This window comes from Nonomuraea sp. NPDC051191 (genome assembly GCF_044455665.1).
Classification (GTDB): domain Bacteria; phylum Actinomycetota; class Actinomycetes; order Streptosporangiales; family Streptosporangiaceae; genus Nonomuraea.
In genome coordinates, this window is sequence record NZ_JBITEZ010000014.1 from 55,237 (window position 1) to 110,087 (window position 54,851).

Sequence of the window (54,851 nt, forward strand, 5' to 3'; positions counted from 1 at the left end):
GCGAACTTTGTTCTGATTCGGCATGTTCTGTGACTGAATCCTGTGCTCGATCGGCAGTTAACGCTCACATCCGCTGCCGCAACCCCCATTGCAAGGAGTGCCACATGAGGTTGGGACGTATCGGGGGCGTGGTGTCCGCCATCGCGCTCGCCGCGACCATGACGGCCTGCGGCTCCAGCCAGAAGACGGTCGACGCCGACGCCTCCACGTCGGCCGCCGCCGGCGGCGCGGGCGCCCTGATCGGCGTCACGATGCCCACCAAGTCGTCCGAGCGGTGGATCCACGACGGCGACAACGTCAAGCAGCAGCTCGAACAGCTGGGCTACAAGGTCGACCTCCAGTACGCGGAGAACGACATCCCGACGCAGGCCAACCAGATCGAGAACCAGATCACCAAGGGCGCCAAGCTCCTGATCATCGCCTCGATCGACGGCACCGCGATCACCTCGCAGCTCCAGCAGGCCGCCGACGCCAAGATCCCGGTCATCTCCTACGACCGCCTGATCCGCAACAGCCCGAACGTCGACTACTACGCCACCTTCGACAACTTCAAGGTGGGCGTGCAGCAGGCGACCTCGCTGCTCAAGGGCCTCGGCGTGGACGACGGCAAGAAGGGCCCCTTCAACGTCGAGCTGTTCGGCGGCTCGCCCGACGACAACAACGCCACCTTCTTCTGGAACGGCGCCCTGTCGGTGCTCCAGCCGAAGATCGACGACGGCACCCTGGTGATCAAGAGCGGCCAGAAGGACTTCAAGACCGCCGCCATCCTGCGCTGGGACCCGGCCACGGCCCAGAAGCGCATGGAGGACATCCTCACCAAGACCTACACCGGCGGCACCAAGGTGGACGGCGTGCTGTCCCCGTACGACGGCCTGTCCATCGGCATCCTGTCGGCGCTCAAGAGCTCCGGCTACGGCACCAGCGGCCAGCCCTACCCCGTCGTGACCGGCCAGGACGCCGAGCTCGCCTCGGTCAAGTCGATCATCGCCGGTGAGCAGTACTCCACCATCTTCAAGGACACCCGCAAGCTCGCCGAGCAGACGGTGAAGATGGCCGACGCGGTTCTCAAGGGCGGCAAGCCCGAGGTGAACAACGACAAGGACTACGACAACGGCAACAAGGTCGTCCCCTCCTACCTGCTCGACCCGGTGATCGTGGACAAGAGCAACTACAAGGAGATCATCGTCGGCGGCAACTACTACACCGAGGACCAGCTCAAGTAAGGGCCCGCCCCGGGGGACGGCGGTCCCCCGGGGGCACTTCCCACACCTGAGCGAGGGGCATATGACCGAGCACATCTTGCGGATGAGCGGGATCACCAAGACGTTCCCCGGAGTCAAGGCGCTGCAGGACGTCAACCTGGCCGTCCGGCGCGGCGAGATCCACGCCATCTGCGGCGAGAACGGCGCCGGCAAGTCGACGCTGATGAAGGTGCTGTCCGGGGTCTACCCGCACGGCGACTACGACGGCGAGATCACCTTCGAGGGCGCGCGCTGCGAGTTCGCCGGCATCCGCGACAGCGAGCACGCCGGGATCGTCATCATCCACCAGGAGCTGGCGCTCAGCCCGCAGCTGTCGATCGCCGAGAACATCTTCCTCGGCAACGAGCGCGCCAGGCGCGGCTTCATCGACTGGAACCGCACCAACTACGAGGCCGCCGAGCTGATGCGCCGCGTCGGCCTGAACGAGAACCCGACCACGACGGTCTCCGACCTCGGCGTCGGCAAGCAGCAGCTCGTCGAGATCGCCAAGGCGCTGTCGAAGGAGGTGCGGCTGCTCATCCTCGACGAGCCGACCGCCGCGCTCAACGACGACGACTCGGCCCACCTGCTCGACCTGCTGCGCGGGCTGCGGGACGAGGGCATCACCTGCGTGATCATCTCCCACAAGCTCAACGAGGTGACCGCGATCGCCGACTCCGTCACGATCATCCGCGACGGCCGCACGATCGAGACCCTGGACATGGCCACCGACCACGTCACCGAGGACCGGATCATCTCCGGCATGGTCGGCCGCGCGCTGGACAACCGCTTCCCGCCGCACGAGTCGACGATCGGCGAGGAGGTCCTGCGGATCGAGGACTGGACGGTCCACAGCCCCAGCCAGCCCGGCAGGAAGGTCGTGGACGGCGCCTCCCTCACCCTGCGCAGGGGCGAGATCGTCGGCCTGGCCGGCCTGATGGGCGCCGGGCGCACCGAGCTGGCGATGAGCCTGTTCGGCCGCACGTACGGCGTGCACATCTCCGGCAAGGTCTTCAAGGACGGCAAGCCGATCGAGATCCGCAACGTGCAGGACGCGATCCACCACGGCCTGGCCTACGCCACCGAGGACCGCAAGCGGTACGGCCTGAACCTCATCGAGGACATCAAGCGCAACATCAGCGCGGCCGGGCTCAAGGGCCTGGCCCGGCGCGGCTGGGTGAACGAGAACGAGGAGTACAAGGTCGCCGAGGAGTTCCACCGGAGCATGAACATCAAGGCGCCCAGCGTCAACAGCGTCGTCGGCAAGCTGAGCGGCGGCAACCAGCAGAAGGTCGTGCTGTCCAAGTGGATCCTGACGCAGCCCGACGTGCTCATCCTCGACGAGCCCACCCGCGGCATCGACGTCGGCGCCAAGTACGAGATCTACACGATCATCAACCGCCTCGCCGACCAGGGCAAGGCCGTGCTGGTGATCTCCAGTGAGTTGCCTGAGCTGCTCGGCCTGTGCGACCGCATCTACACGCTCTCCGAAGGTCGCGTCACCGGCGAGGTCCCCCGCCGGGAGGCCACCCAGGAAAGCCTCATGCATCTCATGACCAAGGGACAGGAGTAGCCCCGATGAGCAGCATCACGCCCGCCGACGTGCAGGTCGGCGCGGGAAGCGACGGGGGAGCGCCGCGGCGGCCCGGCCGGGTGTCGCTGGGCGGCCTGTCGCTGAACCTGCGTTCGAGCGGCATCTACATCGCCTTCGCGCTGATCATCGTGCTGTTCTCGGTGCTCACCGACGGCGCGTTGCTCCAGCCACAGAACATCTCCAACATCATCGTCCAGAACTCCTACGTCCTGATCCTCGCGATCGGGATGATCCTGGTCATCATCGCCGGGCACATCGACCTGTCGGTCGGCTCGGTGGTGGCGGTCACCGGGGCGCTGGCCGCCGTGCTCATGGTGAACATGGGCCTGCCGTGGCCGCTGGCCCTGCTGATCACGGTCGCCGCCGGCGCGCTCATCGGGGCCTGGCAGGGGTACTGGATCGCCTACTTCGGCATCCCGGCCTTCATCGTCACGCTGGCCGGCATGCTGCTGTTCCGCGCGCTGACCATGACCGTCCTGGGCAACCAGGGCATCGGCCCGTTCCCCGACCAGGTCCGCACGCTGGCCAACGGCTTCACCGACGGCTACCTCGGCAACGTGGGCCTCGGCCCGCTGGGCGGCGCCGACCTGTTCAGCCTGCTCATCGGCCTGGTCGCGATCGGCGGCATGGTCGCCGCGCAGTGGCGCACCCGCAACGCCCGCAGGGGCTACGGCCAGTCGGTCGAGCCGATGGCCGTGTTCGCGCTGAAGATGGCGGCCGGCGCCGCGCTGATCCTGTTCCTGGTCGTGCAGCTCGCCCGCTTCAAGAACCTGCCGTGGGTGCTGGTGCTGCTGGCCGTGCTGGTGCTGGCGTACTCGCTGATGGCCAACCGCACGGTCTTCGGCCGGCAGATCTACGCCATCGGCGGCAACCTCCAGGCGGCGGTCATGTCCGGCGTCAAGGTCAAGTCGGTGGTCTTCTGGATCTTCGTCAACATGGGCGTGCTGGCCTCCATCGCCGGCATCATCTTCGCCGGCCGGCTCAACCAGGCGGGCCCGACCGCCGGTAACAGCTTCGAGCTGGACGCCATCGCGGCGGCCTTCATCGGCGGCGCGGCCGTCCAGGGCGGTGTCGGCAAGGTCGTCGGCGCGATCACCGGCGGTCTGATCATGGCTGTCATCAACAACGGCATGTCGCTCATCGGCTCGCCCAGTGAGCGCGTGATGCTCGTCAAGGGCGCCGTCCTGCTGGCCGCCGTCGCGTTCGACGTGTGGACCAAGCGCCGGGCGGGCGCCTCCCGCTGACCGCCGCAGGTCCAGGCAGCCCCGCGAAAGGAGAACCCGTGCTACCGAGCCCCAGGCCGCGTCCGCCGGTCATGGCCGACGTGGCCAAGGAGGCCGGCGTGTCGCACCAGACGGTCTCGCGGGTGCTCAACGGCCACCCGAACGTCCGGGCCGACACCCGCGCCCGGGTCGAGGAGGCCATCACCCGCCTGGGCTACCGGCGCAACCTGGTCGCCCGCGCGCTGGTCACCAAGCGGTCGCGGACCCTCGGGGTGGTGAGCTTCGACACCACCCTGTACGGCCCGGCCAGCATGGTCTTCGGCATCGAGCAGGCGGCCAGGACCGCGGGGTACTTCGTCAGCATCGTCAGCCTGAAGTCGATCGACGCGGCCGGCGTCCGCGACGCGCTCGACTACCTGGCCGAGCAGAGCGTGGACGGGGTGGTGGTGGTCGCGCCGCAGCGCTCGGCCGCCTCCGCCCTGGACAGCCTGCCCGCCGGGGTACCCGCGGTCGTCGTCGAGGGCGCGCACGGCGCCGACGTCTCCGCGGTCTGCATCGACCAGGTCGAGGGCGCCAGGCTCGCCACCCGGCACCTGCTCGACCTCGGCCACGAGACGGTCTGGCACGTGACCGGGCCGGCCGACTGGCTGGAGACCGAGGGCCGGGTCGAGGGCTGGCGTTCGGCGCTGGAGCAGGCCGGCCGCCCGGTGCCCGAGCCGCTGGCCGGCGACTGGAGCCCGCGCGCCGGGTACGAGGCCGGCAAGAGGCTGGCCCGCATGGACGGGGTCACCGCGGTGTTCGCCGCCAACGACCAGATGGCGCTGGGCGTGCTGCGCGCGCTCAGCGAGGCCGGGGTGCCCGTCCCCGGCCGGATCAGTGTCGTGGGCTTCGACGACATCCCCGAGTCCGAGTTCTTCTCACCACCGCTCACCACGGTCCGGCAGGACTTCGACGTGGTGGGCCGCCACTGCATCGAGGTGCTGCTGCGGCAGATCGACGCCGGGCCGGCGGCGTACGAGCGCATGGTGGTGCGTCCCAGCTTCGTCGTCAGGTCCAGCACCGCGCCGGCCGCCGCTCCGGCGTGGTAAGCGGCAGGCGAACAGACAACTTCCTGGAGTGCAATGTGAACGCTAACAAGTTCGTGGTCGGAGTGGACTTCGGCACGCTGTCGGGGCGCGCGGTCGTCGTCCGCGTGGCTGACGGCGCCGAGCTGGGCAGCGCCGTCCACGAGTACGCCGAGCGCGTCATCGAGCACACGCTGCCCGGTACCGGCGTGCGCCTCGGCCCCGACTGGGCGCTGCAGTCGCCGCGGGACTGGCTGGACGTGCTGCGCGTGGCCGTGCCCGAGGCCCTGGCCGCCGCCGGGGTCGCCGCCGAGGACGTGATCGGTATCGGCACCGACTTCACCGCCTGCACCGTGCTGCCGACCACGGCCGACGGCACGCCCCTGTGCTTCGAGACGCCCGAGCAGCCGCACGCCTGGCCGAAGTTGTGGAAGCACCACGCCGCCCAGCCGCACGCCGACCGGATCAACGAGCTGGCCGCGACCCGGGGCGAGAGCTGGCTGCCGCGCTACGGCGGCAAGATCTCCTCCGAGTGGGAGTTCGCCAAGGCCCTCCAGGTCCTGGAGGAGGCCCCCGAGGTGTACGCCAGGGCCGAGCGCTGGATCGAGGCGGCCGACTGGATCATCTGGCAGCTCTCCGGCGTCGAGAGCCGCAACATCTGCACGGCCGGCTACAAGGGCGTCTTCCAGGACGGGAGCTACCCCTCCGAGGACTTCCTCGCCGCCCTGAACCCCGGCTTCTCCGGCTTCGCCGGCAAACTGGCCACCGGTGTGGTCGGCGACGACGTCAACGGCACCACCCTGGCCCCCCTCGGCGGCCTCGCCGGCGTCCTGACCGCGCGGGCGGCCGCGTGGACCGGCCTGCCCGAGGGCATCGCCGTGGCCGTCGGCAACGTGGACGCCCACGTCACCGCCGCCGCCGCGGACGCCGTGCGCCCCGGCCAGATGGTGGCCATCATGGGCACCTCCACCTGCCACATCATGCCCAGCGACCGGCTGGCCGAGGTGCCCGGCATGTGCGGCGTCGTCCGGGACGGCATCGTGCCCGGCCTGTGGGGCTATGAGGCCGGCCAGTCCGCCGTCGGCGACATCTTCGCCTGGTACGTCGACTCCTTCGGCACCGACGGCCACGAGCGCCTGACCGAGCTGGCCGAGCGCCAGGCCGTCGGCGCGCACGGGCTGGTCGCGCTCGACTGGTTCGGCGGCAACCGCTCGGTGCTGGTGGACCACGACCTGTCCGGCGTGATCGTCGGCCAGACCCTCGCCACCAGGCCCGAGGACGTCTACCGCGCGCTCATCGAGTCCACCGCGTACGGCGCCCGCATGATCGTCGAGACGTTCGAGAAGTCGGGCGTGCCCGTCGAGGAGTTCGTGGTCGCCGGAGGGCTGCTGAAGAACCGCTTCCTCATGCAGGTCTACGCCGACGTGCTGCGCCGCCCGCTGTCGGTCATCGGCTCCGACCAGGGCCCGGCGCTCGGCTCGGCGATCCACGCCGCCGTCGCCGCCGGGGCCTACCCGGGCATCGAGGAGGCCGCGGCGGCCATGGGCAAGCGCACGCGGGCGGCGTACGTGCCCGACGAGGCCCGCGCCGACGCCTACGACCGCCTGTACGCCCAGTACCGCGAACTGCACGACCACTTCGGGGACGGACGCATGCTCCACACGCTCCGCACGATCAGGAACGAGGCCGCCCAGTGAGAACCACCATCGCCAGGCTTCATGCGGAGCTGGTCCGGTACGGCCTGGTCGTCTGGACGGCGGGGAACGTCTCGGGCCGCATCCCGGGGGAGGACCTGTTCGTCATCAAGCCGTCCGGGGTCTCCTACGACGAGCTGACCCCCGAGAACATGGTCGTGTGCGACCTCGACGGCAACCTCGTCGAGGGCGCCCACGCACCCTCCAGCGACACCGCCGCGCACGCCTACGTCTACCGCAAGATGCCCGAGGTCGGCGGCGTCGTGCACACCCACTCGACCTACGCCTCGGCGTGGGCCGCGCGCGGCGAGCCCATCCCGTGCGTGCTGACGGCGATGGCCGACGAGTTCGGCGGCGAGATCCCGGTCGGCCCGTTCGCGCTGATCGGGGACGACTCCATCGGCCAGGGCATCGTCGAGACGCTCGCGGGCCACCGCTCGCCGGCCGTCCTCATGCAGAACCACGGCGTCTTCACCATCGGCAAGGACCCCAAGGCCGCCGTCAAGGCCGCCGTGATGTGCGAGGACGTCGCCCGCACCGTCCACGTGTCCAGGCAGCTCGGCACGCCGCTGCCCATCGGCCCGGCCCACGTCGACCGCCTGTACGACCGCTATCAGAACGTCTACGGACAGAGGAGCCCGCGTTGAACATCTGGTTTCTGACCGGCAGCCAGGGACTGTACGGCGAGGACACGCTGCGCCAGGTGGCCGAGCAGTCGCGGCGCATCGCCGAGCAGCTTCCCGTGCCCGTGCAGTGGAAGCCCGTGCTGACCGACGCCACGGCGATCAGGCGCGTCATGCTGGAGGCCAACGCGGACGACGAGTGCGCCGGCGTCATCGCCTGGATGCACACCTTCTCCCCGGCCAAGATGTGGATCGCCGGCCTCGACGCGCTGCGCAAGCCGCTGCTGCACCTGCACACGCAGGCCAACGTCGAGCTGCCGTGGAGCTCGATCGACATGGACTTCATGAACCTCAACCAGGCCGCGCACGGCGACCGCGAGTTCGGGTTCGTGCAGACCCGGCTCGGCGTGCCGCGCAAGACCGTCGCCGGGCACGTCAGCGACCCGGCGGTCGGCGCGCGCATCGAGGCGTGGGCGCGCGCGGCCAGGGGCGTGGCCGAGGTGCGGGCGCTCAAGCTGGCCCGTTTCGGCGACAACATGCGCGACGTGGCCGTGACCGAGGGCGACAAGGTCGAGGCGCAGCTCCGGTTCGGCGTCTCGGTCAACACCTACGGCGTCAACGACCTGGTCCAGGCCGTGGACGCGGCCTCCGACGCCGACGTGTCCGCGCTGGTCAAGGAGTACGCCGAGCTGTACCGGGTGGCCCCCGAGCTGCTCGGCGAACGCAACGAGTCCCTGCGGTACGCCGCCAGGATCGAGCTCGGCCTGCGCGGCTTCCTGGAGGGCGGCGGCTTCCGGGCCTTCACCACCAACTTCGAGGACCTCGGCGGCCTGCGTCAGCTCCCCGGCCTGGCCGTGCAGCGCCTGATGGCCGACGGCTACGGCTTCGGCGGCGAGGGCGACTGGAAGACCTCGGTCCTGCTGCGCACCCTCAAGTCGATGACGCCCGGCGGGACGTCGTTCATGGAGGACTACACCTACGACCTGACGCCCGGCAACGAGCTCATCCTCGGCGCGCACATGCTGGAGGTCTGCCCGTCCATCGCCGCCGGGACGCCGTCGTGCGAGATCCATCCGCTGGGCATCGGCGGGCGGGAGGACCCGGTGCGGCTGGTGTTCGACGCCGCGCCCGGCCCCGGCGTCGTCGTCGGCCTGGCCGACATGGGCGACCGGTTCCGCCTGGTGGCCAACGAGATCGACGTCGTCGCGCCGCCGGAGCCGCTGCCCAGGCTGCCCGTGGCCCGCGCCGTCTGGTCGCCGCGGCCGAACCTGCGCACCTCCACCGAGTCGTGGCTGACCGCCGGCGCGCCGCACCACACCGTGCTGTCCACCGCCGTCGGACGCGAGGAGCTCACCGACCTGGCCGACATGCTCGGCGTCGAGCTGCTGGTGATCGACAAGGACACCACGACGGCGCAGTTCGTCAAGGAGATGCGCTGGAACCAGGCGTACTACCGCCTGGCCCAGGGCTTCTAGTCCGTTCCTAGTCCTCCGGCGGCTTCTTCGGGGCGTTCCTGCGCTGCTCCTCGGCGCGTTCGCGGCAGCGGCGCAGGAACTCCTCGTCGTCGTCGGGGTTGGTGGCGGCGAAGCGCCCCGGGCGGTCGTACTCGGGGAAGGCGCTCGGGCGCGCGGCCGCCTGCGGGGCACGTTCCGGGCGGCCCGCCACGAGCCAGATGACCGAGCCGACCAGTGGGAACAGCAGGACCACGAGCACCCATACGATCTTGGGCAGGTTCCTGCAGACCGCGTCCGGCGTGGTGATCACGTCGAAGAGGCAGTAGAGCCACAGCACGAGGGTGGCCAGGCCCATGGCCTCGGACAGATACAGCACGGGGCCGAACGTAGTGACAGGCGGGAACATCGGCAAGCGAATTCGGATGAATAGGGTGAAGCCGTGATGTTGACCAACTGGGCGGGCAACACCGCCTTCCGGGCGCGAGCCGTCCACCGTCCCGCCGGCCTCGACGAGCTGCGCGGCCTGGTGGCCGCCGGCGACCGGGTGCGGGCGCTGGGCAGCGGTCATTCCTTCAACGACGTCGCCGACACCACCGGCGACCTCGTCGTGCTCGACCGCATGCCCGCGACGATCGAGATCGACAGCGCGGCGCGCAAGGTCCGGGTCGCGGCCGGCACCACGTACGCGCGGCTGGCCCAGGCGCTGCACGCGGCCGGGTTCGCGCTGGAGAACCTGGCCTCGCTCCCGCACATCTCGGTCGGCGGCTCGGTCGCCACCGCCACGCACGGCTCCGGCGACGCCAACCGCTGCCTGGCCGCCGCCGTGTCCGGGCTGGAGCTGGTCACCGCCGACGGCTCGCTGCTGTCGCTGTCACGCGGGGACGACGACTTCGCCGGGGCGGTCGTCTCGCTGGGCGCGCTCGGCGTCGTCAGCACGCTGACGCTCGACCTCGTACCGGCCTTCGAGCTGCGCCAGTACGTCCGCGAGGGCCTGACGCCCGACGCCCTCGACGGATTCGACGACATCATGGCCAACGGCTACAGCGTCAGCCTGTTCACCGACTGGCGCGACACCCGGGTCTGGCTGAAGCGCCGCGAGGAGTTCACCGACGACTCCTGGTACGGCACCCGTCCCGCTCCCGGGCCCCGCCACCCGCTGGCCGGCATGCCCGCCGACGCCTGCACCACGCAGCTCGGCGTGCCGGGCCCCTGGCACGAGCGGCTGCCGCACTTCCGCCCCGACGCCCCGCCGAGCGGCGCCGGCGACGAGCTCCAGTCGGAGTTCCTGCTGCCCCGGGCGCACGCGGTCGAGGCGCTGCGCGAGCTGTACGCCGTCGGCGACCGCGTCCGACCGGCCCTGCGGGTCTCGGAGGTGCGCACGATCGCCGCCGACGACCTGTGGCTCAGCCCTTTCCGCGACCGCGACAGCGTGGGCGTGCACTTCACCTGGGTCAGGGATGTCGCCACCGTGCTCCCGGCGCTCGACCTGGTCGAGCGGACGCTCGCCCCCTTCGAGCCGCTGCCGCACTGGGGCAAGCTGTCCACCCGCCGGCCCGCCTGCCCCGACGACTTCCGCGAGCTGGTCCGGCGGCTGGACCCGGCGGGCAAGTTCGCCAACGACTTCGTCCGGCTACTGCTGGGGGAGTAGCGGCCCGCGCCGGGCATGCACCCGCCGTCGTAGCGGGCCACCGGTCCGGCGGACGATGTGCCCGCCGGCCCGGCGCGGCATCGTGGAGCGCATGACCGATCACCCGTTCAGATTCGGCGCCGTCGCCGGTTACGCGCCCAACGCCGAGGCATGGACCGGGCTGGCCCGCAGGGTCGAGAGCCTGGGCTTCGCCACCCTGCTCGTGCCCGACACGCTCGGGACGCTGTCGCCGTTCGCCGCCGCGGCCACGGCCGCCGCCGTCACCACGACGTTGCGCGTCGGCACGTACGTGGTCAGCGCACCGTACCGGACGCCCGAGACCGTCGCCTGGGAGACCGCCACCCTGCACACCCTCACCGGCGGACGCTTCGAGCTGGGGCTGGGCGCCGGCCGTCCCGGCGCCGAGCAGGACGCGGCGGCGCTCGGCGTGCCGTTCGGCACCCCGGCCGAACGCGTGGAACGCCTGGCCGCGACGATCGACGCGGTCAAGGACGTGCCGATCCTGGTCGCCGCGACCGGCGCCCGCGTGCTCGGGCTGGCCGCGCGCAAGGCCGACACGGTGGCGCTCGGCGTGCCGCCGCAGCACACCGAGGACCAGGTCGCGGCCAAGCTGGACGAGCTGTACGAGCTGGCCGGCGACCGCTTTCACGACCTGGAGCTCGGCATGAACCTGGTGGCCGCGGGCAGCGAGCCGCCCGCCTGGCTGGCCGGCCGCTTCGGCCCGCTCGGCCCCGACGCCACCGGCCTGCTCACCGGCACCCCCGACGAGATGGCCGAGACACTCCGGCGGCGCAGGGACCGCCTCGGCGTTTCGTACGTCACGGTGAACGCCCAGTTCATCGACGCTTTCGCGCCCGTCGTCGAACGCCTGGCCGGTACCTGACGCAACCTGACAGGTATGACCGGCACGATGGCCCCATGACCGCAAAGGGAACCTTCGACACCGCCGGCTGGGACGCCAAGCCGTCCTTCGACGACCGCGACGGCGTCACGCTCGGCCTCGTCAGCATGACCAAGACCTTCCACGGCGACCTGATCGGGACGAGCGTCGTCCACCTGATGGTGACCTCGACCCCGGTCGAGGACTCGCGCGCGTACGTGGCGCTCGAACGCGTCGAGGGCACCCTGGAGGGCCGGAAGGGCAGTTTCGTCGTGGCGCACCAGGCGATGAGCGACCGTGGGGAGCAGTCGCTCACCGTCACGGTCGTCCCCGATTCGGGCACCGGCGAACTGACCGGCCTCAGGGGAGGGATGACCATCACCATCGCCCCGGACGGCTCGCATTCCTACACGATGGACTACGAGCTCCGGGCGGAAGAATGACCCGGGACGAACGCCCGGGCGGATGAGGGGTGGAGCTATGGGGATTCGAACCCCAGACCTCCTCCATGCCATGGAGGCGCGCTACCAACTGCGCCATAGCCCCTTGCTGCGATCACAAGTGTATAGGACTTCGGGACCGGCGAAACACATGCGCGTACCAGGCATACGCACAGTCAAATCTTGCTACTCTCCGTGCCATGTCCAGCGTGCAGGCCGTCCCGTTGACCGCGCGGTGCGCGAAGATCCTCGCCGCTCATGAGCATGCCGTCGTCGAGGTCAGCGCGTTCGACGGGTTCTTCACCCTTCGGGCCATCCGCAGCCTGCTGGAGTGGGCGACCCGCACGTTCACCGGCGTCCACGTGCTCGTGCCGGGCGTCGAGCTGGCCGGCACGCTGGTCGCGCGCGGGGTGCCGTCCGGGGCGGCGCTGATCAAGGCGCGGTCGGCGGCCAACAACACGCGCAACCGGGTGATCCGGGTGCTCGAAGGCATGGGCGCGGCCAACGCCACCGTCTTCGACTGCGGCGAGCTGACCGGCAACCGCGCCTACCGGCGGTCCCGGCGGGAGCTGGAACGGCTGGCCGCCAAGGACGCGTCGTTCCGCGAGCGGTGCGTGGCGGCGGTGCTGCCGGTCGTCGGCGGCCAGGAGCTCACCCTCGAGCAGGCCGCGAACGCGCTGCCCTTCCTGCTGGCCTGGCTGCCGCTGGTGATGAACAGCCCGGCGATCCTGCGCACGGGCTCGTCGGTGTTCTGCCATCCGGAGCCCAGGCCGATGGTGGGGGAGCTCTACGCGGGCGCGCTGCCCGTCTCGCGCTCGCCCCACCAGGGCTTCGTGTCCTCCCGGCTGGCCCCCGACCCCGCCTGATCCCGCCGGGTGGTCAGTCGACCGAGCCGGCCTTGTCGATCAGGGTGACCAGCTCGGTGACCATCGGGTCCTCCGACGCCTGTGCCAGGCGCCCGGCGTGCTCGCGCAGGGTCGGCAGATCCAGGCCGAACGCCTTCCTGTCCCGCAGGTAGACCGCGAAGGCGGCGACCACCACGTCCACCTGCAGCCTGACCGGCGTCTTGGTCCAGATGGAGTCGTTCAGGTCGTCGGCGCGCAGCGACTTGCCGGCCTCGGCGGCCTCGCGGGTGTCGGGGTCCTGCCAGCGCACCGTCGCCTGGGCGAGCTGGCCCCGGGCGCCCGGCTTGAGGCGGAGGGCGTACAGGGCGGTGACCGAGTGGCCGGGGCCGATCTCGCCGCCGTCGCGGCTGTCGTCACGGAACTCCTCGGCCGACAACGCGCGGTTCTCGTACCCGATGAGCTGGTAGGTCTCCACGACCGAGGGGTTGAAGACGACCTGCGCCTTGGCGTCGCGCGCGCGTACCTCGATGTTGGCCGGGAGCTGGGTGGTGAAGACCTTGTCGGCCTCCTGCTCGGAGTCCACGTAGACGGCCATGCCGTCGCCGTTGTCGGCGAGCTGCTCCATCAGCTCGTCGCCGTAGTCGCGGCCGACGCCGACGGTGAGCAGCGTGACCTGCTTGCCCGCGTACTCCTTGACCTGCTCCACGATGGTCCGCCACTCGGTCTCCCCCTGGTTGGCCAGGCCGTCGGAGAGCAGGATGACCCGGTTCGTGGCGGCGGGCCGGAACGCCTGGGACGCCTCCCGGTACCCGGTCAGGACGCCGCTCTGCAGGTTCGTGCCGCCGGCGGTGTCCAGCTCGTCCACCGCCGCGTGGAGCTGGCTCCGGGCGGTGAGCGGCGTCATGGAGGCCAGCACCTCCGCCTCGTCGCTGAAGGCCACCAGCGACACCTGGTCGCCGGGCGCGAGCTGGTCGAGCAGCTTGTGCAGGGACGACTTGACCAGGTCGAGGCGGCCGGTCTCGGCCATCGAGCCGGAGACGTCGACCACGAACGTGAGGTTGGCCGGGCGGCGCGCGGCGGCGTCGGACGCGCGGGTCTGCAGGCCCACGCGGAGCACGGCCTCGTCGCGGCCGGGCAGCCGCGCGCCGTCCACGTGCACGGCGAAGCCGTCGTCGGTGGGCTGCGCGTAGTCCTGCCGGAAGGCGTTGACCCACTCCTCGGGGCGGATCTCGCCCGGCGCCGGCCAGCGTCCTTCCTGGAGCGTACGGCGGGCGTAGCCGTACGAGGCGGTGTCCACGTCCAGGGCGAAGGTGGAGATCTGCGCCTTGGTCGTGTCCTGCTCGGGTTCCTGGGCGCCGGTCGCGGACGCGCTCGGCGCGGGCCGACGCTGCGCGTCCGACAGCGGGGCCCGCGCCGCGCTGCCGGACGATCCGCCGGAGCCGCCGCACGCGGCGAGTCCGAGGAGCGCGGCGAGCCCGACGCTGATGGCTAAGGGACGAATGGCTAAGGGACGAAATCTCATCGCAACCACCTCCGCGTCCTATGACGGGGATTCGGGTGGCAGCGGCCGGGCCGGAGACGCAAGCGAGTACAAACCGCGATCGTCGCGTGATCATTTGTGACGAACAGGGATCAATGAGGTGGCAAGCGCGGGCGGTCGCGCCGGGCCTGGGAAGGCCGCCGTCGCCCGGCCGTTATCACCGGTGCGGCCGTCGCCCGGTCGTCATCACCAGTGAAGCAGGAGCAGCTCGGCGGAGAAGCCGGGGCCCAGCGCGATCAGCACGGCGGGGCGCCCGGGATGGCCGCGCGTCTCCTGGAGCACGTGCAGCACCGAGACCGACGACAGGTTCCCGTACGTCCGCAGCGACCGCCAGGTCACGTCCAGAGCCTTGGGGTCGAGGTCGAGGCTGTCCACGATCTTCTCGATGACCTTGGGGCCGCCGGGGTGGCAGATCCATGTCGGCACCTGGTCGGGGGTCAGGCCGTAGTCGGCCAGGAAGCCCCGGACGTCGTCGGCCAGCACCTGGTCCACGAAGTCGGTGAGGTCGGCGTCGAGCACGATGTGGAAGCCGTGGTCGCCCACCTCCCATCCCATCAGGTGCTCGGTGTCGGGGTAGAGCCTGCTGCGGGTGGCGACCACCTCGGGGCCCTTGCCGCGTCCGGTGCCCACGACGGCCGCCGCGCCGTCCCCGAACAGGCCGCTGGCGATCAGGTTCGCGATCGAGGTGTCGTCGCGCTGGATGGTCAGCGAGCACAGCTCCACGCAGACCAGCACGGCGGCCTGGTCGGGCCAGCCGCGCAGGTAGTCGTACAGGCGCGACAGGCCCGAGGCCCCGGCCGCGCAGCCGAGGCCGAACACGGGCACCCGCTTGACGTCGCCGCGCAACCCGAGGCGCTGGGCCAGCCTGGCGTCCAGGGAGGGGGTGGCCAGGCCGGTGGTCGAGCAGAACAGCAGGTGGTCGACCTTCCCCGGCGGCACGTCGGCCTTTTCGAGAGCGCCCCTCACGGCCTGTTCGCCCAGGTCGAGGGCGATCTCGATGAACATGGCGTTGGCCCGGGCGAAGGAGTCGAGCTTGGTGTAGCCGTCCAGCGGGAGCGCGAGGTTGCGGCCCACGACGCCGGTGGCCGCGTGGAAGTGCCGCAGCAGCTCCTCGTCGCAGTCCGTCAGACGGGAGAACGCTTCGGTGATCTCCGCCTGCTCGTAGCGGTGATCGGGGAAAACGGTCTCTACCCCCGAAATATGCATATATCACTCCTGCCGCAGGGAGGGGAGCGCTAACCTGCTGGCACCGGATATGGGCGGTTAATATGCGGATGTGCCGTTTCCGTCCACCGTCCGTCCGCTCCCGTCGCCCGCCCGTCTACCCACGGTCGCCGTGCTGGCCTTCGACGGGATGGCGCCGTTCGAGCTCGGGTGCGTCGTGGAGTTCTTCGGGCTGCCCCGGCCCGAGCTGGACGTCCCCTGGTACGACCTCAAGGTGTGCGCCGAGACGCCCGAGCCGCTGCGCGTGGTCGGCGGGTTCACCATGCAGGCCGCGCACGGGCTCGACGTCCTGGCCGGGGCCGGGACGGTGATCGTGCCCGGCGTCGCCGACGTCCGGGGCGAGGTCTCCGGCGAGCTGGTCGAGGCGCTGCGCCTGGCCCACGGCCGGGGCGCCCGGATGGTCTCGATCTGCTCCGGCGCGTTCGCGCTGGCCGCCGCCGGCCTCCTGGACGGCCGCGAGGCCACCACCCACTGGCGCTACGCCGACCTGCTCCAGCGTCGCCACCCCGCCGTCCGCGTCAACCCCTCGGTCCTGTACGTGGACGACGGCGACGTGCTGACCAGCGCGGGCAGCGCGGCCGGCCTCGACCTGCTGGTCCACCTGGTACGCACCGACCACGGTCCGAACGTGGCCAACGCGGTCGCCCGCCGCCTGGTCGTCCCGCCGCACCGGGAGGGCGGTCAGGCCCAGTTCATCGAGGCCGCCGTCACGCCCGTCACGGACGACGGCGGCGTGGCCAGGGCGATGGGATGGGCGCTGGAACACCTGGCCGAGCCGATCGGCGTGGCGGACCTGGCCGGGGTGGCACACATGTCGCAACGCTCGTTCATCAGGCATTTCAAGCGGCAGACCGGGACCAGCCCGCTGCGGTGGGTGATCTCGCAGCGGGTGGCGGCGAGCCTGTCGATGCTGGAGTCGACGGCGGCGCCGGTGGAGGAGATCGGGGCGGCGGTCGGGTTCGAGAGCCCGGCGACGTTCCGGCACCACTTCACGCGGGCCATGCGCACCTCGCCCTCCGCCTACCGCCGCACCTTCGGCCCCTCACCTGGCAGGTCCGCCGCCGTCAGCGGGTGACGGGCGGGTTGAAGCGGTGGAGGCCCGGCGCGGTCCACCCCGCGCCGACCGTGCCGTCCACCTCCGTGTACGCGGTCAGCTCGAACCGCACCGACCGCTGCTCCGCGCTCCAGTCCACCTCCGCCCGCCCGGTCAGGTGGAGGGTGCGGCCGCGTTCCCAGTCGACGAACAGCAGCCCGGCGGCGGGGTCCAGCTCCAGGTTGCCGAGCGTCATGTACATCGAGTTGCCGGTGTAGTCGGGGAACTCCAGCGATCCCGGCCCGGTGACCCGGACGAACCCCGGGTTGCCGCCTCGGTGCGAGACGTCGGCGCCCAGGCCCTCGGCGCGGGTGGCGATGAAGAACGTGTCGGCGGCGCCGATCCACTCGGCGTGGTGCGGCGCGAACGCCGTCCCGCCGCCGACGACCTCGGGGAGGCCCGGCGCGGCGGTGGGCTCGCGGGTCTGGATGTACTTGGGGCAGTTGGAGTACACCTGCTCCGTCCAGATCACCAGGCCGTCCCCTGCCTGTACGGCGGTGCCGTTCACGCGCATCCGGCGCCGGGTGTGCGGCTCGATGGCCAGCAGCCCGATGTCGCGTTCCGCCGTGAACAGGTCCCGCAGGGGCGCCGAGGGCAGCGCCCGGACGGTGATCGTGCGGTCGTCGTCGGCGTCGGCGAACCCGGGCGGGCCGGTCAGCACGTCGGCCCACACCCGGCCGAGATCGTCGGCCGCGCCCGCCACCAGCAGGTGCTGGGCCCGCAGGAACGCGGCGGCCACCTCGGGGATCTCCGGACGGGTGCGCGAGCTGCCGAAAGCGCCCGGCGTCCGCATCCCGGCCCGCGCCTGGACGGCGATCTCCCCTGGATGTCTCATTTAGAAGAATCCGCAGGTCGGGGCGCCGGCACTGGGGGCGGGACGGTCACCGGCGGCGCCGGGTGCGGAGATCTCCAGCCGGATGCCGTCGGGGTCCTCGAAGAACACGCCGCCTGAGGTGGCGCCTTCGCCGTGGGGGACCACGCCGCCGTGGTGCAGCGTCGCGCCGATCTCCCGCACGACCTGCTCGGCCCTGCGCACCGCGGCGAGGTCCTCGACCTGGAAGGACAGGTGGTGCAGGCCGGGCAGGGCGGTGGGGAAGCGGCCGTCGCTCTGCTGCCAGAGCGTCACCACGAGCTTGCCGTCCTGGGCGAGGAGGGCGTAGCGGCGGCCGTCCTCCTGGGACTCGCTCGCGACGGTGAAGCCGAAGACGCGGCCGTAGAACTCCTTGGACCTGTCGAGGTCGGTGACATTGAGCCCGACGTGCCCGGTCTGGAATGACATACGACTCTCCTCGTCTAACGCCTGCGCGGCTGTTTTGCCGTTAGAAAACAATATAACGGCAAAACCGGCTCAGTGGCGTTAGATGAGGCTATTTCTTGTGCTCCCGGTAGTGGCGGGCCGCCCGCGCGCGGTTGCCGCAGGCCTGCGAGCACCACTCCTGGCGCGCGTGCTCCTTGACGAAATAGAGCACGCAGCGCGGAGCTCCGCAGGTGCGCAGCAGGGTGTGGTCGGGCCCGGCCAGGAACTCCACGGTCGCGACGGCCAGCCGCCCCCGCAGGCGCGTGGACGGGTTCGCCTTCACGGCCGGGACCAGGGTCAGCGACGGCTCGCCGGTCCACGACAGCTGCGGAGCGGTGGGGGCGGCCAGGGCGGTCGCGTTCACCAGGGCCAGCGACTCGGCGAAGCCCGGCAGGCGGTCGGCGTCCGCGACGCTCGGCGGGTCGGGGGCGACCGCCCTGGCCAGGAGTGCCCTGACGGCCTGGCGCAGCCGTACGGTCTGCTCGCGCAGCTCCTCCGTGGCGGTGAAGTCGGGCGGGACGCCCAGGTCGGCCGCGTGCTCGCGGACCCATTCGGTCATCGCACCGGCGTCGCGCAGCCGGTCGACGGGGCCCGAGCGGTCGGCCCTGACCGTACCGGCGAACTCCATGGTCAGGATGGTGGACATGCCTCCAATCTAACGCCGGCCAGCGCCTTTTGCCGTTAGTAAAAAAATGCTGATTCAGAAAGATTGCGTACTCCGCAAAAGTGCGTATTCTGAAAGAGTGAGCGGACTGAGGGAACGGAAGAAGCAGGCGACCCGCGAGGCGCTGATGGACGCGGCGCTCCGGCTGGCGTTGGAGCGCGGGCTGGAGAACGTCCGGGTGGAGGACGTCGCCGACCTGGTCGGCGTGTCGCCACGCACGTTCAACAACTACTTCTCCAGCAAGTACGAGGCCCTCGCCGCCCGCCACACCGACCGCGTCCGGCGGACGGTGGCCGTGCTGCGCGCCCGTCCGGCGGCCGAGCCGCTGTGGGAGGCGCTGGTCGCGGCGGTCGCCGAGCCGTGGGAGCAGGCCATGGCCAGCCCCGCGCCGCCCGACGGCGACCGGCTGGCCCTCACCCGCCTGCTGGCCGGCGAGCCCGCCTTGCGCGCCGAGGCGCTCAAGGCCCAGTTCGCGGCCGACGGCGAGCTGGCCGCGGCCGTGGCCGAGCGCACGGGCGCCGACGCGCGCCGCGACCTCTACCCGCACCTGGTGGCGGCCACGGTGAGCGCCGCCGTGCAGGTCGCCGTCGGCCACTGGCTGCGCTCCGATCCGCCCGTCCCGCTGGTGCCGCTGCTGCGCGAGGCCCTGGGCTGCCTGGCCGCCGGACTGCCCGCCCCCTGCCCCTCGCCTGAAGGAGAGACCTCGTGACCCGACAAGAGCTCACGACCGTCGACGTCGTCGTCGCCGGCGGCGGCCCCAACGGCCTGATGCTGGCCTGCGAGCTCGGCCTGGCCGGAGTGCGGCCCGTCGTGCTCGAACGCCTGCCCGTCCGCAGCGACCAGCCCAAGGCCAACGGCATCATCGGCCAGGTCGTCGGCCTGCTGCACCAGCGCGGCCTCACCACGGCGCCCGCGCCCGTGCCCGCGTTCGTCTTCGGCGCCATGCCGTTCCACCTGGCCGGGCTCGACGGCAATCCGCTGCGCGCCCTCGGCGTCCGGCAGCCCGAGCTGGAGGAGCTGTTCGAGCGGCGGGCCGTCGAGCTGGACGCGGAGATCCGGCGCGGCCACGAGCTGACCGGTTTCGAGCAGGACGGCGAGGGCGTCACGCTCTCGGTGTCGGGCCCCGAAGGCCCCTACGAGCTGCGTACGCGCTACCTGGTGGGCTGCGACGGCGCCCACAGCCTGGTCAGGAGGCGGTCCGGCATCGGCTTCCCGGGGGTGCGCGCGGCCGACGTCGTCAGCCGTACGGCCCACGTCACCGTGCCGGGAGCGGTCGTGAGCCCCGGCACGGTCGAGATGGACGTGCCCGGCCACGGCACGTTCGTGCTCTACACCTGGCACCGGACCGAGCGCGGCGCGTACGCGATGTTGCCCGCGGGGCCGGGCGTGCTCTCGGTCACCTCGATGGAGTGGGGCGGCGAGATCCCCGGCGACGACGAGCCGATGACCATCGGCGAGCTGCGTGCGAGCCTGGCCCGCGTGCTCGGGGCCGACCTCCCGCTCGGCCCGCCCACCGGCGAGGGCCCCCACCTGCTCAGGCGCCTGAACGGCCGCGAGACCCGGGTGGCCGACCGCTACCGGGCGGGCCGCGTCTTCGTGGCGGGCGACGCCGCCCACGTGCACTCCGCCATGGGCGCTCCCGGTCTCAACCTCGGCCTCCAGGACGCCGCCAACCTGGCCTGGAAGCTGGCCGCCGAGCTCCAGGGCTGGGCGCCGGCCGGGCTGCTCGACACCTACGACGCCGAGCGCAGGCCCGCCGCCGAGCGGGTGGCCATGCACTCCAGCGCCCAGCTCGCCCTGGCCGCGCCGGGCCCGGACGTGACGGCCCTGCGCGAGCTGTTCGCCGAGCTGCTGGGCGACGACGCCAACCGGCGGCGCTTCGCCGCGCTCCTGGCGGGCTCCGACCTGCCTTACCCGACGCCCGGCGACGGGCATCCGCTGGCCGGCCGGTTCCTGGCCGACCTGCCGCCGGAGCCCGCCTCCCGGGCCCGGCCGCTGCTGCTCGACCGCACCGGCGAGCTGCGCGTACGCCACGAGCGGGTCGAGACGGTCACCGTGCCGTCGTGCCCGGCAGAGGCCGTGCTGGTGCGCCCCGACGGCTACGTGGCCTGGGCCGGCACGCCGGACGAGACGCTGACGCGGGCGCTAGAGACGTGGTTCGGCAAGGGTGTCGAGATGACGGCGTAGGCAGCGGCGCATCAGCGCGGGCGTCATCCGCTCGGGGTGCAGCACGCCCTCGACCGTGAGCCCGTCGATCAGCGCGCACAGCCGTTCGGTCTCCACCTCGGCGTCGCCCAGGCCGCCGTGCGCGGCGATGCCCTCGACGATGCGGCCGACCAGCCGGCGCATGCCGTCGTACGCCTCGCGGGCCAGGGGACGCAGCTCGGGCCGGGTGCGCGCGGCCGTCGTGAAGGCCAGCCAGACGGCCGCCTCCTCCAGGCGCGGCTCGTCCAGCGGCAGCAGCTCCGACAACATCAGCTCGACCCGCTCGGCCCGCTCCTCGCCGTCCTGCGCGGCGAGCAGCGGGCCGACGCGTTCCTCCAGGCGCGCGCCGACCCGCTCGATCGAGGCGCGCATCGCGAAGGTCATCAGCTCGGTGTGCCCGGCGAAGTAGTGGCGCACCGAGCCGATGGCCAGCCCGGCCTCCTCCGCCACGTTGCGCAGCGACGCCTGCTCGAACCCGGCGCGGCGCACGACCTGGAACACGGCGTCGGCCACCTCGTCGCGGCGGGCCTCGGGATCGACGACTTTCGGCATGTTGTCCTTTATAGCACGCCCCTGCTACTTTATTTAGCATGGACGTGCTACTAATCGCCGCGCTCGTCGTCTACGCCGTCGCCAGGCGCATGATCGGCCAGCCGCTCATCGCCAAGGACGTGTACGCGCCGCCGGTCATCCTCATCGGCATCGGCCTCCACGGCCTGCTCGACGTGCACCCGACCGTTCTCGACGTCACGTGGCTGGCGGTCACCGCCCTGATCGGCGTGGCCTTCGGCGCACTCAGGGCGGCCACCACGCAGGTGTTCCCCAAGGACGGCGTGCTCTGGCAGCGTTACACCTGGAAGACGCTGGTCGTGTGGGCCGTGACGTTCGCGATCAGCTTCGGCGTGGGCGCGCTGGCGCTGGCCGCCGGCATGCACGAGGAGGTCAGGTCGATCCCGCTGTCGATCGGCGTCGGCCTGCTCGGGGAGGCCCTGGTGATCCTGGCCGGATCGCGGACGGCGGGCGTGCCGTTCAGGCGCTAGTCTGCGGTCAGAACAACATTCTGTGCACGAGGAGAGCCATGCCGGACAACCTCATCTTCCGCCTGCCGCCGACGTTCGAGACGATCGAGGAGGAGCGGCGGCACCGCAAGGAGCGGCTCGCGGCGGCGCTGCGCATCTTCGGCAGGTTCGGGTTCGAGGAGGGTGTGGCCGGGCACATCACCGCCCGCGACCCCGAGCTGAGCGACCACTTCTGGGTCAACCCGTTCGGCATGTCGTTCAAGCACGTCAGGGTCAGCGACCTCATCCTCGTCAACCACGAGGGCCAGGTCGTCGAGGGCCGCTACCACGTCAACGAGGCCGCCTTCGCCATCCACTCCCAGGTGCACCAGGCCCGTCCCGGCGTGGTCGCGGCCGCCCACAGCCACTCCGTCCACGGCCGCGCCCTGTCGGCGCTCGGCCAGACCATCGAGCCCATCACCCAGGACGCCTGCGCCTTCTACCAGGACAACGCGCTGTTCGACGACTACACGGGCGTCGTCACCGACCTGGAGGAGGGCAAGCGCATCGCCGCCACCCTGGGCGGCAACAAGGCCCTCGTGCTGCGCAACCACGGCCTGCTGACCGTCGGCGACACGGTGGACGCGGCCGCCTGGTGGTTCATCACCATGGAACGCTCGGCGCAGGTGCAGCTCCTCGCCAAGGCCGCCGGGCAGGTCGTGCCCATCGAGCCCGACAACGCCGCCCTCACCCACCAGCAGATCGGCAACGACCTGGTCGGCTGGATCAACTACCAGCCGTTGCACGACCAGATCGTGCGCGAGCAGCCCGACCTGTTCGAGTAGGCCGTCCCGCGCCTTCCCGGCGAGCGGCTCAGGAGCGGCGGAAGGTGTGCCGGTAGGTCAGCGGCGCGACGCCCACGGCCGCGTGCAGGTGCTGGCGGAGCGAGACCGCCGTGCCGAAGCCGGAGCGCCTGGCCACGTCCTCCACGCCGAGGTCGGTGGTCTCCAGCAGGCGCCTGGCGTGGCCGACGCGGTGGCCGGTCAGCCATTTGGCCGGGCTCATCCCGGTCTCCTCGCGAAAGCGCCTGGTGAAGGTGCGCACGCTCATCCTGGCGTGGCCGGCCAGCGCGTTGAGGTCGAGCGGGGCGTCGAGGTGGGCCAGCATCCAGTCGCGGGTCGCGGCGGTGCCGCCGGCGTCGTCGTGCGGCAGGGGACGCTCGATGTACTGCGCCTGGCCGCCGTCCCGCCAGGGTGGCATCACACAGCGGCGGGCGGTCCGGTTGGCCACCTCCGCGCCGTGGTCGCGCTTGATCACGTACAGGCACAGGTCGAGGCCCGCCGCGACGCCGGCCGAGGTCAGCACGTCGCCGTCGTCCACGAACAGCACGTCGGGGTCCAGCTTGACCAGCGGGAACAGGGTGGCGAACCGGGCCGCCTCGCGCCAGTGCGTGGTGGCCGGGCGGCCGTCCAGCAGGCCCGCCGCCGCCAGGACGAACGCGCCCGTGCAGATCGACATGACGCGCGGGCGGTCCTGAAGGGCCGCGCGCAAGGTGGCGGTGATCGTGCCGTCCTTCATCGCCCGGCCCCCGTGGATGCCCGGGACCAGCACCGTGTCGGCCGTGTCGAGCACGTCGAGGTCGTGGTCGGGCAGCACGGTGTAGCCGGCCGTGCAGCGGACCGGCTCGCGGTCGGGGGAGCAGGTCACGACCTCGTAGAGCTTCTCGCCGTCCGGCGTCTCGGCCGACTGGAAGACCTGGCCGGGCACGCCGAGGTCGAGCGGGGCGAAGTTGTTCAGCACGACGACCGCGACTCGGTGGGCCATGGCCTGATTCTTGCACATATTGGCTTTCGGGCCACTCGCGCCACTAAATGCCTGTAAATCAGGATTGGCGCATGACGTTGAGCACCACCCCCACCCCCACGCGGACCCCCAGGATCCACCGCGCCTGGTGGGTCGCGGCCGTGGCCTTCGTGGCCATCCTCGGCGCGGCCGGCTTCCGCGCCACCCCCGGCGTGCTGATCACCCCGCTGCACGAGGAGTTCGGCTGGAGCACGGGCACGATCTCGCTCGCCGTGTCGATCAACCTGGTGCTCTACGGGATGACCGCCCCCTTCGCCGCCGCGCTGATGGACCGCTTCGGCATGCGCCGCGTGGTGTCGCTGGCGCTGCTGCTGGTCGCGGTCGGCAGCGGGCTCACCGTGATCATGACGGCGAGCTGGCACCTGCTGCTGTTCTGGGGCGTGTTCATCGGGCTCGGCACCGGGTCGATGGCGCTGGTGTTCGCCGCCACGGTGACCGACCGCTGGTTCGTCCGGCACCGGGGGCTCGTCACCGGCATCCTGACCGCGGCGGGCGCGACGGGGCAGCTGATCTTCCTGCCGGTGCTGGCCCAGCTCGCCGAGGGGCCGGGCTGGCGGGCCGCGTCCCTGACGGTGGCCGCCGCCGCGCTGGCGGTGGTGCCGTTCGTCTGGTGGCTGCTGCGCGACCACCCCGAGGAGGTGGGCACGACGGCTCTCGGCGCCGAGGCGGACGCCGTACGGACGAGGCCGGCCGCCGGGAACGCGGCGGCGCGGGCGCTGACGGTGCTGCGCTCGGCCGCGCGCACGCGCGCCTTCTGGTTCCTCGCCGGCGGCTTCGCGATCTGCGGCATGAGCACGAACGGCCTGGTCGGCACCCACTTCATCCCCGCCGCGCACGACCACGGCATGGCCGAGCCGGTCGCCGCCGGGCTGCTCGCGATCATCGGCGTCTTCGACATCGTCGGGACGGTCGCCTCCGGCTGGCTCAGCGACAAGATCAACCCCAAGCTGCTGCTCGGCGTCTACTACGGCCTGCGCGGCCTGTCCCTGATGCTGCTGCCCGGCCTGTTCGCGGCCACCACCGAGCCCAGCATGCTGATCTTCATCGTGTTCTACGGCCTGGACTGGGTGGCCACCGTGCCCCCCACCGTCGCCCTGTGCCGCCGGATCTACGGCCAGGACGGCGCCGTCGTGTTCGGCTGGGTGTTCGCCTCGCACCAGGTGGGCGCCGCGATCGCCGCCGTGGGCGCGGGCCTGACCCGCGACCGGCTCGGCGCCTACGACCTGGCCTGGTACGCCGCCGGCGCCCTCTGCCTCCTGGCCGCGGGAATGTCCCTGGCCATCCGGCATGCTAGACGGTGATGAACGAGACCGAACTGATGGTCCTCCCCCTCGTGGTCAGGATCGAGAGGGCCGCTCCCCCCGAGCGCACCGACGCGCTGGAGGCCGCCGCCATGGCCGTGCTGAGCCTGCTGGACGACCCGGGGGAGTGGGCCGCCGAGCTGCACGCCTGGCAGTCCACCGGCAAGATCCGCAAGGTGGTGCGCCGCGCCAGGGGCGCCGAGTGGCGCAGAGCCGCCGCGCTGCCCGGCCGCACGATCGAGCACCGCACGGCGGAGGTGCGGGTGCACCCGCCCGTCCCGCTCGACGCCTGGCCCAAGGATCTGGCCCGGCTCCAGGTGGGCGGCACCGAGCTGAGTGACACGGCCGAGCCCGGCGAACCGTCCGGCCCGCCGGTCCTGTGGGAGAACCCCAGGCTGACCATGTCGGCGGGCAAGGCCATGGCCCAGGCCGGGCACGCCGCGCAGCTCGCCTGGTGGGCCAGCGACGAGGCCGAGCGGGCCACCTGGCGGGCGGACGGCCTGGCGGTCTCCGTGCGCGCCGCGCCGGACCGGGACGACTTCGACGCCAAGGTGGCCGCCGGGCTGCCCGTGGTGCGCGACGCCGGGTTCACCGAGATCGAGCCCGGTTCGTGCACGTTCGTCGCCGAGGCGCCCTGGCTCCTCGGACGGGTGGCTAGATCGTGAAGATGTCGGCCAGCACGCCGCCCGCCGGGGTGATCCGGGCGGGCGACGGGCTGTCGTAGACGACCATGAGCCGGCCGTCGGGCAGCACGGCCAGCCCTTCCGGGTGGTCGTCGCCGATGCCGTAGGGCAGCTCCAGGACGGTCTCCAGGTCGTGTGCGGGCACGAGCCCGCCGCCCTGCCGTTCCCGCCAGCGCACGACCCGAACGGGGCCGTCCAGGCTCATGGTGGGGCCGGTGAGCAGCAGCAGGTCGCCGCCGTGCGGGCACATGTCCCGCACGCCCAGCCCGCCGAGGTCGAGGAAGTGCTTGCGGTACGGCCCGTCGAGCCGTAACCGGCCGCCGCCGTCGTCCACGGGCCGGATCTCCAGCACCACCGCCCAGCCGCGCAGCACCGGCCCGCGCAGCCCCAGGTAGACCCGCTCGCCCACGACCGCGATGCCCTCGATGTCGAGCCCGTTGTCCTTGCCCGGCAGCGCCAGGAACGGCGCCAGATGGCGGTCGTCGGCCAGCATGGCGGCGACGTTGCGTCCGCCGGACAGGATCGCGCCGGGCAGCGGCCGTTCGCCGGTCTCGTCGAGCGGCAGGCGGACCAGGATGAACCGGTTCTCCTCGCGGACGACCGTGCCCAGCCTTCTGATCGACTTCTCCGGCTCGCCCGGCTTGGCCTTGCGGCGTTTGAGGCTGTGCGAGCCGACCGCCCACAGGTGGCCGTCGGCCCTGGCCAGGCCCTCGATGTCGGCCTCGTCGAAGCGCCCGGTCGGCAGCTCGACGTAGTCGGCCAGGGCGAACGAGCGCTCGTCGCCGAAGTGGTCGCCGGTCCAGGTGAGACGTTCGACGGTGGCGGTCTCGTCGCCGGCCACCCACAGGCCCGTCGGCTCCCACCTGACCGCCGAGAGGTTCGTGTGCGTCTGGGCGAACCGGGAGTCCTCGCCGAACCGCAGTTCCACCTGTTCCACCCCGCCATGATTGCACTTCGGTCGCTTCACACACGCAATGGCGGGATATGTCGTACGCTCCCGTCGTGCTCCATGGGGAAGATGAGACCGAGGGTTCACGAGTGAGAACCACAGACCGCCCTGCGACCCCCGTTTCACCGCCCAGGCGCTCCCGCATCGGCGATGTCCGGATGCGGTCGATCTATCGGGGGCTCGCCGTCGTGGCGGCCGTGGCGCTCGGCGCCACGGTGATCGTCCTGGCGCTCCCGTCCGGGCCGGACGAGGTCGTGGCGGGGCCGGTAACCGCGCCGCCGGCCGCACCCGCCTCGTCCGCTCCGGCCCCCACGTCGTCGGCCACCCCCACGCCGACGTCGTCCCCCACTTCCTCGTCCCCCACTTCCTCGCCCCCCGTCCCGACCCCCACACCGTCGCCGGGCTCCTCCCTCGCGCCCGGTTACACCGCCATGCAGGCCCTGTACGCCGACCCGCGCGTGCCCCGGCTGACCGGCCGCGTCAAGCGCATGGCCCTGCCCCGGCCGGCCAAGAGCGTGGTGAAGGACAGGCGCACCGGCCTGGCCGTGCCCCGGCTGGGCAAGCCGTGGAAGACGCACGGCGCGGCGCCGTTCACCAGCAAGCAGGTGCTGCCGGCGGCGCGCGGCGGCAAGCTGCGCGGCATGCTCGTGACCTGCCCGCTGCCGATCATGGAGCAGAGGTCGCCGCGCGACACGGCGCTGCTGGCCGCCCGCTGGACGCTCAACCACCACCCCAAGGGCTCCAAGATCAGCTGGCTCGCCTCGCAACGGGTTAAAACCGGATGGATGCTCGTATATCGCGTCAAATACGGCAAACATTCGTCAAGAGCGGCCGTCGTAGTCATGGACGGGGGAATGAGCAAGCCAGGACTTGCGTTCGTCACAGTGCCTGACTCGCAGAGAAAGCGTTGGCGTGATATTGGCCGCGTGGTCTCGGGAGTGCGTGTTCTAGGCTAGAAAGATCATGTATGCGGCGATGTGGGGGAGTGACGCCGTGGAACGCTCTGGACCGCCGCAGGCACCGAACAAGGGCAAGGTCAAGCCGCCCTGGCGCTCGGAGGGCCTGCCCGGTTCGCCTGGCGGGCGGCCCAAGATCAACTGGTGGCGATTCGTCGTCACCCTGCTCGTGGTGTACGCGGGCTTCTTCGTCGTGTCGTCCTTCGTGGACAGCAACTCGGTCGAGACGATCTCGTACACCGAGTTCACCAAGCAGGTCGACGCCAAGAACGTCAAGGACATCTACGCCCAGGGGCTGTCGGTCGAGGGCGACCTGAGGAGCTCGGCCAAGAACCCCGAGAGCAGCGAGTCCTACACCAAGTTCCAGACCGAGATCCCCGCCTTCGCCAACACCGACCAGCTCGACCAGCAGCTCAAGTCGGCCCAGGTGGAGACCACCTCCAAGCCGCTGACCCGGGGCTTCTTCTCCAACCTGCTGCTGTCGCTGCTGCCCGTGCTGCTGCTGGCCGGCCTGTGGATCTGGGTCATGCGCCGCGGCGCGAGCATGATGGGCGGCGGCCTGAGCGGGCTCGGCAAGTCCAAGGCCGCCAAGCCGGTCGAGGCCGGCAAGGTGCGCGTCACGTTCGACGACGTCGCCGGCATCGACGAGGTGGAGAACGAGCTCGTCGAGGTCGTCGACTACCTGAAGGACCCCGGCAAGTACCGCAGGCTGGGCGCCAAGCTGCCCAAGGGCGTGCTGCTGGCCGGCCCTCCCGGCACCGGCAAGACGCTGCTGGCCAGGGCCGTGGCGGGCGAGGCGAAGGTGCCGTACTTCTCGGCCAGCGCCTCCGAGTTCATCGAGATGATCGTCGGCGTGGGCGCCTCGCGCGTGCGCGACCTGTTCGAGGAGGCCCGCAAGGTCGCTCCCTCGATCGTGTTCATCGACGAGATCGACGCCATCGGACGGGCCCGCGGCGGCGCGGGCGGCATCGGCGGCCACGACGAGCGCGAGCAGACGCTGAACCAGATCCTCACCGAGATGGACGGCTTCTCCGGCGCCGAAGGCGTGATCGTCATCGGGGCCACCAACCGGCCCGAGATCCTCGACCCGGCGCTGCTGCGTCCCGGGCGCTTCGACCGTACGGTGCAGGTGGGCCTGCCCGACGCGGCCGGGCGCACGGCGATCCTGGAGGTGCACTCGCGCGGCGTGCCGCTCGACGGCGAGGTCAGCCTCGACCGCATCGCCAAGACCACCCCCGGCATGACCGGCGCCGACCTGGCCAACCTGGTCAACGAGGGCGCACTCCTCGCCGCCAAGCGCGGCAAGGAGAAGGTCGACATGTCCGACTTCGCGGACGCGCTGGAGAAGCTTCAGCTCGGCGCGGCCCGCAGCATCGTGATGCCGGAGGAGGAGCGCACCCGCACCGCCTTCCACGAGGCCGGACACGCCCTGCTCGGCATGCTCCAGCCCGGCGCCGACCCGGTCAGGAAGATCTCGATCATCCCGCGCGGCCGGGCGCTCGGCGTCACGCTGTCCACCCCCGACACCGACCGCTACGCCTACGACGAGCAGTACCTGCGCGGCCGCATCACCGGCGCGCTCGGCGGCATGGCGGCCGAGCAGGTGGTCTACGGCATCATCACCACCGGCGCCGAGAACGACCTCGAACAGGTCACCATGATCGCGCGCGGCATGGTGGGCCGATGGGGCATGTCGGAGAAGGTCGGCCCGCTGACCATCCTGCCCAACGACGGCTCCGCGCCGCAGGCGTCGCCGGCCACCCTCGCCACGGTGGACGAGGAGGCACGGCGCATCGTGGACGAGTGCTACGAACGCGCCGTCCAGGTGCTCACCGAGAACCGGGAACGGCTCGACGGCATCGTCGCGGCCCTGCTCGAACACGAGACGCTCGACGAGGTGAGCGCGTACGCCGCCGCCGGCCTGGCCAGCGGCAGCAAGCAGCCCGCCCTCGACTGAACCCCGGGAAACCCGGCTTTCCCGAGACTTAGGGGAACCCCGGCCTTGGCTCGATCACGGCCGGGGAACGTCTCCCGCGACTCAGATCGGGGGACCGTCTTGACACTGAATGACGAGCTTCTCGCCCAGCTCGGCGACTCAGGGGTGGACCAGATCGCCGGGATGCTCGGCACCGACACGGCCACGGCGCGCAAGGTCGTCGAGGCCGTGGCCGGCACGGTCCTCGGCGGCATGGCCCGCAACGCCGAACACCCCGACGGCGCGGAGGCCCTGCGCGGCGCCCTCGAAGACCACGTCGACACCGACCCCTTCAACGGCGACGTGGCCTCGCTGACCCGCGACGGCCACAGCATCCTCGGCCACGTCCTCGGCGGCCAGGGCACCGAACGGGCCGCCGCCGGGCTCTCGCAACTGGCCTGCGTCAGCTCCGGCACCATCATGAGACTGCTTCCCCTCGTCGCCCCCATGGTCATGTCCCTGCTGGCCAACCGCGCCGCCAACGCGAACATGGACGCCTCCGCCCTCGCCGCCGACCTGCGCCAGGAGCACGCCTCGCTGCCCGGCGGCCTCGGCCACCTGCTCGACGGCCTGCTCAGCGGCATCTTCGGCGGCGCCGTCCCGGCCCAGGGCGGCCCGTACGACCCGGCCGACCGGCAGCCCGCCAGAGGGACCCCCAACCACGACTGGTGACCGCGTGGGCCTTCGGTAAGCTGGGACGGTGATCGTTCTGGCCTCTGCCTCTCCCACCCGCCTCACCGTGCTGCGCAACGCCGGCCTCGACCCCAAGGTCATCGTCTCCGGCGTCGACGAGGACGCCTACACCGCGCACTCGCCGGCGGCGCTCAGCCTCGTCCTGGCCAGGGCCAAGGCGGAGGCGGTCGCGAGCGGGCTGGAGGAGGGGCTGGTCATCGGCTGCGACTCGATCCTCGAACTCGACGGCCGTCCCTACGGCAAGCCGGGCACCGCCGAGGAGGCCGTCGAGCGGTGGCGCATCATGCGCGGGCGCACCGGCCGCCTGGTGACCGGCCACTGCGTGATCGACGTGCCGGCGGGGCGGCAGGCCGCCCAGGTGGCCAGCACCGTGGTGCGCTTCGGCCAGCCGTCCGAGGACGAGATCGCGGCCTACGTCGCCACCGGCGAGCCGCTCGGCCTGGCCGGCGGGTTCAGCATCGAGGGGCGCGGCGGCTGGTTCGTCGAGGGCATCGAGGGCGACCACGGCAACGTGCTCGGGGTGTCCCTGCCGCTGCTGCGCGAGCTGTTCGACGAACTGGGTTACGCGGTCACGTCGTTCTGGCGCTAGCCTGCCGGGCATGCGATCTCTGCGCGACTTCGCGGCCGGTGTCGGCTTCTTCTTCCAGGGTCTCGGATGGGTGTCGCGGCACGGCCGGTGGTGGCTGTTCGGGCTGATCCCGGCGGTGATCGCGTTCGCCGTCTACGTGGTGGCGCTGATCCTGCTCGGCACCCACGCCCGCGACCTGGCCGAGTTCTTCACCCCGTTCGCCGACTCGTGGAGCTGGGTCGACCTGTTCCGCACGCTGGTGGGCATCGCGATCTTCCTCGGCGGGCTGGCGCTGGCGGTGCTGACGTTCGCGGCGCTGACGCTGGCGATCGGCGAGCCGTTCTACGAACGGCTCTCGGCCGAGGCCGATCCGCTGCCCGGGGCGGTGGAACAGCCGTGGTGGCGTACGCTGCCCCGTTCGATCCGGGACAGCCTGATCACCCTGTTCTACGTGCTGCTCCTCACCGTGCCGCTGTTCTTCCTGGGGTTCGTGCCGGTGATCGGCCAGACGGTGGTGCCCGTGGTGGGGGCCTTCGTCTCCGGGTTCTTCCTGACGGTCGAGCTCACCACGCTGGCCCTCGAACGCCGGGGGGTGTCCAGGAAGGAACGCTTCGCGCTGCTGCGCCGGAACATGGCGACCACGCTGGGGTTCGGGGTGGTCGGCTTCCTGCTGTTCCTGGTGCCGCTGGTGGCGGTCGTGATGATGCCGGCGGCGGTGGCGGGCGCCGCCCTCCTCGTACGCGCCCGCATCGCCCCCACCCCACCCCCCACCCCAGCCCCAACCCCCCTGACCCCACCGTCCCCCTGACCCCAAGGACGCCCCACCCGGTTTTCCACAGGGCGGGCGGCGGGGCGCTTCTCGTCCACAGAACAGCGCTCGGGCGTTCTCGGGTCGGGCCTTCCCGGCACCCTGGCGCTCATGACGACCAACGCCCCGGCCCCCTGCCTCACCCTGACCAGCCCGGCCGACATCCTGGCCGCAGTCCCCTACCTGGTCGGCTTCCACCCCCATGACAGCCTGGTCGTGATCGGCCTCCACCACGGCCAGGCCAAGGTGGCCGCGAGGTGGAGCCTCCCGTTCCCCCGGGGCACCCTCGCCCCCCTCACCGAGCTCTTCGCCCGCGAAGGCATCACCGAGATGGTCGTCGTCGGCTACGGCGGAGGCGAGACGGTGACCCCGGCCGTCGACGAGGCCAGGCTCGTGGCCGCCGCGTCGGAGATCCACGTGGGCGACGCGATCCGCGCCCATGAAGGGCGCTACTGGTCCTACGTCTGCGAGCTTCCCCGTTGCTGCCCGCCCGAGGGCACCCCCTACGACCCGACCACCAGCCAGATCGCCGCCGAGGCGACGGTGCGCGCCATGGTCGCCCTTCCCGACCGCCGCAGCCTGGAACGCACGATCGCCCCGGCAACGGGCCCGGTCCGCATGGCGATGCGCCGGGCCACCGCGGCCGCCGTGGCCGAGGTGCGAGCCCGCCTGACAGCAGCCCCCGACCTGGACACCTTCGCCCGGAGCTACGTCGCCGACGCGCTCACCGAAGTCCGCGCGAGCCTGACCGCCCACTCCGCCGGCGTCCGCCTCGACGATGTCGAAGCCGCCCGGCTGGGCCTGGCCCTGAGCGTGATCAGAGTCCGCGACGAAGCCTGGACCACGATGCGGGACGCCCACCTGCCCCTGTGGAAAGACCTCACGCGCCGCCTGGAGCCCCGCTTCGTCCCACCGGCCGCCTCCCTGCTGGCCATGGCCGCCTGGCGCACGGGCAACAACATCCTCGCCACCATCGCCCTCGAACGCGCGCTCACCACCGACCCCCACTACTCGATGGCCAACCTCCTGATGCACGCCCTGCAGAGCCTGCTCTCACCCGCCATCGTCCGAGACCGCCTCCCCACCCCCGCCGAGCTCGACACCGCCATGGGCCCGGCCAACGGCGGCTGGCTGGTCCCCATGCTCGGCCTGCTCGACGACGACCCGTCCCCGCACGGGCCCGTCCGGCACCGGGGGCCGGGTGGGAGCGCATGAAGAAAGGGCGCCGGTCACATCGACCAGCGCCCTTTCCCCCAGAACTACAGGCTGCCTTCTTCGCGGCGGCGGCGCTCGTTGTACGCACGCATCCGAGGGGGATAGCCCGTCAGCTGCACGTCGTACACCGGTAACGCCAGATCTCGGGCGACCTTGTGGATCACGGCGGGCGACCCGACCCTCCGCCTGGTCCACTCGCCGTCGTCAGCCACCGCCACAGCGGTCGTGTCGGTGGCGAACGTCTCCGGCTCGACGTAGAACTCGACGCCACGCCGCGAACGTGCGAAGGCGATGAGCGCTTCGATGTCGGCATCGGTCGCCTCGCGGTCGAACCGCGCGATCTTCTGGCCGCGCAGCCGACGGATACCGTAGCGGTCTCGCCATCTCATGAATCCTTTTTATACCGTCTGGAGCTCCGGCGTCGGGGATGATCTCGGGGACAGCTCCGGGTTTCTCCCGATGGCACGTCCGGCTCCGAGGACGCAGTATGAAGGTTGACCGCCGATTCCAAGGAGAGGCATGACCATCATGGCTGGGGTACCCAAGACCCCGGGGCCGGGACAGGTGCCGCCAGCTCATCTGCGCGTCACCGACCTGGACCGAGAGCACGTCGTCGAGCATGTCAAGGCCGCCTACGCGGAGGGCCGGTTCGACAAGCTGGAGTTCGACGACCGGCTGGGGCGCGCGATGACCGCCCGTACCCACGGTGACCTGATGCCCATCATGAACGAGCTGTACGGGAGGACGGCGGTGCCCGGCTTCGCGCCGCCGATGCCGCAGCCGGTCCGTCCCGTGCGGGCTTCGGAGAGCAACGAACGCCTCCAGGCCGCGTTCGGCCATCTGCTGATAGCCGTCGGGATCCCGGTCGTCGGCCCGTTGATCCTGCTGCTCACCGCGGCCAAGACGTCGCCGTACCTGCGTCGGCAGGCACTTGAGGCCCTGAACTTCCAGCTCACCGTGGTGGGGGCGACGTTCATCCTGCCCTTCACCGTCATCGGTATCGTGCTTCTGCCGGTGATCTGGGTCGCCGCCGTCGTCCTGGGCATCGTCGGCGGCATCTCCGCCCTGTCGGAGAGCGCCTTCCGCTACCCGCTGACGGTCCGGCTGGTCAAATAGCCGCACCCGCTGCTCTCAGAGGAAAGGGCTCAGGCCGGGGGATGTGCCGGGGCTCGGGCGGGGGATGCTCGGGGCGTTGGTGGGGAATGCCCGGGGCGCGGGTGGGCGGATGCCGGAGGGTCTGCGAGGTTGTCGGGGGATTCGTGGTGGGTGGTGCTGGGGGAGGGCCCGGCCCGCCCCCGGATGGCGAACAGGCGGGGGCGGGGCCGAGACGGGGCCGGAGGGGCGGTCAGCGGGCCAGAACTTCGTAGCGGACGGTCATCACGCCCGAGCTCAGACTGCCGATCGCGTCGAACGCGGCCGTGGAGAGGTCGAGACACCGGCCGCCCACGTACGGGCCGCGGTCGTTGATGCGCACGGTGACCGACGAGCCGTTGCGCGGGTTGGTGACGCGGACGCGGCTGCCCAGGGGGAGGGACTTGTGGGCGGCGGTCATGGCGGAGGGGTTGAAGCGTTCGCCGCTGGCCGTCATCTGGGGCTCGCCGTAGTACGAGGCGCCACAGGTCCCGGAGGACAGGACGCGGACCTTCGGCTTCGTCGTCCTGAGCTTGACCGGCTTGACGGTCTTGGCCGTCTTCGCCGTCTCGGACGCCGGCGTCTCGGTGGCGGCGGGCTGTGCGGCGGCGGGCGCCTTGGGCGCGGAGGTGTCGCCGTGCGGACTGTCCGGAACGGTCTTCGCGCCGGGCTCCGAAGCGGTGGCGGTCGAGGCGCCGGGGCTCGAAGCGGTGGCGGTCGAGGCGCCGGGGCTCGAAGCGCTGGGGCTCGAAGTGCTGGGAGCCGGGGTGATGGGCTTGGCCTGGGAGATCTGGGCCGCGCCCGGCGGGTTGGCGGTGCGGGCTGAGGTGGCCGCGGTGGCGGCGTCCTTGGCGGTGGTGGTGGCGGGGGCGTCGTTGCCGACGGCGGCCCAGGCGGTGGTCGAGGCGGCGGCCACGACGGCGGCGCCTGCGGCGATGGCGGTCCAGCGGCGCTTGCCCGGGGAGAGCTTGCGGTCGTTGGGGGACGATTTGTGGGAGTGCTGGCCCAAGGTAAACCACGGTCCTAGCTAGGGGACATGAAAGGGAAAGGCCAGGTCATGGGGGTGTGGAGGCGCGTGACGGCCTGTCCGCCCGCAAGGGATGGGGATCCAGCGGGCGAGGAAGAACATATGCGACAAACAGCAGGTAAAGACAACTTAATGCGACATACAGTGACATATCTCTCTTAAGGGCGCAAGAGGCCCAGAACGCCGAGCGTACGCCGAGGATCTTGGGGTTTCTGGAGAACGGCAGAACTCGCCAAAGACCACGGGACAGGAGATTTCGGCCTCAAGCCGTAAGCGGGAGATCCACGGGGCAACCCTCGCTCTGGACGTCCAGCCGGTCCGGGGAGTGTGAACGGGAGGAGCGGTCTCAGAACATCAGGGAGCGGACGGTGTCCACGGTGTCGGCGTCCTCGGCGCGCTTGTCCGGCCGATAGCGCAGCACCCGGGCGAAGCGCAGCGCCATCCCCCCGGGGTAGCGCGGCGAGCGCTGCACGCCGTCGAAGGCGATCTCCACGACCAGCTCGGGCCGGAGCTTGACCGCCCATTCGTCGGTGGGGCCGTCGGCGAGTTCGAGGAACCGCTCGGTCTGCCAGGCCAGCAGCTCGTCGGTGAGCCCCTTGAACGTCTTGCCGAGCATGACGAACCCGCCCTCGGGGTCGCGCGCGCCCAGGTGGAGGTTCGACAGCTTGCCCTGGCGCCGGCCATGGCCCCACTCGGCCGCCAGGACCACCAGGTCGAGGGTGTGCCGGGGCTTCACCTTGACCCAGCCCGCGCCACGCCGGCCGGCGGCGTAGGGAGCGGACAGGGACTTGACCACCAGGCCCTCGTGGCCCGCCTTGACCACGTCCGTGAAGAACTTCTCCGCCTCCGCCACGTCGGCGGTGATCAGCCGCGGCGTCAGCAGGCCGGGCGGGACGGCGCGGGCCAGGGCCTCCTGGCGCTGCGAGTACGGCAGGTCGAGCAGGTCGGCGCCGTCGGCGCGCAGCGCGTCGAAGAAGAACACGCTGAGCGGGGTCTGCTCGCGCAGCCTGGCGACGTCTGTCTTGCTGGAGACGCGGCTCGCGGTCACCTGGAACGGGTGGGGACGCCCGTCCGGCCGCAGCGCGAGAACCTCGCCGTCGAGCACCAGGTCGGCGCAGTCGAGCCTGAGCACCGCCTCGACCAGCTCGTGCACCTGCGCGGTGATGTCGTCGAGCGTGCGGGTGAAGACCCGCACCTCCGCGCCCGAGCGGTGGGCCTGCACGCGCACGCCGTCGAGCTTCCACTCCAGGGACGCGGGCGTGCCCGCCTTCTCCAGCGCGGCGGCCACGTTGGGGGCACTGCCCGCGAGCATGGGGGAGACCGGCCGGCCCACCTCCAGCTTGAACGCGTGCAACGCCGTCACGCCGCCCGTCAGCGCCGCCGCGCCCACGGCGGGCAGCCAGCCGCGCAGGGTGAGCGCGCGCCGCACGTCGGCCGACGGCGCACCGGACGCCTTGGCCAGCGCTTCGATCATCACGCCGTCGAGGGCGCCCTGACGCAGTTCGCCGTTGAGCAGCCTGCGCATGAACTGCTGCTCCTGGCTGGTCAGCCCCGCGAACAGCTCGGCGACCAGCGCCCTGCGCGCCGCCTGCGAGCCGGGGCCGGAGATGGCCTTGATGCGGGTCAGCAGCGCGTCGACGGCCGTCAGGGTGGCGGTGGCCGCCAGTTTGGGCTGCGGGACGTCCTCCAGCGAGCGCCAGCCCACGCCCACCTGGCGCTGCGGCAGATCGCCCGACAGGTAGGCGATGGCGATCTCCGCCTCGTCCGGGCCGACCCGGGCGAGCAGCTCGGCCAGATGGCCGACCTTGCCCAGCCGTGCGGAGGTGCGCGTCACCGCGTCGGAGGTACGGACCACGTCGATCAGAAGCACACCGCTATCGTGCCTCACCACGCCGACATTTCCCCACCCGATTTGTCCCGGGTTTTGCCAAAGCGGGGGAAGCCGCGGAAGCAGGGAGACCCAGGAAGCCGGGCGGGCCGCTGTCGGCGGCCCGCCCGTTCCCGGTCTAGCTGACGCCGAGCAGGTCGACCACGAAGATCAGCGTCTCGCCGCCCTTGATGCGCGGCGGCGCGCCGCGGTCACCGTAGCCGAGGTGCGGCGGGATGACGAGCTTGCGACGGCCGCCGACCTTCATCCCGGCGACCCCGCGGTCCCAGCCCGCGATGACGCGGCCGCCCCCGAGCGGGAACTCGAACGCCTGGCCGCGGTTCCACGACGCGTCGAACTCCTCTCCGGACGAGAACGAGACACCCACGTAGTGGACGCTGACGTTGTGGCCCGGCTTGGCCTCGGGGCCAGTGCCTTCGACGAGGTCGACGATCTCCAGATCGGCGGGCGGGTTGCCCTCGGGGAAGTCGATCTCAGGCTTCTCGAGTGCCACGAATGTGCTCCTGTTGACGATGACAATAACCCGACGACTCTATGCGGTCGGGATATCGTCGTCGTTCATGGCCGCCCTTTCTCCCGGCGCCGTGCTGCTCACCGGGCGCGTCGCCGTGGTCACCGGCGCGGCCCGGGGCATCGGGCCGACGATCGCCGAGACGTTCGCCGCCTGCGACCGCGCCTGGCCCCGGTAGGCCGCGCCCGAGCACGGCGAACCCGGCGCACCAACGGACGGTGCCGGGTGGGTCACCAGCTTTGGTGCAGAGGCATGCCTTCCGCGTAGCCCGACGAGCTCTGGATGCCGACGACGGCCTGGCGGTGGAACTCCTCCAGGTTCGCCGCGCCCGCGTACGTGCACGACGACCGCAGGCCCGCGACGATCCCGTCGATCTGGTCCTCCACGCTGGGCCGCTTGGGGTCGAGGTACATGCGCGAGGTCGAGATGCCCTCCTCGAACAGCGCCTTCCTGGCCCGGTCGTAGGCGGAGTCCTCGGCGGTCCTGAGCCGTACGGCCCGCGAGGAGGCCATGCCGAAGTTCTCCTTGTACTTGCGCCCGTCGGCGTCGGTACGGGCGTCGCCGGGCGACTCGTACGTGCCGGCGAACCACGAGCCGATCATCACGTTGGACGCCCCGGCGGCCAGCGCGAGCGCCACGTCCCGAGGGTGCCGGACGCCGCCGTCCGCCCAGACGTGCCTGCCGAGACGGCGGGCCTCGGCCGAGCATTCGAGCACCGCCGAGAACTGCGGACGCCCGACGCCGGTCATCATCCGCGTGGTGCACATGGCGCCCGGCCCCACGCCGACCTTGAGGATGTCGGCCCCCGCCTCGACCAGGTCGCGCACGCCCTCGGCGGTCACCACGTTGCCCGCCGCGACCGGTACGCCGGGGTCGAGCGCCCGTACCGCGCGCAGGGCGGCGATCATCTTCTCCTGGTGGCCGTGGGCGGTGTCCACGACCAGGCAGTCGGCCCCGGCCTCCAGCAGTTCCTTGGCCTTGGCGGCGACGTCGCCGTTCACGCCGACGGCCGCGGCGATGCGCAGGCGGCCCTGGGCGTCGAGTGCGGGCTGGTAGAGCGTGGCCCGCAGCGCGCCCGTACGGGTGAGGATGCCGACCAGCCGGCCGTCCTCGTCCACGATGGGCGCGAGGCGGTGACGTCCCCCGTGCAGGCGGTCGAAGGCGGCGCGCGGGTCGAGCCCGGCGGGCAGCGTCAGCAGCTCGCTCGACATGACCTCGGACAGCTGCGTGTACATGTCCACGCCCTGGCAGTCGGCCTCGGTCACCACGCCGACGGGACGGTTGTCCCAGTCGACGACGATGACCGCGTTGTGGGCGCGCTTGGGCAGCAGTTGCAGCGCCTCGCCCACGGTGTCGTGCGGGGTGAGGGTGAGCGGGGTGTCGTGGACCAGGTCGCGCTTCTTGACCCAGTCGACCACCTCGGCGACGACGTCGAGGGGGATGTCCTGGGGGATCACGGTGATCCCGCCGCGGCGGGCCACGGTCTCGGCCATGCGGCGGCCGGCGACCGCGGTCATGTTGGCGACGACGAGGGGGATGGTGGTGCCCGTGCCGTCGTTCGTGGAGAGGTCGACCGCGAGCCGCGATCCGACCGAGGAGCGCGACGGCACCATGAACACGTCGCTGTAAGTCAAATCGTAGCGAGGCTCTTGGTCATTGAGAAACTTCACGTTCATCCATCTTATGGGGTGACAGGTTCAACAAGGGGTTTCCCCCTTTCTCCGGGGCTTATGATCGGCCGGGGACACATTTGGGGGAGGGAAGTCGTGGATATCGTCGAACGGGCCGAGCTGACCGTGGTGGGCTTCGCCGTACGCACAACGAACGCCGACGAGGCGGATCCGGCGCGGGCGACGCTGCCCGCGCTGTGGCAGCGGGCGGGCGCGCCGGGGGCCTTCGCGCACGTGCCGGGCCGTGTCGACGAGAACCTCTACGCGGTGCTCACCGACTACGAGAGCGACCACACCGGCGCTTATACGCAGATCGTCGGAATCGGCGTGCGCACGGTGCCGCGGCTGCCCGAGGGCATGGTGGCGGTGCGCGTGCCGATCGCCAAGTCGCTGCGGCTGCAGGCCCGCGGGCCGATGCCGCAGGCGCTGATCGAGGCGTGGCAGCAGGTGTGGCAGTTCACCGAGTCGGGCGGCCAGCCCTCCCGCGCCTTCACCACGGACCTGGAGGTCCACCACCCCGAGGGCGCCGACCTCTACGTGGCCGTCTAGGTCACACCCCGAGGGCGCCGACCGTCTAGGTCACCCCCGAAGGCGCCGACCTCCACGCGGCCGTCCAAGCCGCACCCTGAGGGCGCGGCCGTTCAGGTCGCTTGGCGAGGGGGCGAGGGGGCGAGGGGGCGAGGGGGCGAGGGGGCGAGGTTCGCGTGGTCGGCCGGGTCAGAGGCCGAGGGCGTCGGCTGCCGCTGCGACGGCCGTCGGTTTGACGTCCTCCAACGGGAGGCCGGCGTATTCGACCGTGCAGTCGGCCATGCCGCCGAGCGCCACCGTGGCCCGGATCTGCTGGGCCTGCGTGAGGTCGGGCCCGAGCAGCAGGGCGATCAGCTCGCGCCGCCATTCGAACATGCGCTGACCGAGATCGAGGTAGGACAGGATCGAGATGTCGCGCACCATCATCCCGGTCACGTCGCGGTGGCGCCACATGAGCTCGAAGTAGTCGTCGAGCAGCGCGCGCGGGTCGCCGGGCTGCCGCCTGGCGGTGAAGCGCTCGAAGTCCTCCACCAGCGGCTGCACGATGCTGCGCACCAGGTCGTCGCGCGAGGCGAAGTGGTAATAGAGCGCGGGCTTGGTGATGCCCAGCCGGTCGGAGATCTGGCGCAGGCTGGTGTTCTGCACGCCCTGCTCGGCGAACAGCTCGCGGGCCACCGCCTGGATGCGGGACTTGGTGTCACTGGGCATGGCAGAAGTTTATCCCTTACCTACCGTTAAGTAAGGACGCGTGCTAGCGTGGACTTACCAACCGTTAAGTAAGGAGAGCGGCCATGAAGGTCCTCGTCTCGGGAGCCAGCGTCACCGGGCCGGTGCTGGCGTACTGGCTGGCCAGGTACGGCTTCGAGGTCACGGTCGTCGAACGCGCCCCGGCGCTCAGGAAGTCGGGCGGCCACGCGGTCGACCTGTTCAAACCGGCCATGGACATCGTCGAGAAAATGGGCGTCCTGAGGCTGATCATGGTGAAGAAGACCGGCACCGACTGGCTCAGGGTCCACCGGGAGGGCCGGGCGCGGCCCGTGGAACTGGAGCTGCGCCGCGTCCTCACGGCCGTCTCCGACCGGCACGTCGAGATCATGCGCGACGACCTGAGCGAGGTCCTCCACGAGGCGACCCGCCACGACGCCGCCTACGTCTTCGGCGACTCCATCGCCTCGATCTCCGAGGACGGCGAGGTGTGCTTCGACAGTGGCCGGCAGGAGCGCTTCGACCTGGTGATCGGCGCCGACGGGCTGCACTCCAACGTGCGCCGCCTGACCTTCGGCCCCGAGGAGCGCTTCACCTTTTGGATCGGCGCCTACCTCGCCGTCGCCTCCGTCCCCAACTTCCTGGACCTGGACGGCCGGATGGAGGCCATGGCGGGCGAGGGCTGGATGGCCGCCGTGTACAGCGCCGCGCACATGGACGACGCGCGGGCCGGCTTCCTGTTCAGGACGCCGGAGCCGCTCGACTACCACCATCGGGACGTGGCCCGCCAGAAGGAACTGCTGCGCGAGCGGTTCGGCGGCCTGGGCTGGCAGGTCCCCAGAATCCTGGACGAGCTGGACCGCACGCCCGCCTTCTACTTCGACTCCATCACCCAGCTCAGGCTCGACTCCTGGTCGCGTGGCCGGGTGACGCTGGCCGGGGACGCCGGTTACTGCCCGGGCCCGGCCGTGGGCGGCAGCACGAGCCTGGCGGTGGTGGGGGCGTACGTGCTGGCGGGCGAGCTGGCCGCGCACGGCGGCGACCACCGGACCGCCTACCCCGCCTATGAGGCCGAGATGGGCGATTACGTGCGCCGCAGCCGCTCGTTCGCCCGCCGTGCGGCCAGGGGCATCGTGCCGGGGAGCCGGTTCGACCTGTGGGCGCTCACCCAGGGCATCCGGCTGGTCAACCACGTGCCGGTCGCCCTCACCAGGGCCGCGACCAAGATCAGCAGCAAGGGGGTGCGCCTGCACGACTCGATCACCCTCAAGGACTACACGGCCCACACACGCCCGGCGACGCCGTCACACCCCTGACGAGCGCCCAGGAACGCCCAGGAACGCCCAGAGAGCGCCGTCACGCCCCTGACTGAACGCACGCCCGGGAATGCCGTCTCAGGCCAGGACGCCCTGCTCGCGCAGCTTGTCCGCCTCCTCCGCCGACAACCCCCAGGCGGACAGGTCCGCGAGGCGCGTGGCCGGCGACAGGTCCGGGGCCGGCGTGCCGAGCAGGCGCGGCGCGGGCATCGGCTGGGTCGTGCCGCCGACCTCGGTGAACGTTCCCCGGGCGACGTTGTGCGGGTGCCGCGCGGCCTCGGCCATGGACAGGACGGGGGAGACGCAGGCGTCCGACCCCTCGAACAGGGCCTCCCACTCGGCACGGGTGCGCTTGGCGAACTCCTCGGCCAGCCGGGCCTTGAGGGCGGGCCACTGCGTCCTGTCGTTCCTGTCGGGCAGGCCGGTCAGGCCCATCAGGTTCACCATGGCGTCCCAGAACTGCGGTTCGAGCGAGCCGACCGCCAGGTGGCCGCCGTCGGCGGTCTCGTAGGTGTCGTACTGGGGGGCGCCGGTGTCGAGCAGGTTGGTGCCGCGGGGGCCCCAGAAGCCGCTCTGCGCGGCCTGGTAGAACATCGAGAAGAGCACGGCGGCGCCGTCCACCATGGCGGCGTCGATCACGCGTCCCTTCCCGGTGCGCTCGCGCTCGAACAGGGCCAGCAGCACGCCGTAGGCCAGCATGAGGCCGCCGCCGGCGAAGTCGCCGAGGATGTTGATCGGCGGGGTCGGCCGGTCGTCCTCGCGGCCGAGCATCGACAGCACGCCGGAGATCGCGATGTAGTCGATGTCGTGGCCGGCGGTGGGCGCGAGCGGGCCGTCCTGGCCCCAGCCGGTCATCCGGCCGTAGATCAGCCGCTCGTTCACCGCGTGCAGGTCGGCGGGGCCTATGCCGAGCCGTTCGGCGACGCCGGGGCGGAACACCTCGATCACCACGTCGGCGTTGCGGGCCAGCTCCTTGAAGGCGGCCACGCCTTCGGGCGACTTCAGGTCCAGGCCGATCGTCCGCTTGCCGCGGTCCATGACGTCCGTGCGGGGTCTGTCGGACACCGCCTTCACCCGGTCGACCCGCAGCACCTCGGCGCCGTGGTCGGCCAGCATCATCCCGGCGAACGGCCCCGGGGCCAGCCCCGCGAGCTCCAGAACGCGCACTCCGGCCAGCGGACCGCCACTACCCTTCGACATGGACATCTCCTCGACAGCGTCACAAGGGGGCTCAGAACCTGCCCCAGTAGAACAACCTTCGGCGAGTCGTGGCAAGCGGCCTTTCCTGCGTCCTCCCCGCGAACTCGTGGGAGGTATGGGAAACTTGCCCACTGTTCGGGTGGTCTACAGATCGCCGGCGTCCAGCGGCTGTCTGCAGCAGGCGCTCGCGCCGCTACAGGGGTAGGACATGGTTTCGGAGAGCAACCAGCTAGTCGCCAGGCGCTACCAGTTACTGCGCGAACTGGGCCGCGGGGGTATGGGCGTCGTCTGGGAGGGCTACGACACGCTGCTCAACCGGCAGGTGGCCATCAAGGAAGTGCTGCTGCCCGAGGGGCTGTCGCCGGGCGAGCAGGAGCGCCACCTCATGCGCACCGCCCGCGAGGCCCGTACGGCGGCCAAGCTCAACCACCCCTCCGTGGTCGCGGTCTACGACGTGGTCGAGGAGGGCGGGCGGCCCTGGATCGTCATGGAGCTGGTCGCGCACCCCTCGCTGGAAGAGGTCGTGGCCACCTCCGGGGCCCTGCCCGTACGGCAGGCGGCCGACGTGGGCCGCCAGGTGCTGTCGGCGCTCAAGGCCGCCCACGAGGCCGGGATCCTGCACAGGGACGTCAAGCCCGCCAACATCCTGATCGCCGACGACGGCCGCGTGGTGCTGATGGACTTCGGCATCGCCACGGTCGAGGGCGACGCCTCGCTGACCAGGACCGGCATGGTGACCGGCTCGCCCAGCTTCCTCGCCCCCGAACGGGTGCGCGCCGACGAGGCCGGACCGCCCTCCGACCTGTGGTCGCTCGGCGCGACGCTGTTCGCCTCGATGGTGGGCCGCTCGCCCTTCGACCGCGGCGAGGCCATGGCGACCCTCAACGCGCTGCTCAACGAGGAGCCCGACTACCGGCGCATCCCGCCGATCATGCATCCGGTCCTGAAGGGCCTGCTGCGCAAGGAGCCCGCCGAGCGGGTGGACGCCGAGGAGGCCGACCGGCTGCTCGCCGCCATCGAGGTGGCGGCCAAGCCGGCCTACGCCGACCTGCCGGAGAAGAAGCCGGGCGGCGGCGGCCGCGGACGGGCCGTGCTGGCCGTGGCCGCGGCGGCCGTGGTGCTCGTCGCGGGCGGCGCCGTCGCCTACTTCAAGCTCGCCCCGCCCGCCGAGGGCGCCCCGCGCACCGCCCAGCCGGCCGCCGCGGCCAGCCCGCTGACGCCGTCCCCCTCGCAGGAGCCCACGACGAGCCGGACGCCGTCGGCCACCCCGACGCCGACCGTGCGCCGGGTGCGCCCGCTCGTGCGCGCGTGGACCTCGCGGGACGGCTGGTCGATCCTGCGCCCGATCGGCTGGCGGGGCGCGCTGCGCGAGTCCTCCACCGAGTGGACGCGCCGCGACGGCAACGCCCACCTCGGCGTCCAGGCCCTGTTCTCCAGCCTCGACGCCAACCAGATCCTGCGCGACTCGGAGGAGACGCTGCGGGAGGAGGGCCAGGAGGTGATCAGCCGCGGCCGCCGCGTGGTCGTCCACCGGGGCGTCAAGGCGGTCGAGTGGGAGTTCTCCTGGACGGCGGCCAGCGCCGCGGGCACCGGCTGGATCAGGCCCGGCATGACCTACCACGAGGTGCGCCGCGCGGTGGTGTCCGGCGAGACGGCCTACATCCTGTCCTGGACGGTCGCCCAGGACCAGTGGCTGCGCAACAGGGGGCTGATGCGACAGGTGATCGACAGCTTTACGGTGAAGGCATGAGCCCCTGGAACCTGCTCGCCCTGCCGCCGCTGCCCGAGGAGGCGACGCGCGGCCTGCTCGCCCCGCTCGGCGACCGGGTGACGGTCCGCGTGCCCGCCACCCGCGACCGGGCCGGGCTGCTGGCCGCGCTGCCCGAGGCCGAGATCGTGCTCGGCGACTGGACCTCCACGCTCGTGCTCGACGCCGAGGCGGTCAAGCACGCGCCCGCGCTGGCCTTCGTGCAGCAGCCCTCGGTGGGCGTCGACGGCCACGACCTGGCCGCCCTGGCCGAGGCCGGGGTGCCGCTGGCCAACACGCCGGGCGTCAGCGCCGTCGCGGTGTCGGAGTGGTGCCTGGCGGCCACGTTGTCGCTGTCGCGCAGGCTGGGGGCCGCCGACGCCGCCGTACGCGCGGGGGAGTGGCCGCAGCAGGGGCTGAGGCCGCGTGAGCTGAGCGGCCGCCGGGTCGGCGTCGTCGGTTACGGCCCGATCGGCGAGAACTGCGTCCGCCTGTTCGGCGCCCTGGGCTGCGAGGTCTCCTACTGGACCAGGTCCCCGCGGCAGGCGCCCGGCCGCGCCGACCTGGAGACGCTGGTGGCCACCAGCGACGTCCTGGTCGTGGTCATCGCGCTGTCGGAGGAGACCCGCGGGCTGATCGACCCGCGCCGCATGAAGCAGGGCGCGCTGCTGGTCAACGCGGCAAGGGGCGGCGTCGTCGACCAGGCGGCGCTGGTCGCCGCGCTGCGCGACGGGCACCTCGGCGGGGCCGCGCTCGACGTGTTCGACACCGAGCCGCTGCCCGCCGGCGATTCGCTGCGCGACCTGGCGGACGTGCTGCTGTCGCCGCACGCCGCCGGGGTGACGCCCGAGGCGACGACGCGCCTGCTCACGGCGACGCTGGACAACCTCGCGGCGGCACTGGAGGGACGAGAGGTACGTGCCGTCCTCAACGGGGTCTCACCCGTCGTACGCAGGAGATTTCCGCATTCGCCTCCCATATAGGCGTTTCACCTGGCACGATGAACAGTTTTCGTGTCTTTAACGACCCCGGTCTGTTCGAGTCGCCCCGCGGGAGATACGGTCTTACGGACGATCTCTACCAGCTCAAGGGGGTGCTTCCGTGACGACGACGATGTCGACACACCAACGGGCAGTAGAGCAGATCCGGCAGTCCTACGCCGAGATCCCCGGCGACGCCGCTCCCCGGTTGGCCAAGTCCACGTCCAACTTGTTCAGGTTCCGTGACGGGGGCAAGACGGCCAAGCTGTCGGCCAGGGACCTGGACGAAGTCATCAGCGTGGACCCGGTGACGATGACGGCCGAGGTCCAGGGCATGACGACGTACGAGCACCTGGTCGAGGCCACGTTGCCGCACGGGCTCATGCCGTACGTGGTGCCGCAGCTCAAGACGATCACGCTCGGCGGCGCCGTCACCGGCCTCGGCATCGAGTCGACCAGCTTCAGGGACGGCCTTCCGCACGAGTCGGTGGAGGAACTGGAGATCCTCACCGGCGACGGCCGCATCATCGTGGCCCGTGACGACAACGAGCACCAGGATCTGTTCCGCGCCTTCCCCAACTCCTACGGGACGCTCGGCTACGCGCTGCGCATCCGGATCAAGCTCCGCAAGGTCCAGCCGTACGTGCACCTGACGCACATCAGGTTCACCGACGCGGCCAAGTGCATGCTGGCCATGCAGGAGATCAGCGACAGCATGGTCCACGACGGCGAGCAGGTCGACTTCGTGGACGGCGTCTTCTTCGACCCGGAGGAGATGTACATCACGCTGGGCCGCTTCGCCGACCGCGCGCCCTACGTCTCCGACTACACCGGCATGCGCATCTACTACCAGTCGATCAGGCAGCGCAGCCGCGACTGGCTGAGCATCCACGACTACCTGTGGCGCTGGGACACCGACTGGTTCTGGTGCTCGCGGGCGTTCGGCGTGCAGCAGCCGGTGGTCCGCTCGCTGATGCCGCGCCGCTGGATGCGCTCCGACGTCTACCGCAGGCTGGTCGCCCTCGACCGGCGGACCGGCCTGACCGCCCGCATCGACCGGTGGCGCGACCAGCCCGTCCAGGAGTCGGTCATCCAGGACGTCGAGGTGCCCATCGAGCGCGGCGCGCAGTTCCTGGAGTTCTTCCACGACAAGGTGGGCATGACCCCCGTGTGGATGTGCCCGCTGCGGGCGAGCTCCCGCTGGCCGCTGTACCCGCTGGAGCCCGGCAAGCTCTACGTCAACTTCGGCTTCTGGGGCATGGTCCCGCTGCCGCGCGGCCAGTTCGACGGCTACTACAACAAGCTCATCGAGGACTCGGTGCACGAGCTGGACGGCCACAAGTCGCTCTACTCGACCTCCTTCTACGCCCGTGAGCAGTTCTGGGAGCTGTACAACGGTGATGCTTATTGGCCGGTCAAGCGGGAATACGACCCGAACGGTCGCCTGCTGGACCTGTACGAAAAGTGTGTACGGGGAAGGTGAGCATGGCTCTCGCAAGCATCTTTGAGAAGATCGTCGGCTCTGACGCGAACATCTCGTTCATGGCCTACGACGGCAGCAAGGCCGGTCCTGACGGCGCCGATCTCGGCCTTGAGGTCAAGTCGCCCATCGCGGTGGCCTATCTGGCGCAGGCCCCTGGGGAGCTGGGCCTGGCCAGGGCGTACATTTCCGGTCACATCGACGTGCATGGCGATCTGTACACCTTGCTCGATCGTATGTGGAACATCACCACCAACGACCTGACCGCGGGTGAGAAGCTCGCGGCCGTGCGGTCCTTGGGCGTCAAGCCGCTGCTCATGCGGGTGCCGCCGCCCCCGCAGGAGGTGCGTCAGAGCGCCCTGGCCCGGCTCGGCTCGCGCCACGCCAAGCAGCGTGACGCCGAGGCGATCCACCACCACTACGACGTGTCCAACCGGTTCTACCGCTGGGTGCTCGGGCCGTCCATGGCCTACACGTGCGCGACCTACCCCGAGGAGGGCGCGACGCTGGAGGAGGCCCAGTACACCAAGTTCGACCTGGTGGCCAGGAAGCTCGACCTCAAGCCCGGCATGCGCCTGCTCGACGTCGGCTGCGGCTGGGGCGGCATGGTCATCCACGCCGCCAAGCACTACGGCGTCAAGGCCCTGGGCGTGACCCTGAGCCGCCAGCAGGCCGAGTGGGCCCAAAAGGCGATCGCCGACGAGGGTCTCCAGGACCTCGCAGAGGTGCGCTTCATGGACTACCGCGACGTGCGCGAGACCGGCTTCGACGCCGTCAGCTCGATCGGCCTGACCGAGCACATCGGCAAGGACAACGTCCCGTCGTACTTCGAGTTCCTGTACGGCAAGCTCAAGCCCGGCGGCCGCATTCTCAACCACTGCATCACCCGTCCGACGGGCAAGGAGAAGACGTTCAACAAGGGCGGCTTCATCAACCGCTACGTCTTCCCCGACGGCGAGCTGGAGTCCGTGGGCTGGCTGGTCAGGCAGATGGAGGACATCGGCTTCGAGATCCGCCACGAGGAGAACCTGCGCGAGCACTACGCCAAGACCCTGCGTCACTGGTGCGACAACCTCGACGCCAACTGGGACGAGGCCGTCCAGGAGGTCGGGATGGGCACGGCCCGGGTGTGGGCCCTGTACATGGCCGGCTGCATCGTGGGCTTCGAGCGTAACAAGGTCCAGCTCCACCAGGTGCTGGGCGTCAAGCTCGACGACGACGGCCGGTCCGGCGTGCAGCTGCGCCCGGCGGTCAACTGGCCGTGACGGACGGGGAGGGGGCCCTCGGCCCTCTCCCGACCCGCCCGGCGGGAGAAGGGGGCGACGGTGACGGCTGGACACAAGGTGCGGGTGCGCCGGGTCTACGAGGAGCCCGAGCCGGACGACGGCGCCAGGGTGCTGGTCGACCGGCTGTGGCCGCGCGGGCTGGCGAAGGCCGACGCCCACCTCGACGAATGGTGCAAGCAGGTGGCCCCCTCGACCGAGCTGCGCACCTGGTACAAGCACGACCCCGACCGGTTCGAGGAGTTCGGCCACCGCTACCGGAGCGAGCTGGCCGAGCCGGAGCGGGCCGAGGCGGTGGCGCACCTGCGCGAACTCGCCGGGAAGGGCACGCTGACCCTGCTCACCGCGACGAAGCAGCCCGAGATCAGCGAGGCCGCGGTGCTCGCGGAGCTGATCGGGGACTGAACCCGAGCGCGCTCAGTAGCGGTCCTTCCTGAACGGCCGGACGAGGACGACGGTGCTGTCCCTGCTGACCAGCCGGACGATCCGCCTGCGCGGGTGCTCCAGCATCTTGATGCGCACACACTGGAGCCTGACCACGCGCGGGCCGAGCAGCGCGTCGTAGGCGATGTACTTGGTGTCGAAGCCGCGGCCGTTCTTCAGGCCGACGCCGAGCGCCGTGGCGGGCAGGAACGAGCCCGGCGGGTTGAAGGGCTTGGCGGACACGACCGCGTCGGTCGCGCCGTCGTCGCAGTGGATGAGCACGCGTACGTCGCTGTCCTGGCGCGGACGGCGCGGGCGCACCTTGATGCCCGTCCAGGTGCCGCCCTTGGTGGACGGACGGGCGCCCTGCGGGTTGGTCTCGTTCTCGGAGCGCTCGGTGCCGTCCTCCATGACGGGGTCGTCCGGGAGTGGCAGCCCGGCGGAGGCGACGGCGACCGCGGCGGGGTCCGCGAGCAGTGCCGTCAACGCGCCGGCGACCACCCAAAACCTCATGATCTCCTCCTCAGGGGACAGGCGAAGCAGGTCGTGCATGAGGGGAGTGGTGCCAGTATGCGGGCATGTCGGGGCTAAAGGGCGGAGGCCACGCCGTCGGCCAGGTCATCGACCGCACCGGTGAGGAACTGCCAGCTCAGCTCGGCGTCGCGGGTGTGGCCGTGCGGGGCGCGGAACCAGGCGACGTACCCGGCGACGTCGTCGAGGCTCCAGCGCAGCCGGTAGAGGGCCAGGGCGGCGGGGTCGGGCGTACGGCCGGTGGCGGCCGCGTACCTGGCCAGGTCCTCGGGGGTCCTGGCGACCAGCCACAGGTCCCGTTCCGGTACGGCCAGGCCGACGGTGTCCCAGTCGACCAGCAGGCAGCGGCCCCGGTGCCGGAGCAGGTTGCCCGGATGCGGTTCGCCGTGGGTGAGGACGAGAGGGCCGAGGTCGCGCGATCCGCGGTCGAAGTCGCGCAGCCGGGCGCGCAGGGCTCCGGCGTGGCGGGCGAGCAGGGCTCTGGCGCGCTCGGCGTACGGGCCGCCGGTCCACGGGCGGCCGGTCTCGGCGAGGGCCCGCTCCAGCGCCGCCCGTCCGGCCGGCTCCAGCGGGCGCAGCGGGGCCGACGGGGGCGGGGGTGTGGCGTGCAGCTCGGCCAGCAGGTCGATGACCTGGGCGCGTTCCTGGTCGCTCGGCTCGTCGCCGAAATCGCCGGTGACGCCCTCGACGAAGGGGAAGACGCTCAGCGCGTACCGGGGGGCGAGCGGGCGGAGCAGCGCGCCGCCGTCGAGGTCCGGCACGTGCGCGACCACGAACCCCAGGGTCGCGGACAGCGCCGCCGCCGTCTCCAGCGCCCTCCCCAGCTCCCGGAACGCCGCCCGCGAGCCGCGTTCGTCCGGTTCGGCGGGCAGGGTGGCGGCGGTGAGGAACCAGCGCCGTCCGTCGGCGCCGGTCGCGATCCAGTGGTGGTCGCCGAAGCCCACCGGCGCGTACGCCGCCCCCGTGGCCTCGATCCCCCACGCCTCCAGGGTGGACGTCAGCAGCGATTCGTCCAGATCCGCGGGCTTGCTACGCATGGGCCCACGTTAGCGACCGCCACCGCTCCCCGGCATCCCGGTCAACGCCTCCATGGCCGCGAGCACGTCCTCCACCGTCACGTCCGCTTGGGGACGGGCCACGCCCGTCCCACGGTCGATCCAGATCGTCCGCATTCCGGCGCCGCGGCCGCCCGCGACGTCCTTGTCCGGGTCGTCGCCCACCATCCATCCGCCCGCCGGCACGGCCCCGCACCGGCCGGCGGCGATCTCGAACAGCCGCGCATCGGGCTTCCGCACGCCCTCCGCGCCGGAGATCGCCCATCCGTCCACCCGCTCGGCCAGCCCGGTACGCCGGATCTTGCCCGTCTGGTTGTCGGCCATCCCGTTCGTCACGATCCCGACCGCCCACCCGGCCGCCCGCAGCCGGTCGAGCCCCGCCAGCACCTCGGCCCGGCACTCCACCAGGAACGGCAGCCTGGCCCGGTAGTCCCGCCACAGCTCCTCGACGGGCTCGGCCAGGGCGAAGCGTTCGCGTACGCGGGCGAAGAAGAGGTCCATCGGCACGGATCCGTCGGCGTCCAGCCGTACCAGCCGGTTCACGGCGTCCGGGCCCAGCCCGCGCCCCGCGGCGAACTCGGCCGCCCACAGCCGGAACGCGGCCAGCCGGTCGATCAGCGTGTTGTCCAGGTCGAACAGCGCGAGCGGCCGCATCAGCCGCGCCGGGACGAGACGATCTCGTCGGTGGCGTCCCGGTAGGCGGACGTGGCGCGGCCGAAGTAGTCGAACAGCGTGGCCCGCTCGGTCTCGGAGTAGGCCCTGACCAGGCCGGCCAGCCTGCTCCTGGTGCCGGCCAGCACGGCGTCGAGGCCCGGCGGCTCGGCGACCGCCTCGACGATCACCTTGCGCCGGTCGGCGGGGTCGGGCACGCGCCGTACGAACCCGCCCTTCTCCAGGCGGTCGATGAGCCGCGTGGTGGCGCCGGTCGTCAGCCCGGTCTGCACGGCCAGCTCGCCGGAGGTGAGCGGCCCGTGCAGGTCGAGCAGGTTGAGCGCGTAGTAGTCGGTGGCGTTGAGCCCGGCCGCCTCGGCGGCGGCCAGGCTGTTGAGCACCATCGCGCCCAGGTAGCGGCGGAAGACCGCGCTCGGATCGGTGGACACTCCAGAACCTCTTCCTGATCGTCTGCCGGCCCGCTGTCAGGAAAGACGAGGGCGCGGGCTCGCGCCCGCGCCCTCGTGGTCGGCGGGGCCGGTCAGCGGAGCTCGCGCTTGAGGATCTTGCCGGTGGCCGTCATCGGCAGGGCGTCGCGGAACTCGACGATCCTCGGGTACTTGTAGGCGGCCATGTTCTCCTTGGCCCAGGCGATCAGCTCGTCCTCGGTGACCGACGAGCCGGGCGTGCGGATGACGTACGCCTTGACCTCCTCGCCGTGCGACTCGTGCGGCACGCCCACGACCGCCGCCAGCGACACGGCCTCGTGGGTCATGAGCACCTCCTCCAGCTCACGCGGGTAGACGTTGAAGCCGCCACGGATGATCATGTCCTTGGCCCGGTCGATGATCGCGTAGTAGCCGTCGGCGTCGCGGGTGGCGATGTCGCCGGTGCGGAACCAGCCGTCCTTGATCACCTCGGCCGTCGCCTCAGGGCGGCCGTAGTAGCCCTTCATGACGTTGTGGCCGCGGATGGCGATCTCGCCGGGGCCCTCGCCCTCGACCGTCTTCCAGTCGCCGTCGATCAGCTTCATCTCCACGCCCCAGATGGGCGTGCCGATCGTGCCGGGCTTGGTGGGCCGGCCGAGCTGGTTGAAGCTGGCCACCGGGGAGGTCTCCGACAGGCCGTAGCCCTCCAGGATGCCGAAGCCGAAGGTCTGCTCGAAGTCCTTCAGCACCTCGACCGGCGAGGACGCGCCGCCGGCCACGGCCACCTTCAGGCTCCGCGGCGCCTCGGCGCCCTCGGCGTGGATCTTCGTCAGCATGCCCCAGTACATCGTCGGGACGCCGGCGAAGGTCGTCACGTTCTCCTTGCGCATGAGGTCGAGGGCCTCGCCCGGCTCGAAACGCGGCATCAGCACGACGGTCGCGCCGCGCATGAAGGCGGTGTTCATGACGGTCGTCTGGCCGAAGGAGTGGAACAGCGGCAGCACCGCGAGATAGGTGTCGCCGCCCTCGGAGCGGGGGAACATCCTGTCGCTGATCAGCGCGTTCATCAGCATGTTCTGGTGGCTGAGCTCGGCGCCCTTGGGCTGGCCGGTGGTGCCCGAGGTGTAGAGGATCACGGCGGTGTCCTCGGGGGCGGTCTGCACGGTCTCGAAGTCGGCCGGCACGCCGTTGAGCGCGGCCCACACCGTCTCGCCGTACGGGGACTCGGTGGCCAGCGGGGTGGCGGGCAGCACGAAGAAGTGCTCGCAGCCGTCCGCGGCCTCGAACCCCGCCTTGCCGCGCTCGCCCAGCGGCAGCTCCGGCGAGCCCTCGAAGCAGAACAGCGCCTTGGCGTCGCTGTCGTCGAGGTGGTAGGCGATCTCCCGGCTCTGCAGCAGCACGTTCAGCGGCACCACCGTGGCGCCGGCCTTGAGGATGCCGAAGTAGACGAACGGGAAGTACGGCAGGTTGGGGCAGGCCAGGGCCACCTTGTCGCCCTTGCCGATGCCACGCGACACCAGCAGGTTCGCCACCTGGCGGGCGACAGTGTCGATCATGCCGTACGGCAGGCGCATGTCACCGAAGACGATCGCCGTGCCGTCGGGGTTGTTTCTGGCGCTGTCCTCCAGGACGACCGACAAGTTGAGCATGAACGCCTTCCTCCTCTGTACGCGCTTGCCGCCATCTTGGCAGCCCCTACATACCGACCGGTAGGTAACAGAGGTTACAGATGCATATGGACGCGCCGGCTCACCTGGAGTAAGCAAGTGGAAGGTTACTTAGCCCCCTGGAGTGCTCATGCAGTACGACTACGTGATCGTCGGAGCGGGGTCCGCCGGGTGCGTGCTGGCCAACCGGCTGTCGGCGGACCCGTCGGTGTCGGTGGCGCTGGTCGAGGCGGGCGGGCATGACGACAAGCTGGAGATCCGCATGCCCGCCGGGTTCGCCAAGCTGTTCAAGACCGACTACGACTGGAACTTCACGACGGCCAAGCAGGACGAGATGTCCGGCCGCGAGCTCTACTGGCCGCGCGGCCGGGTGATCGGCGGCTCGTCCTCGCTCAACGCCCAGATGTGGGTGCGCGGCTGCCAGGAGGACTACGACCAGTGGGGGGTGCCCGGCTGGACGTACGAGGAGGTGCTGCCGTACTTCACCAGGGCCGAGCAGCGCGTCGGCAGCAACCACGGCGGCGTCTACGGCACCTCCGGCCCGCTCTACGTCTCCGAGCTGCGCAGCCCCAACGTCACCACGGCGGCCTTCCTGCGGGCCTGCGAGGAGCTGGGCCTGACCCGGCTCGACGAGCTGAACGGCCGCTCCAACGAGGGCTGCTGCCCCACGCCCGTCACCCAGAACCGCGGCCGCCGGTGGAGCGCGGCCGACGCCTACCTGCGCCCGGCCGCCGCCAGGCCCAACCTCACGGTGCTCACCGGGGCGGGCGTGGACCGCGTGGTGTTCGAGGGCGCCCGCGCCGTCGGCATCGAGCACAGCGGCGGCACCCTGGTCAGGGCGGCCAAGGAGGTCGTCCTGTCGGCGGGGGCGATCGGCTCGCCGTACCTGCTGATGCGCTCGGGGGTGGGCGCGCCCGAGGAGCTGCGCGAGGCGGGGGTGCCGGTCGTGCGCGAGCTGCCCGAGGTCGGCAAGAACCTCCAGGACCACCTCGCCTCCGGCGTGTACGTCGAGTGCAGGGAGCCGGTGACCCTGACCAAGGCCGAGTCCCTGGTGAACCTGCTGCGCTACGTCGTGCTGCGCTCGGGCATGCTCACCACGAACGTCGGCGAGGCGGTCGCCTTCGTCCGGACCTCGGACGAGGAGCCCGCCCCCGACATCGAGCTCGTCTTCGCCCCCGGCCCGTTCGTGAACCACGGGCTCACCCCGCCGACCGGGCACGGCCTGACCGTCGGCGTCGTGCTGCTGCAACCGGAGAGCCGCGGCCGGGTCGGGCTGAACGGCCGGGACGTGCTGATCGACCCCGGCTACCTGAGCGCGGAGGCCGACGTCAAACGCCTGGTCGCCGGGCTGAGGACGGCCAAGCAGGTGTTCGCGACGAGCGCGATGAAGCGGTACGCGGGCGGGCCGATGGCGCCGTACTGGGGGCCGGAGAGCGACGAGGAGCTGGCCCAGTGGGTGCGCGAGCGCGGCGAGACCCTCTACCACCCCGTCGGCACCTGCCGGATGGGCACGGACGAGGGGTCGGTCGTGGACCCGTCGCTCAAGGTGCGCGGCCTCGAAGGGCTCAGGGTGGTGGACGTGTCGGTCATGCCGACGCTCAACCGCGGCCACACCCACGCCCCGGCGATCATGATCGGCGAGAAGGGCTCCGAGCTGATCCTCGGGAACCGGTAGCCGGGCGCCGCGCCCCGGCGGACCTTGACGTAAGTGAGCACTTGCCCAAGGCTTGTACGGTATGACGCTCTCCACGGACCTGGACATCTCGCAGATACCGTTCTGGGGGCTGCCGCAGGCCGACCGCCTGGAGACCTTCCGGCGGCTGCGGGGGCTCGAACGGCCCCTCTTCGTGCCGGAGCAGACCATGCCGTTCATCGGCGGCGGCCCCGGCTAC

The 54,851-nt window shown here is 71.5% G+C and carries 56 protein-coding genes and 1 tRNA gene (1 of these 57 running past the window's edge); 35 read left to right on the forward strand and 22 right to left on the reverse strand.

Features of this window, described 5'->3' with window-relative positions:
• Window positions 1–104: 104 nt before the first annotated feature.
• The 7 genes from chvE to araA all read left to right on the forward strand — a co-directional run bounded on the left by chvE (window position 105) and on the right by araA (window position 8,914).
• The gene (gene chvE / locus ACIA8R_RS36250) at window positions 105–1,223 is read left to right on the forward strand and encodes a multiple monosaccharide ABC transporter substrate-binding protein (RefSeq protein WP_357698812.1); all 1,119 of its coding nucleotides are present in this window, start codon (window positions 105–107) and stop codon (window positions 1,221–1,223) included.
• Window positions 1,224–1,284: 61 nt separating this feature from the next.
• Window positions 1,285–2,814 carry a multiple monosaccharide ABC transporter ATP-binding protein gene (gene mmsA, locus ACIA8R_RS36255; RefSeq protein ID WP_364090927.1) on the forward strand — a complete coding sequence of 510 codons (1,530 nt, stop codon included), beginning with the start codon at window positions 1,285–1,287 and terminating at the stop codon, window positions 2,812–2,814.
• A 5-nt stretch (window positions 2,815–2,819) separates the two neighbouring features.
• On the forward strand, window positions 2,820–4,079 hold the full coding sequence (gene mmsB / locus ACIA8R_RS36260; RefSeq protein ID WP_357698806.1) for a multiple monosaccharide ABC transporter permease: 1,260 nt from the start codon (window positions 2,820–2,822) through the stop codon (window positions 4,077–4,079).
• 71 nt (window positions 4,080–4,150) lie between these two features.
• Window positions 4,151–5,146 (forward strand): LacI family DNA-binding transcriptional regulator, encoded by a 996-nt coding sequence (locus tag ACIA8R_RS36265; RefSeq protein ID WP_357698949.1) that lies wholly within the window; start codon window positions 4,151–4,153, stop codon window positions 5,144–5,146.
• A 53-nt stretch (window positions 5,147–5,199) separates the two neighbouring features.
• Complete coding sequence (araB, locus tag ACIA8R_RS36270; RefSeq protein ID WP_364091058.1) at window positions 5,200–6,819, forward strand: ribulokinase; 1,620 nt, start codon at window positions 5,200–5,202, stop codon at window positions 6,817–6,819.
• Complete coding sequence (locus ACIA8R_RS36275; protein ID WP_364090924.1) at window positions 6,816–7,463, forward strand: L-ribulose-5-phosphate 4-epimerase; 648 nt, start codon at window positions 6,816–6,818, stop codon at window positions 7,461–7,463. Before araB ends, ACIA8R_RS36275 begins: the two co-directional genes overlap by 4 nt.
• Entirely contained in the window at window positions 7,460–8,914 is a 1,455-nt protein-coding gene (gene araA / locus ACIA8R_RS36280; RefSeq protein WP_397042263.1) for an L-arabinose isomerase, read from the forward strand. The genes ACIA8R_RS36275 and araA overlap by 4 nt, the downstream gene beginning before the upstream one ends.
• 7 nt (window positions 8,915–8,921) lie before the next feature.
• Here the strand turns inward: araA and ACIA8R_RS36285 are convergent, their stop codons facing one another.
• The gene (locus ACIA8R_RS36285) at window positions 8,922–9,269 is read right to left on the reverse strand and encodes a PLDc N-terminal domain-containing protein (protein WP_364090919.1); all 348 of its coding nucleotides are present in this window, start codon (window positions 9,267–9,269) and stop codon (window positions 8,922–8,924) included.
• A gap of 66 nt (window positions 9,270–9,335) precedes the next feature.
• On the opposite strand from ACIA8R_RS36285, the gene ACIA8R_RS36290 reads away from it, so the two are divergent.
• From ACIA8R_RS36290 to ACIA8R_RS36300, 3 genes are all read left to right on the forward strand, one after another.
• On the forward strand, window positions 9,336–10,541 hold the full coding sequence (locus ACIA8R_RS36290) for an FAD-binding protein (protein ID WP_397042389.1): 1,206 nt from the start codon (window positions 9,336–9,338) through the stop codon (window positions 10,539–10,541).
• 91 nt (window positions 10,542–10,632) lie between these two features.
• The gene (locus ACIA8R_RS36295) at window positions 10,633–11,424 is read left to right on the forward strand and encodes an LLM class flavin-dependent oxidoreductase (protein WP_357698795.1); all 792 of its coding nucleotides are present in this window, start codon (window positions 10,633–10,635) and stop codon (window positions 11,422–11,424) included.
• A gap of 35 nt (window positions 11,425–11,459) precedes the next feature.
• Complete coding sequence (locus tag ACIA8R_RS36300; RefSeq protein WP_397042264.1) at window positions 11,460–11,864, forward strand: DUF3224 domain-containing protein; 405 nt, start codon at window positions 11,460–11,462, stop codon at window positions 11,862–11,864.
• 30 nt (window positions 11,865–11,894) lie between these two features.
• On the opposite strand, the gene ACIA8R_RS36305 is transcribed toward ACIA8R_RS36300, so the two are convergent.
• A tRNA-Ala gene (locus ACIA8R_RS36305) sits at window positions 11,895–11,967 on the reverse strand.
• A gap of 94 nt (window positions 11,968–12,061) precedes the next feature.
• Here ACIA8R_RS36305 and ACIA8R_RS36310 point away from each other — a divergent pair.
• The gene (locus tag ACIA8R_RS36310) at window positions 12,062–12,727 is read left to right on the forward strand and encodes a tRNA-dependent cyclodipeptide synthase (RefSeq protein WP_397042265.1); all 666 of its coding nucleotides are present in this window, start codon (window positions 12,062–12,064) and stop codon (window positions 12,725–12,727) included.
• Window positions 12,728–12,740: 13 nt separating this feature from the next.
• On the opposite strand, the gene ACIA8R_RS36315 is transcribed toward ACIA8R_RS36310, so the two are convergent.
• Both ACIA8R_RS36315 and ACIA8R_RS36320 read right to left on the reverse strand, forming a co-directional pair.
• Window positions 12,741–14,228: a von Willebrand factor type A domain-containing protein gene (locus ACIA8R_RS36315; protein ID WP_397042266.1), complete on the reverse strand. Its 1,488-nt coding sequence runs from the start codon at window positions 14,226–14,228 to the stop codon at window positions 12,741–12,743.
• A gap of 204 nt (window positions 14,229–14,432) precedes the next feature.
• Window positions 14,433–15,452 (reverse strand): type III polyketide synthase, encoded by a 1,020-nt coding sequence (locus ACIA8R_RS36320; protein ID WP_397042267.1) that lies wholly within the window; start codon window positions 15,450–15,452, stop codon window positions 14,433–14,435.
• A 70-nt stretch (window positions 15,453–15,522) separates the two neighbouring features.
• Here ACIA8R_RS36320 and ACIA8R_RS36325 point away from each other — a divergent pair, with 70 nt between their 5' ends.
• A complete protein-coding gene (locus ACIA8R_RS36325; RefSeq protein WP_364090906.1) occupies window positions 15,523–16,545 on the forward strand; it encodes a helix-turn-helix domain-containing protein in 1,023 nt (340 codons plus the stop codon).
• Here the strand turns inward: ACIA8R_RS36325 and ACIA8R_RS36330 are convergent.
• From ACIA8R_RS36330 to ACIA8R_RS36340, 3 genes are all read right to left on the reverse strand, one after another.
• Window positions 16,535–17,398: a pyridoxamine 5'-phosphate oxidase family protein gene (locus ACIA8R_RS36330; protein WP_397042268.1), complete on the reverse strand. Its 864-nt coding sequence runs from the start codon at window positions 17,396–17,398 to the stop codon at window positions 16,535–16,537. The two genes, ACIA8R_RS36325 and ACIA8R_RS36330, sit on opposite strands and share 11 nt — an antisense overlap.
• On the reverse strand, window positions 17,399–17,842 hold the full coding sequence (locus tag ACIA8R_RS36335) for a VOC family protein (RefSeq protein WP_364090900.1): 444 nt from the start codon (window positions 17,840–17,842) through the stop codon (window positions 17,399–17,401).
• 88 nt (window positions 17,843–17,930) lie between these two features.
• Window positions 17,931–18,506, reverse strand: coding sequence for a CGNR zinc finger domain-containing protein (locus tag ACIA8R_RS36340; RefSeq protein WP_397042269.1), 576 nt, complete (start codon window positions 18,504–18,506; stop codon window positions 17,931–17,933).
• Between the two features lie 97 nt (window positions 18,507–18,603).
• On the opposite strand from ACIA8R_RS36340, the gene ACIA8R_RS36345 reads away from it, so the two are divergent.
• Window positions 18,604–19,233 carry a TetR family transcriptional regulator gene (locus ACIA8R_RS36345; RefSeq protein WP_364090894.1) on the forward strand — a complete coding sequence of 210 codons (630 nt, stop codon included), beginning with the start codon at window positions 18,604–18,606 and terminating at the stop codon, window positions 19,231–19,233.
• Entirely contained in the window at window positions 19,230–20,711 is a 1,482-nt protein-coding gene (locus ACIA8R_RS36350) for an FAD-dependent monooxygenase (protein ID WP_397042270.1), read from the forward strand. Before ACIA8R_RS36345 ends, ACIA8R_RS36350 begins: the two co-directional genes overlap by 4 nt.
• Here the strand turns inward: ACIA8R_RS36350 and ACIA8R_RS36355 are convergent.
• A complete protein-coding gene (locus ACIA8R_RS36355; RefSeq protein ID WP_397042271.1) occupies window positions 20,670–21,281 on the reverse strand; it encodes a TetR/AcrR family transcriptional regulator in 612 nt (203 codons plus the stop codon). The genes ACIA8R_RS36350 and ACIA8R_RS36355 overlap by 42 nt on opposite strands.
• A gap of 38 nt (window positions 21,282–21,319) precedes the next feature.
• Between ACIA8R_RS36355 and ACIA8R_RS36360 the strand changes: the two genes are divergently transcribed.
• On the forward strand, window positions 21,320–21,769 hold the full coding sequence (locus tag ACIA8R_RS36360; RefSeq protein ID WP_397042272.1) for a hypothetical protein: 450 nt from the start codon (window positions 21,320–21,322) through the stop codon (window positions 21,767–21,769).
• A 38-nt stretch (window positions 21,770–21,807) separates the two neighbouring features.
• On the forward strand, window positions 21,808–22,572 hold the full coding sequence (locus ACIA8R_RS36365) for a class II aldolase/adducin family protein (RefSeq protein ID WP_364090885.1): 765 nt from the start codon (window positions 21,808–21,810) through the stop codon (window positions 22,570–22,572).
• A gap of 28 nt (window positions 22,573–22,600) precedes the next feature.
• On the opposite strand, the gene ACIA8R_RS36370 is transcribed toward ACIA8R_RS36365, so the two are convergent.
• Complete coding sequence (locus ACIA8R_RS36370) at window positions 22,601–23,551, reverse strand: DJ-1/PfpI family protein (protein WP_357698762.1); 951 nt, start codon at window positions 23,549–23,551, stop codon at window positions 22,601–22,603.
• A 71-nt stretch (window positions 23,552–23,622) separates the two neighbouring features.
• On the opposite strand from ACIA8R_RS36370, the gene ACIA8R_RS36375 reads away from it, so the two are divergent.
• Both ACIA8R_RS36375 and ACIA8R_RS36380 read left to right on the forward strand, forming a co-directional pair.
• Window positions 23,623–24,891, forward strand: coding sequence for an MFS transporter (locus ACIA8R_RS36375; protein ID WP_397042273.1), 1,269 nt, complete (start codon window positions 23,623–23,625; stop codon window positions 24,889–24,891).
• Window positions 24,891–25,556, forward strand: coding sequence for a peptidyl-tRNA hydrolase (locus ACIA8R_RS36380; protein ID WP_397042274.1), 666 nt, complete (start codon window positions 24,891–24,893; stop codon window positions 25,554–25,556). The genes ACIA8R_RS36375 and ACIA8R_RS36380 overlap by 1 nt, the downstream gene beginning before the upstream one ends.
• Here ACIA8R_RS36380 and ACIA8R_RS36385 read toward each other — a convergent pair.
• A complete protein-coding gene (locus tag ACIA8R_RS36385; RefSeq protein ID WP_397042275.1) occupies window positions 25,546–26,511 on the reverse strand; it encodes a DUF3616 domain-containing protein in 966 nt (321 codons plus the stop codon). The genes ACIA8R_RS36380 and ACIA8R_RS36385 overlap by 11 nt on opposite strands.
• Before the next feature lie 170 nt (window positions 26,512–26,681).
• Between ACIA8R_RS36385 and ACIA8R_RS36390 the strand changes: the two genes are divergently transcribed.
• From ACIA8R_RS36390 to ACIA8R_RS36415, 6 genes are all read left to right on the forward strand, one after another.
• Entirely contained in the window at window positions 26,682–27,479 is a 798-nt protein-coding gene (locus ACIA8R_RS36390) for a hypothetical protein (protein WP_397042276.1), read from the forward strand.
• 37 nt (window positions 27,480–27,516) lie between these two features.
• Entirely contained in the window at window positions 27,517–29,436 is a 1,920-nt protein-coding gene (gene ftsH / locus ACIA8R_RS36395) for an ATP-dependent zinc metalloprotease FtsH (protein ID WP_364090863.1), read from the forward strand.
• A 99-nt stretch (window positions 29,437–29,535) separates the two neighbouring features.
• Window positions 29,536–30,126: a DUF937 domain-containing protein gene (locus ACIA8R_RS36400; protein ID WP_397042277.1), complete on the forward strand. Its 591-nt coding sequence runs from the start codon at window positions 29,536–29,538 to the stop codon at window positions 30,124–30,126.
• Between the two features lie 28 nt (window positions 30,127–30,154).
• A complete protein-coding gene (locus ACIA8R_RS36405) occupies window positions 30,155–30,736 on the forward strand; it encodes a nucleoside triphosphate pyrophosphatase (protein ID WP_357698741.1) in 582 nt (193 codons plus the stop codon).
• A gap of 10 nt (window positions 30,737–30,746) precedes the next feature.
• Entirely contained in the window at window positions 30,747–31,523 is a 777-nt protein-coding gene (locus tag ACIA8R_RS36410; RefSeq protein WP_357698738.1) for an EI24 domain-containing protein, read from the forward strand.
• A gap of 111 nt (window positions 31,524–31,634) precedes the next feature.
• On the forward strand, window positions 31,635–32,738 hold the full coding sequence (locus tag ACIA8R_RS36415) for a DUF4192 domain-containing protein (protein WP_397042278.1): 1,104 nt from the start codon (window positions 31,635–31,637) through the stop codon (window positions 32,736–32,738).
• Window positions 32,739–32,782: 44 nt separating this feature from the next.
• Here ACIA8R_RS36415 and ACIA8R_RS36420 read toward each other — a convergent pair whose 3' ends face one another.
• Window positions 32,783–33,127 (reverse strand): hypothetical protein, encoded by a 345-nt coding sequence (locus ACIA8R_RS36420; RefSeq protein ID WP_352327808.1) that lies wholly within the window; start codon window positions 33,125–33,127, stop codon window positions 32,783–32,785.
• 130 nt (window positions 33,128–33,257) lie between these two features.
• On the opposite strand from ACIA8R_RS36420, the gene ACIA8R_RS36425 reads away from it, so the two are divergent.
• Window positions 33,258–33,854, forward strand: coding sequence for a DUF1707 and DUF4870 domain-containing protein (locus ACIA8R_RS36425; protein WP_357698733.1), 597 nt, complete (start codon window positions 33,258–33,260; stop codon window positions 33,852–33,854).
• A 229-nt stretch (window positions 33,855–34,083) separates the two neighbouring features.
• On the opposite strand, the gene ACIA8R_RS36430 is transcribed toward ACIA8R_RS36425, so the two are convergent.
• The 3 genes from ACIA8R_RS36430 to ACIA8R_RS36440 form a co-directional block, all read right to left on the reverse strand.
• Window positions 34,084–34,878 (reverse strand): septal ring lytic transglycosylase RlpA family protein, encoded by a 795-nt coding sequence (locus ACIA8R_RS36430; protein ID WP_397042279.1) that lies wholly within the window; start codon window positions 34,876–34,878, stop codon window positions 34,084–34,086.
• Window positions 34,879–35,242: 364 nt separating this feature from the next.
• Window positions 35,243–36,766 carry an ATP-dependent DNA ligase gene (locus tag ACIA8R_RS36435; RefSeq protein WP_397042280.1) on the reverse strand — a complete coding sequence of 508 codons (1,524 nt, stop codon included), beginning with the start codon at window positions 36,764–36,766 and terminating at the stop codon, window positions 35,243–35,245.
• A gap of 136 nt (window positions 36,767–36,902) precedes the next feature.
• Window positions 36,903–37,277: an FKBP-type peptidyl-prolyl cis-trans isomerase gene (locus ACIA8R_RS36440; protein WP_352357863.1), complete on the reverse strand. Its 375-nt coding sequence runs from the start codon at window positions 37,275–37,277 to the stop codon at window positions 36,903–36,905.
• Between the two features lie 67 nt (window positions 37,278–37,344).
• Here ACIA8R_RS36440 and ACIA8R_RS36445 point away from each other — a divergent pair, with 67 nt between their 5' ends.
• Entirely contained in the window at window positions 37,345–37,473 is a 129-nt protein-coding gene (locus ACIA8R_RS36445; protein WP_397042281.1) for a hypothetical protein, read from the forward strand.
• A 52-nt stretch (window positions 37,474–37,525) separates the two neighbouring features.
• Here the strand turns inward: ACIA8R_RS36445 and ACIA8R_RS36450 are convergent, their stop codons facing one another.
• Window positions 37,526–38,965, reverse strand: a complete 1,440-nt coding sequence (locus ACIA8R_RS36450) for a GuaB1 family IMP dehydrogenase-related protein (RefSeq protein ID WP_357698723.1) — start codon at window positions 38,963–38,965, stop codon at window positions 37,526–37,528.
• A 96-nt stretch (window positions 38,966–39,061) separates the two neighbouring features.
• On the opposite strand from ACIA8R_RS36450, the gene ACIA8R_RS36455 reads away from it, so the two are divergent.
• Complete coding sequence (locus ACIA8R_RS36455) at window positions 39,062–39,514, forward strand: effector binding domain-containing protein (protein ID WP_357698721.1); 453 nt, start codon at window positions 39,062–39,064, stop codon at window positions 39,512–39,514.
• A gap of 168 nt (window positions 39,515–39,682) precedes the next feature.
• Here the strand turns inward: ACIA8R_RS36455 and ACIA8R_RS36460 are convergent, their stop codons facing one another.
• Window positions 39,683–40,201 (reverse strand): helix-turn-helix domain-containing protein, encoded by a 519-nt coding sequence (locus tag ACIA8R_RS36460; RefSeq protein ID WP_357698719.1) that lies wholly within the window; start codon window positions 40,199–40,201, stop codon window positions 39,683–39,685.
• 83 nt (window positions 40,202–40,284) lie between these two features.
• Between ACIA8R_RS36460 and ACIA8R_RS36465 the strand changes: the two genes are divergently transcribed.
• The gene (locus tag ACIA8R_RS36465; RefSeq protein ID WP_397042282.1) at window positions 40,285–41,514 is read left to right on the forward strand and encodes an FAD-dependent monooxygenase; all 1,230 of its coding nucleotides are present in this window, start codon (window positions 40,285–40,287) and stop codon (window positions 41,512–41,514) included.
• 78 nt (window positions 41,515–41,592) lie between these two features.
• On the opposite strand, the gene ACIA8R_RS36470 is transcribed toward ACIA8R_RS36465, so the two are convergent.
• On the reverse strand, window positions 41,593–42,714 hold the full coding sequence (locus ACIA8R_RS36470) for a CaiB/BaiF CoA transferase family protein (protein WP_397042283.1): 1,122 nt from the start codon (window positions 42,712–42,714) through the stop codon (window positions 41,593–41,595).
• A 208-nt stretch (window positions 42,715–42,922) separates the two neighbouring features.
• On the opposite strand from ACIA8R_RS36470, the gene ACIA8R_RS36475 reads away from it, so the two are divergent.
• From ACIA8R_RS36475 to ACIA8R_RS36495, 5 genes are all read left to right on the forward strand, one after another.
• Window positions 42,923–44,464, forward strand: a complete 1,542-nt coding sequence (locus ACIA8R_RS36475; RefSeq protein WP_357698710.1) for a serine/threonine-protein kinase — start codon at window positions 42,923–42,925, stop codon at window positions 44,462–44,464.
• A complete protein-coding gene (locus tag ACIA8R_RS36480; RefSeq protein ID WP_397042284.1) occupies window positions 44,461–45,444 on the forward strand; it encodes an NAD(P)-dependent oxidoreductase in 984 nt (327 codons plus the stop codon). Before ACIA8R_RS36475 ends, ACIA8R_RS36480 begins: the two co-directional genes overlap by 4 nt.
• Window positions 45,445–45,574: 130 nt before the next feature.
• Window positions 45,575–46,924 carry an FAD-binding oxidoreductase gene (locus ACIA8R_RS36485; RefSeq protein WP_357698705.1) on the forward strand — a complete coding sequence of 450 codons (1,350 nt, stop codon included), beginning with the start codon at window positions 45,575–45,577 and terminating at the stop codon, window positions 46,922–46,924.
• Window positions 46,925–46,926: 2 nt separating this feature from the next.
• Window positions 46,927–48,186 carry a class I SAM-dependent methyltransferase gene (locus tag ACIA8R_RS36490; RefSeq protein ID WP_397042285.1) on the forward strand — a complete coding sequence of 420 codons (1,260 nt, stop codon included), beginning with the start codon at window positions 46,927–46,929 and terminating at the stop codon, window positions 48,184–48,186.
• A gap of 60 nt (window positions 48,187–48,246) precedes the next feature.
• A complete protein-coding gene (locus ACIA8R_RS36495; RefSeq protein WP_364090820.1) occupies window positions 48,247–48,609 on the forward strand; it encodes a DUF488 family protein in 363 nt (120 codons plus the stop codon).
• Window positions 48,610–48,621: 12 nt separating this feature from the next.
• On the opposite strand, the gene ACIA8R_RS36500 is transcribed toward ACIA8R_RS36495, so the two are convergent.
• The 5 genes from ACIA8R_RS36500 to ACIA8R_RS36520 all read right to left on the reverse strand — a co-directional run bounded on the left by ACIA8R_RS36500 (window position 48,622) and on the right by ACIA8R_RS36520 (window position 52,941).
• Window positions 48,622–49,140 carry a hypothetical protein gene (locus ACIA8R_RS36500; protein WP_397042286.1) on the reverse strand — a complete coding sequence of 173 codons (519 nt, stop codon included), beginning with the start codon at window positions 49,138–49,140 and terminating at the stop codon, window positions 48,622–48,624.
• Between the two features lie 74 nt (window positions 49,141–49,214).
• Window positions 49,215–50,195: a phosphotransferase gene (locus ACIA8R_RS36505; RefSeq protein ID WP_397042287.1), complete on the reverse strand. Its 981-nt coding sequence runs from the start codon at window positions 50,193–50,195 to the stop codon at window positions 49,215–49,217.
• Between the two features lie 9 nt (window positions 50,196–50,204).
• Window positions 50,205–50,867, reverse strand: a complete 663-nt coding sequence (locus ACIA8R_RS36510; protein ID WP_357698694.1) for an HAD family hydrolase — start codon at window positions 50,865–50,867, stop codon at window positions 50,205–50,207.
• Window positions 50,867–51,313, reverse strand: coding sequence for a MarR family winged helix-turn-helix transcriptional regulator (locus ACIA8R_RS36515; RefSeq protein WP_397042288.1), 447 nt, complete (start codon window positions 51,311–51,313; stop codon window positions 50,867–50,869). The genes ACIA8R_RS36510 and ACIA8R_RS36515 overlap by 1 nt, the downstream gene beginning before the upstream one ends.
• 92 nt (window positions 51,314–51,405) lie before the next feature.
• A complete protein-coding gene (locus tag ACIA8R_RS36520; protein ID WP_397042289.1) occupies window positions 51,406–52,941 on the reverse strand; it encodes a long-chain fatty acid--CoA ligase in 1,536 nt (511 codons plus the stop codon).
• Window positions 52,942–53,089: 148 nt separating this feature from the next.
• On the opposite strand from ACIA8R_RS36520, the gene ACIA8R_RS36525 reads away from it, so the two are divergent.
• Both ACIA8R_RS36525 and ACIA8R_RS36530 read left to right on the forward strand, forming a co-directional pair.
• On the forward strand, window positions 53,090–54,634 hold the full coding sequence (locus ACIA8R_RS36525; RefSeq protein WP_364090808.1) for a GMC family oxidoreductase N-terminal domain-containing protein: 1,545 nt from the start codon (window positions 53,090–53,092) through the stop codon (window positions 54,632–54,634).
• Between the two features lie 61 nt (window positions 54,635–54,695).
• Window positions 54,696–54,851, forward strand: the 5' end (the start) of a protein-coding gene (locus tag ACIA8R_RS36530) for a cytochrome P450 (protein ID WP_364090805.1). Its footprint extends 1,098 nt past the window's final position; 156 of the gene's 1,254 nt are visible here — the first part of the coding sequence; the start codon lies at window positions 54,696–54,698; its stop codon lies beyond the right edge, outside the window.

Excerpts from the sequence above, each read along its gene's own strand:
- ACIA8R_RS36390 (WP_397042276.1), top strand. The coding sequence starts at position 26,682 with ATGCGGTCGATCTATCGGGGGCTCGCCGTCGTGGCGGCCGTGGCGCTC.
- ACIA8R_RS36320 (WP_397042267.1), bottom strand. The coding sequence starts at position 15,452 with ATGCATATTTCGGGGGTAGAGACCGTTTTCCCCGATCACCGCTACGAG.
- ACIA8R_RS36470 (WP_397042283.1), bottom strand. The coding sequence starts at position 42,714 with ATGTCGAAGGGTAGTGGCGGTCCGCTGGCCGGAGTGCGCGTTCTGGAG.
- ACIA8R_RS36520 (WP_397042289.1), bottom strand. The coding sequence starts at position 52,941 with ATGCTCAACTTGTCGGTCGTCCTGGAGGACAGCGCCAGAAACAACCCC.
- ACIA8R_RS36410 (WP_357698738.1), top strand. The coding sequence starts at position 30,747 with ATGCGATCTCTGCGCGACTTCGCGGCCGGTGTCGGCTTCTTCTTCCAG.
- ACIA8R_RS36290 (WP_397042389.1), top strand. The coding sequence starts at position 9,336 with ATGTTGACCAACTGGGCGGGCAACACCGCCTTCCGGGCGCGAGCCGTC.
- ACIA8R_RS36420 (WP_352327808.1), bottom strand. The coding sequence starts at position 33,127 with ATGAGATGGCGAGACCGCTACGGTATCCGTCGGCTGCGCGGCCAGAAG.
- ACIA8R_RS36525 (WP_364090808.1), top strand. The coding sequence starts at position 53,090 with ATGCAGTACGACTACGTGATCGTCGGAGCGGGGTCCGCCGGGTGCGTG.
- ACIA8R_RS36480 (WP_397042284.1), top strand. The coding sequence starts at position 44,461 with ATGAGCCCCTGGAACCTGCTCGCCCTGCCGCCGCTGCCCGAGGAGGCG.
- ACIA8R_RS36335 (WP_364090900.1), bottom strand. The coding sequence starts at position 17,842 with ATGTCATTCCAGACCGGGCACGTCGGGCTCAATGTCACCGACCTCGAC.
- ACIA8R_RS36500 (WP_397042286.1), bottom strand. The coding sequence starts at position 49,140 with ATGAGGTTTTGGGTGGTCGCCGGCGCGTTGACGGCACTGCTCGCGGAC.
- ACIA8R_RS36340 (WP_397042269.1), bottom strand. The coding sequence starts at position 18,506 with ATGTCCACCATCCTGACCATGGAGTTCGCCGGTACGGTCAGGGCCGAC.
- ACIA8R_RS36490 (WP_397042285.1), top strand. The coding sequence starts at position 46,927 with ATGGCTCTCGCAAGCATCTTTGAGAAGATCGTCGGCTCTGACGCGAAC.
- mmsA (WP_364090927.1), top strand. The coding sequence starts at position 1,285 with ATGACCGAGCACATCTTGCGGATGAGCGGGATCACCAAGACGTTCCCC.
- ACIA8R_RS36505 (WP_397042287.1), bottom strand. The coding sequence starts at position 50,195 with ATGCGTAGCAAGCCCGCGGATCTGGACGAATCGCTGCTGACGTCCACC.
- ACIA8R_RS36485 (WP_357698705.1), top strand. The coding sequence starts at position 45,575 with ATGTCGACACACCAACGGGCAGTAGAGCAGATCCGGCAGTCCTACGCC.
- chvE (WP_357698812.1), top strand. The coding sequence starts at position 105 with ATGAGGTTGGGACGTATCGGGGGCGTGGTGTCCGCCATCGCGCTCGCC.
- ACIA8R_RS36300 (WP_397042264.1), top strand. The coding sequence starts at position 11,460 with ATGACCGCAAAGGGAACCTTCGACACCGCCGGCTGGGACGCCAAGCCG.
- mmsB (WP_357698806.1), top strand. The coding sequence starts at position 2,820 with ATGAGCAGCATCACGCCCGCCGACGTGCAGGTCGGCGCGGGAAGCGAC.
- ACIA8R_RS36380 (WP_397042274.1), top strand. The coding sequence starts at position 24,891 with ATGAACGAGACCGAACTGATGGTCCTCCCCCTCGTGGTCAGGATCGAG.
- ACIA8R_RS36370 (WP_357698762.1), bottom strand. The coding sequence starts at position 23,551 with ATGGCCCACCGAGTCGCGGTCGTCGTGCTGAACAACTTCGCCCCGCTC.
- ACIA8R_RS36445 (WP_397042281.1), top strand. The coding sequence starts at position 37,345 with ATGGCCGCCCTTTCTCCCGGCGCCGTGCTGCTCACCGGGCGCGTCGCC.
- ACIA8R_RS36365 (WP_364090885.1), top strand. The coding sequence starts at position 21,808 with ATGCCGGACAACCTCATCTTCCGCCTGCCGCCGACGTTCGAGACGATC.
- ACIA8R_RS36310 (WP_397042265.1), top strand. The coding sequence starts at position 12,062 with ATGTCCAGCGTGCAGGCCGTCCCGTTGACCGCGCGGTGCGCGAAGATC.
- ACIA8R_RS36295 (WP_357698795.1), top strand. The coding sequence starts at position 10,633 with ATGACCGATCACCCGTTCAGATTCGGCGCCGTCGCCGGTTACGCGCCC.
- ACIA8R_RS36425 (WP_357698733.1), top strand. The coding sequence starts at position 33,258 with ATGACCATCATGGCTGGGGTACCCAAGACCCCGGGGCCGGGACAGGTG.
- ACIA8R_RS36415 (WP_397042278.1), top strand. The coding sequence starts at position 31,635 with ATGACGACCAACGCCCCGGCCCCCTGCCTCACCCTGACCAGCCCGGCC.
- ACIA8R_RS36265 (WP_357698949.1), top strand. The coding sequence starts at position 4,151 with ATGGCCGACGTGGCCAAGGAGGCCGGCGTGTCGCACCAGACGGTCTCG.
- ACIA8R_RS36375 (WP_397042273.1), top strand. The coding sequence starts at position 23,623 with ATGACGTTGAGCACCACCCCCACCCCCACGCGGACCCCCAGGATCCAC.
- ACIA8R_RS36465 (WP_397042282.1), top strand. The coding sequence starts at position 40,285 with ATGAAGGTCCTCGTCTCGGGAGCCAGCGTCACCGGGCCGGTGCTGGCG.
- ACIA8R_RS36460 (WP_357698719.1), bottom strand. The coding sequence starts at position 40,201 with ATGCCCAGTGACACCAAGTCCCGCATCCAGGCGGTGGCCCGCGAGCTG.
- ACIA8R_RS36315 (WP_397042266.1), bottom strand. The coding sequence starts at position 14,228 with ATGAGATTTCGTCCCTTAGCCATTCGTCCCTTAGCCATCAGCGTCGGG.
- ACIA8R_RS36475 (WP_357698710.1), top strand. The coding sequence starts at position 42,923 with ATGGTTTCGGAGAGCAACCAGCTAGTCGCCAGGCGCTACCAGTTACTG.
- ACIA8R_RS36510 (WP_357698694.1), bottom strand. The coding sequence starts at position 50,867 with ATGCGGCCGCTCGCGCTGTTCGACCTGGACAACACGCTGATCGACCGG.
- ACIA8R_RS36360 (WP_397042272.1), top strand. The coding sequence starts at position 21,320 with ATGGACGTGCTACTAATCGCCGCGCTCGTCGTCTACGCCGTCGCCAGG.
- ACIA8R_RS36330 (WP_397042268.1), bottom strand. The coding sequence starts at position 17,398 with ATGAGACATCCAGGGGAGATCGCCGTCCAGGCGCGGGCCGGGATGCGG.
- ACIA8R_RS36355 (WP_397042271.1), bottom strand. The coding sequence starts at position 21,281 with ATGCCGAAAGTCGTCGATCCCGAGGCCCGCCGCGACGAGGTGGCCGAC.